General features: G+C 63.4%; 60 protein-coding genes (2 of these 60 cut by a window edge). 27 read left to right on the forward strand and 33 right to left on the reverse strand.

Annotated features, from left to right (window positions below):
• The 3 genes from JQ631_RS11775 to JQ631_RS11785 form a co-directional block, all read right to left on the reverse strand.
• Window positions 1-302, reverse strand: the 5' portion of a protein-coding gene (locus JQ631_RS11775) for an acyltransferase family protein (protein ID WP_212326357.1). 679 nt of this gene lie to the left of the window's left edge; only the first 302 of its 981 coding nucleotides appear in the window; the start codon lies at window positions 300-302; its stop codon lies off the left edge, out of view.
• A 106-nt stretch (window positions 303-408) separates the two neighbouring features.
• On the reverse strand, window positions 409-999 hold the full coding sequence (locus JQ631_RS11780; protein WP_212326359.1) for an NADPH-dependent FMN reductase: 591 nt from the start codon (window positions 997-999) through the stop codon (window positions 409-411).
• Between the two features lie 52 nt (window positions 1,000-1,051).
• Window positions 1,052-1,999 (reverse strand): AraC family transcriptional regulator, encoded by a 948-nt coding sequence (locus tag JQ631_RS11785; protein ID WP_212326361.1) that lies wholly within the window; start codon window positions 1,997-1,999, stop codon window positions 1,052-1,054.
• Between the two features lie 304 nt (window positions 2,000-2,303).
• On the opposite strand from JQ631_RS11785, the gene JQ631_RS11790 reads away from it, so the two are divergent.
• Genes JQ631_RS11790 through JQ631_RS11800 form a run of 3 tightly spaced genes read left to right on the forward strand, consistent with a single transcriptional unit; the run spans window position 2,304 to window position 4,934 of the window.
• Window positions 2,304-3,440 carry a DUF2336 domain-containing protein gene (locus JQ631_RS11790; RefSeq protein ID WP_212326362.1) on the forward strand — a complete coding sequence of 379 codons (1,137 nt, stop codon included), beginning with the start codon at window positions 2,304-2,306 and terminating at the stop codon, window positions 3,438-3,440.
• Complete coding sequence (locus JQ631_RS11795) at window positions 3,437-3,757, forward strand: PilZ domain-containing protein (protein ID WP_212326363.1); 321 nt, start codon at window positions 3,437-3,439, stop codon at window positions 3,755-3,757. The genes JQ631_RS11790 and JQ631_RS11795 overlap by 4 nt, the downstream gene beginning before the upstream one ends.
• Window positions 3,758-3,812: 55 nt before the next feature.
• Window positions 3,813-4,934 (forward strand): HD-GYP domain-containing protein, encoded by a 1,122-nt coding sequence (locus JQ631_RS11800; RefSeq protein WP_212326364.1) that lies wholly within the window; start codon window positions 3,813-3,815, stop codon window positions 4,932-4,934.
• Window positions 4,935-4,978: 44 nt separating this feature from the next.
• Here JQ631_RS11800 and JQ631_RS11805 read toward each other — a convergent pair whose 3' ends face one another.
• Together JQ631_RS11805 and JQ631_RS11810 are read right to left on the reverse strand one after the other, a co-directional pair.
• Window positions 4,979-5,182, reverse strand: coding sequence for a hypothetical protein (locus tag JQ631_RS11805; protein ID WP_212326365.1), 204 nt, complete (start codon window positions 5,180-5,182; stop codon window positions 4,979-4,981).
• Window positions 5,183-5,316: 134 nt separating this feature from the next.
• A complete protein-coding gene (locus tag JQ631_RS11810; RefSeq protein ID WP_212326366.1) occupies window positions 5,317-5,994 on the reverse strand; it encodes a nitroreductase in 678 nt (225 codons plus the stop codon).
• Window positions 5,995-6,120: 126 nt separating this feature from the next.
• On the opposite strand from JQ631_RS11810, the gene JQ631_RS11815 reads away from it, so the two are divergent.
• From JQ631_RS11815 to JQ631_RS11830, 4 genes are all read left to right on the forward strand, one after another.
• Window positions 6,121-7,083: an alpha/beta hydrolase gene (locus tag JQ631_RS11815; protein ID WP_212326367.1), complete on the forward strand. Its 963-nt coding sequence runs from the start codon at window positions 6,121-6,123 to the stop codon at window positions 7,081-7,083.
• 26 nt (window positions 7,084-7,109) lie between these two features.
• Complete coding sequence (locus JQ631_RS11820) at window positions 7,110-7,994, forward strand: dienelactone hydrolase family protein (RefSeq protein ID WP_349644973.1); 885 nt, start codon at window positions 7,110-7,112, stop codon at window positions 7,992-7,994.
• Window positions 7,995-8,078: 84 nt separating this feature from the next.
• On the forward strand, window positions 8,079-8,327 hold the full coding sequence (locus tag JQ631_RS11825; protein WP_212326368.1) for a hypothetical protein: 249 nt from the start codon (window positions 8,079-8,081) through the stop codon (window positions 8,325-8,327).
• Window positions 8,328-8,599: 272 nt separating this feature from the next.
• Entirely contained in the window at window positions 8,600-9,691 is a 1,092-nt protein-coding gene (locus JQ631_RS11830) for a type II asparaginase (protein ID WP_212326370.1), read from the forward strand.
• A 66-nt stretch (window positions 9,692-9,757) separates the two neighbouring features.
• On the opposite strand, the gene JQ631_RS11835 is transcribed toward JQ631_RS11830, so the two are convergent.
• Entirely contained in the window at window positions 9,758-10,462 is a 705-nt protein-coding gene (locus tag JQ631_RS11835; RefSeq protein WP_212326372.1) for a dienelactone hydrolase family protein, read from the reverse strand.
• 96 nt (window positions 10,463-10,558) lie between these two features.
• Window positions 10,559-11,539, reverse strand: coding sequence for a tripartite tricarboxylate transporter substrate binding protein (locus JQ631_RS11840; protein ID WP_212326374.1), 981 nt, complete (start codon window positions 11,537-11,539; stop codon window positions 10,559-10,561).
• A gap of 125 nt (window positions 11,540-11,664) precedes the next feature.
• Between JQ631_RS11840 and JQ631_RS11845 the strand changes: the two genes are divergently transcribed.
• On the forward strand, window positions 11,665-12,606 hold the full coding sequence (locus JQ631_RS11845) for a LysR family transcriptional regulator (RefSeq protein WP_212326376.1): 942 nt from the start codon (window positions 11,665-11,667) through the stop codon (window positions 12,604-12,606).
• Window positions 12,607-12,691: 85 nt separating this feature from the next.
• Here the strand turns inward: JQ631_RS11845 and JQ631_RS11850 are convergent, their stop codons facing one another.
• From JQ631_RS11850 to JQ631_RS11860, 3 genes are all read right to left on the reverse strand, one after another.
• The gene (locus tag JQ631_RS11850) at window positions 12,692-13,567 is read right to left on the reverse strand and encodes an MBL fold metallo-hydrolase (RefSeq protein ID WP_212326378.1); all 876 of its coding nucleotides are present in this window, start codon (window positions 13,565-13,567) and stop codon (window positions 12,692-12,694) included.
• A 72-nt stretch (window positions 13,568-13,639) separates the two neighbouring features.
• Window positions 13,640-15,262 (reverse strand): ABC-F family ATP-binding cassette domain-containing protein, encoded by a 1,623-nt coding sequence (locus tag JQ631_RS11855; RefSeq protein WP_212326380.1) that lies wholly within the window; start codon window positions 15,260-15,262, stop codon window positions 13,640-13,642.
• 122 nt (window positions 15,263-15,384) lie between these two features.
• A complete protein-coding gene (locus JQ631_RS11860; RefSeq protein ID WP_212326382.1) occupies window positions 15,385-16,983 on the reverse strand; it encodes a multicopper oxidase family protein in 1,599 nt (532 codons plus the stop codon).
• 243 nt (window positions 16,984-17,226) lie between these two features.
• Between JQ631_RS11860 and JQ631_RS11865 the strand changes: the two genes are divergently transcribed.
• From JQ631_RS11865 to JQ631_RS11880, 4 genes are all read left to right on the forward strand, one after another.
• Window positions 17,227-19,998, forward strand: a complete 2,772-nt coding sequence (locus tag JQ631_RS11865) for a xanthine dehydrogenase family protein molybdopterin-binding subunit (protein WP_212326383.1) — start codon at window positions 17,227-17,229, stop codon at window positions 19,996-19,998.
• Entirely contained in the window at window positions 19,995-20,519 is a 525-nt protein-coding gene (locus tag JQ631_RS11870) for a (2Fe-2S)-binding protein (RefSeq protein ID WP_212326384.1), read from the forward strand. The genes JQ631_RS11865 and JQ631_RS11870 overlap by 4 nt, the downstream gene beginning before the upstream one ends.
• A gap of 11 nt (window positions 20,520-20,530) precedes the next feature.
• Window positions 20,531-21,145 (forward strand): Isoquinoline 1-oxidoreductase subunit, encoded by a 615-nt coding sequence (locus JQ631_RS11875; RefSeq protein WP_249160263.1) that lies wholly within the window; start codon window positions 20,531-20,533, stop codon window positions 21,143-21,145.
• Between the two features lie 252 nt (window positions 21,146-21,397).
• Window positions 21,398-21,574 carry a hypothetical protein gene (locus tag JQ631_RS11880; protein WP_212326386.1) on the forward strand — a complete coding sequence of 59 codons (177 nt, stop codon included), beginning with the start codon at window positions 21,398-21,400 and terminating at the stop codon, window positions 21,572-21,574.
• A 93-nt stretch (window positions 21,575-21,667) separates the two neighbouring features.
• Here JQ631_RS11880 and JQ631_RS11885 read toward each other — a convergent pair whose 3' ends face one another.
• From JQ631_RS11885 to JQ631_RS11895, 3 genes are all read right to left on the reverse strand, one after another.
• A complete protein-coding gene (locus JQ631_RS11885) occupies window positions 21,668-21,943 on the reverse strand; it encodes a hypothetical protein (protein WP_212326387.1) in 276 nt (91 codons plus the stop codon).
• 163 nt (window positions 21,944-22,106) lie between these two features.
• A complete protein-coding gene (locus tag JQ631_RS11890; RefSeq protein WP_249160264.1) occupies window positions 22,107-23,516 on the reverse strand; it encodes a GSCFA domain-containing protein in 1,410 nt (469 codons plus the stop codon).
• Between the two features lie 200 nt (window positions 23,517-23,716).
• A complete protein-coding gene (locus JQ631_RS11895) occupies window positions 23,717-25,288 on the reverse strand; it encodes a winged helix-turn-helix domain-containing tetratricopeptide repeat protein (protein ID WP_212326390.1) in 1,572 nt (523 codons plus the stop codon).
• A 159-nt stretch (window positions 25,289-25,447) separates the two neighbouring features.
• On the opposite strand from JQ631_RS11895, the gene JQ631_RS11900 reads away from it, so the two are divergent.
• Window positions 25,448-26,059, forward strand: coding sequence for a VOC family protein (locus tag JQ631_RS11900; protein WP_212326392.1), 612 nt, complete (start codon window positions 25,448-25,450; stop codon window positions 26,057-26,059).
• 125 nt (window positions 26,060-26,184) lie between these two features.
• Complete coding sequence (locus JQ631_RS11905) at window positions 26,185-27,153, forward strand: alpha/beta fold hydrolase (protein WP_249160265.1); 969 nt, start codon at window positions 26,185-26,187, stop codon at window positions 27,151-27,153.
• A gap of 9 nt (window positions 27,154-27,162) precedes the next feature.
• On the opposite strand, the gene JQ631_RS11910 is transcribed toward JQ631_RS11905, so the two are convergent.
• Complete coding sequence (locus JQ631_RS11910) at window positions 27,163-27,867, reverse strand: GrlR family regulatory protein (protein ID WP_212326394.1); 705 nt, start codon at window positions 27,865-27,867, stop codon at window positions 27,163-27,165.
• Window positions 27,868-28,131: 264 nt separating this feature from the next.
• Window positions 28,132-28,281 carry a hypothetical protein gene (locus tag JQ631_RS11915; protein WP_084292415.1) on the reverse strand — a complete coding sequence of 50 codons (150 nt, stop codon included), beginning with the start codon at window positions 28,279-28,281 and terminating at the stop codon, window positions 28,132-28,134.
• Between the two features lie 90 nt (window positions 28,282-28,371).
• Between JQ631_RS11915 and JQ631_RS11920 the strand changes: the two genes are divergently transcribed.
• Window positions 28,372-28,830, forward strand: coding sequence for a hypothetical protein (locus tag JQ631_RS11920; protein WP_212326396.1), 459 nt, complete (start codon window positions 28,372-28,374; stop codon window positions 28,828-28,830).
• A gap of 1 nt (window position 28,831) precedes the next feature.
• On the opposite strand, the gene JQ631_RS11925 is transcribed toward JQ631_RS11920, so the two are convergent.
• The 3 genes from JQ631_RS11925 to JQ631_RS11935 all read right to left on the reverse strand — a co-directional run bounded on the left by JQ631_RS11925 (window position 28,832) and on the right by JQ631_RS11935 (window position 31,459).
• Window positions 28,832-29,515: a substrate-binding domain-containing protein gene (locus JQ631_RS11925; protein WP_212326397.1), complete on the reverse strand. Its 684-nt coding sequence runs from the start codon at window positions 29,513-29,515 to the stop codon at window positions 28,832-28,834.
• 19 nt (window positions 29,516-29,534) lie between these two features.
• Window positions 29,535-30,236 (reverse strand): GrlR family regulatory protein, encoded by a 702-nt coding sequence (locus JQ631_RS11930; protein WP_212326398.1) that lies wholly within the window; start codon window positions 30,234-30,236, stop codon window positions 29,535-29,537.
• 188 nt (window positions 30,237-30,424) lie between these two features.
• Window positions 30,425-31,459: a glutamine synthetase beta-grasp domain-containing protein gene (locus JQ631_RS11935; protein WP_212326399.1), complete on the reverse strand. Its 1,035-nt coding sequence runs from the start codon at window positions 31,457-31,459 to the stop codon at window positions 30,425-30,427.
• Between the two features lie 536 nt (window positions 31,460-31,995).
• Here JQ631_RS11935 and JQ631_RS11940 point away from each other — a divergent pair.
• Entirely contained in the window at window positions 31,996-32,199 is a 204-nt protein-coding gene (locus JQ631_RS11940; protein ID WP_212326400.1) for a DUF2735 domain-containing protein, read from the forward strand.
• A gap of 113 nt (window positions 32,200-32,312) precedes the next feature.
• On the opposite strand, the gene JQ631_RS11945 is transcribed toward JQ631_RS11940, so the two are convergent.
• The gene (locus tag JQ631_RS11945) at window positions 32,313-32,624 is read right to left on the reverse strand and encodes an MliC family protein (protein ID WP_212326401.1); all 312 of its coding nucleotides are present in this window, start codon (window positions 32,622-32,624) and stop codon (window positions 32,313-32,315) included.
• Between the two features lie 71 nt (window positions 32,625-32,695).
• On the opposite strand from JQ631_RS11945, the gene JQ631_RS11950 reads away from it, so the two are divergent.
• Window positions 32,696-33,454 (forward strand): tyrosine-protein phosphatase, encoded by a 759-nt coding sequence (locus JQ631_RS11950; RefSeq protein WP_212326402.1) that lies wholly within the window; start codon window positions 32,696-32,698, stop codon window positions 33,452-33,454.
• Window positions 33,455-33,475: 21 nt separating this feature from the next.
• Window positions 33,476-34,156 (forward strand): SDR family oxidoreductase, encoded by a 681-nt coding sequence (locus tag JQ631_RS11955; protein ID WP_212328580.1) that lies wholly within the window; start codon window positions 33,476-33,478, stop codon window positions 34,154-34,156.
• On the opposite strand, the gene JQ631_RS11960 is transcribed toward JQ631_RS11955, so the two are convergent.
• Entirely contained in the window at window positions 34,157-34,504 is a 348-nt protein-coding gene (locus JQ631_RS11960) for a GrlR family regulatory protein (RefSeq protein WP_212326403.1), read from the reverse strand.
• Between the two features lie 129 nt (window positions 34,505-34,633).
• On the opposite strand from JQ631_RS11960, the gene JQ631_RS11965 reads away from it, so the two are divergent.
• Together JQ631_RS11965 and JQ631_RS11970 are read left to right on the forward strand one after the other, a co-directional pair.
• Window positions 34,634-35,320 (forward strand): DUF2161 domain-containing phosphodiesterase, encoded by a 687-nt coding sequence (locus JQ631_RS11965; protein WP_212326404.1) that lies wholly within the window; start codon window positions 34,634-34,636, stop codon window positions 35,318-35,320.
• 95 nt (window positions 35,321-35,415) lie between these two features.
• Complete coding sequence (locus tag JQ631_RS11970; protein ID WP_212326405.1) at window positions 35,416-35,721, forward strand: hypothetical protein; 306 nt, start codon at window positions 35,416-35,418, stop codon at window positions 35,719-35,721.
• Between the two features lie 78 nt (window positions 35,722-35,799).
• On the opposite strand, the gene JQ631_RS11975 is transcribed toward JQ631_RS11970, so the two are convergent.
• The 7 genes from JQ631_RS11975 to JQ631_RS12005 form a co-directional block, all read right to left on the reverse strand.
• On the reverse strand, window positions 35,800-36,405 hold the full coding sequence (locus JQ631_RS11975; RefSeq protein ID WP_212326406.1) for a GNAT family N-acetyltransferase: 606 nt from the start codon (window positions 36,403-36,405) through the stop codon (window positions 35,800-35,802).
• 152 nt (window positions 36,406-36,557) lie between these two features.
• Window positions 36,558-36,956 carry a PaaI family thioesterase gene (locus JQ631_RS11980; protein WP_212326407.1) on the reverse strand — a complete coding sequence of 133 codons (399 nt, stop codon included), beginning with the start codon at window positions 36,954-36,956 and terminating at the stop codon, window positions 36,558-36,560.
• A 226-nt stretch (window positions 36,957-37,182) separates the two neighbouring features.
• A complete protein-coding gene (gene kynU, locus JQ631_RS11985; protein ID WP_212326408.1) occupies window positions 37,183-38,385 on the reverse strand; it encodes a kynureninase in 1,203 nt (400 codons plus the stop codon).
• Window positions 38,386-38,393: 8 nt separating this feature from the next.
• On the reverse strand, window positions 38,394-39,233 hold the full coding sequence (gene kynA, locus JQ631_RS11990; protein WP_212326409.1) for a tryptophan 2,3-dioxygenase: 840 nt from the start codon (window positions 39,231-39,233) through the stop codon (window positions 38,394-38,396).
• A gap of 35 nt (window positions 39,234-39,268) precedes the next feature.
• Window positions 39,269-40,078, reverse strand: coding sequence for a hormone-sensitive lipase (locus JQ631_RS11995; RefSeq protein WP_212326411.1), 810 nt, complete (start codon window positions 40,076-40,078; stop codon window positions 39,269-39,271).
• Between the two features lie 232 nt (window positions 40,079-40,310).
• Window positions 40,311-41,588, reverse strand: coding sequence for an ArgE/DapE family deacylase (locus JQ631_RS12000; RefSeq protein ID WP_212326413.1), 1,278 nt, complete (start codon window positions 41,586-41,588; stop codon window positions 40,311-40,313).
• A 52-nt stretch (window positions 41,589-41,640) separates the two neighbouring features.
• Window positions 41,641-42,366, reverse strand: coding sequence for a pyridoxamine 5'-phosphate oxidase family protein (locus tag JQ631_RS12005; protein WP_212326415.1), 726 nt, complete (start codon window positions 42,364-42,366; stop codon window positions 41,641-41,643).
• Between the two features lie 75 nt (window positions 42,367-42,441).
• Between JQ631_RS12005 and pdxR the strand changes: the two genes are divergently transcribed.
• Together pdxR and JQ631_RS12015 are read left to right on the forward strand one after the other, a co-directional pair.
• Window positions 42,442-43,920, forward strand: coding sequence for a MocR-like pyridoxine biosynthesis transcription factor PdxR (gene pdxR / locus JQ631_RS12010; protein ID WP_212326416.1), 1,479 nt, complete (start codon window positions 42,442-42,444; stop codon window positions 43,918-43,920).
• 59 nt (window positions 43,921-43,979) lie between these two features.
• The gene (locus JQ631_RS12015) at window positions 43,980-44,237 is read left to right on the forward strand and encodes a DUF6719 family protein (RefSeq protein WP_212326417.1); all 258 of its coding nucleotides are present in this window, start codon (window positions 43,980-43,982) and stop codon (window positions 44,235-44,237) included.
• Between the two features lie 5 nt (window positions 44,238-44,242).
• On the opposite strand, the gene JQ631_RS12020 is transcribed toward JQ631_RS12015, so the two are convergent.
• The 3 genes from JQ631_RS12020 to JQ631_RS12030 all read right to left on the reverse strand — a co-directional run bounded on the left by JQ631_RS12020 (window position 44,243) and on the right by JQ631_RS12030 (window position 45,724).
• Entirely contained in the window at window positions 44,243-44,608 is a 366-nt protein-coding gene (locus JQ631_RS12020; protein WP_212326418.1) for a hypothetical protein, read from the reverse strand.
• A gap of 35 nt (window positions 44,609-44,643) precedes the next feature.
• Window positions 44,644-44,979, reverse strand: coding sequence for a hypothetical protein (locus tag JQ631_RS12025; protein WP_212328663.1), 336 nt, complete (start codon window positions 44,977-44,979; stop codon window positions 44,644-44,646).
• A 196-nt stretch (window positions 44,980-45,175) separates the two neighbouring features.
• Window positions 45,176-45,724, reverse strand: a complete 549-nt coding sequence (locus JQ631_RS12030; RefSeq protein ID WP_212326422.1) for a CreA family protein — start codon at window positions 45,722-45,724, stop codon at window positions 45,176-45,178.
• A 208-nt stretch (window positions 45,725-45,932) separates the two neighbouring features.
• Here JQ631_RS12030 and JQ631_RS12035 point away from each other — a divergent pair, with 208 nt between their 5' ends.
• From JQ631_RS12035 to JQ631_RS12050, 4 genes are all read left to right on the forward strand, one after another.
• On the forward strand, window positions 45,933-47,648 hold the full coding sequence (locus JQ631_RS12035; RefSeq protein WP_212326424.1) for a L,D-transpeptidase: 1,716 nt from the start codon (window positions 45,933-45,935) through the stop codon (window positions 47,646-47,648).
• An 87-nt stretch (window positions 47,649-47,735) separates the two neighbouring features.
• On the forward strand, window positions 47,736-48,305 hold the full coding sequence (locus JQ631_RS12040) for a glutathione peroxidase (protein WP_212326425.1): 570 nt from the start codon (window positions 47,736-47,738) through the stop codon (window positions 48,303-48,305).
• A 165-nt stretch (window positions 48,306-48,470) separates the two neighbouring features.
• Window positions 48,471-49,496: a polysaccharide deacetylase family protein gene (locus tag JQ631_RS12045; RefSeq protein ID WP_212326427.1), complete on the forward strand. Its 1,026-nt coding sequence runs from the start codon at window positions 48,471-48,473 to the stop codon at window positions 49,494-49,496.
• 7 nt (window positions 49,497-49,503) lie between these two features.
• Entirely contained in the window at window positions 49,504-50,055 is a 552-nt protein-coding gene (locus JQ631_RS12050; protein WP_212326430.1) for a dihydrofolate reductase family protein, read from the forward strand.
• A 15-nt stretch (window positions 50,056-50,070) separates the two neighbouring features.
• Here the strand turns inward: JQ631_RS12050 and JQ631_RS12055 are convergent, their stop codons facing one another.
• The 3 genes from JQ631_RS12055 to JQ631_RS12065 all read right to left on the reverse strand — a co-directional run bounded on the left by JQ631_RS12055 (window position 50,071) and on the right by JQ631_RS12065 (window position 54,746).
• Window positions 50,071-51,465 carry an outer membrane protein gene (locus JQ631_RS12055; protein WP_349644975.1) on the reverse strand — a complete coding sequence of 465 codons (1,395 nt, stop codon included), beginning with the start codon at window positions 51,463-51,465 and terminating at the stop codon, window positions 50,071-50,073.
• Between the two features lie 231 nt (window positions 51,466-51,696).
• Complete coding sequence (locus tag JQ631_RS12060) at window positions 51,697-52,149, reverse strand: DoxX family protein (RefSeq protein ID WP_212326434.1); 453 nt, start codon at window positions 52,147-52,149, stop codon at window positions 51,697-51,699.
• Window positions 52,150-52,436: 287 nt separating this feature from the next.
• Window positions 52,437-54,746 carry an NADP-dependent malic enzyme gene (locus tag JQ631_RS12065; RefSeq protein WP_212326436.1) on the reverse strand — a complete coding sequence of 770 codons (2,310 nt, stop codon included), beginning with the start codon at window positions 54,744-54,746 and terminating at the stop codon, window positions 52,437-52,439.
• A gap of 251 nt (window positions 54,747-54,997) precedes the next feature.
• Here JQ631_RS12065 and JQ631_RS12070 point away from each other — a divergent pair, with 251 nt between their 5' ends.
• On the forward strand, window positions 54,998-55,756 hold the beginning of the coding sequence (locus JQ631_RS12070) for an aq_1923 C-terminal domain (protein WP_212326437.1). It continues 1,206 nt past the right edge of the window; 759 of the gene's 1,965 nt are visible here — the first part of the coding sequence; it begins with the start codon at window positions 54,998-55,000; the stop codon falls past the right edge of the window.

Here is a 55,756-nt window from a genome sequence, read left to right on the forward strand (position 1 = left end):
AGAAGCGCATTGAGGATGACGTTGAGCGGATCGAACGAAGGCGGCCCTAGGCCCATGTAGAAGCCGAAGCTCTGATGAGCCAACGTCAACAGCAGCACCGTCGCGATTGCGGCCGGCAGCAGCCTGAACAGCCGGTGACGAACGAAGGTGAAAGTATCAGGATCCCGATCGAGCGACCGGGCGAGCAGGAATCCGCTGAGCACGAAGAAGACGACGACCGGCGCCATTCCGGTAGCAATGGTCTCCCACGACATCGCGCAGGCATGGAACGCGACCACTGACAGGGCCGCATATCCACGCATCGCCTCAAGTCGCGGCAGAAATGCCGAATTTCGATACAATTCCATCAGGCTGAACGATTAGCCCAGCCGATCATTCCCGGCAACCGCGGCCGGCCCCGCCACGCGCTCAGTAAGGTGGCGCCTTGCGGGCGCGTTGCGCCTTCGCCGCCTCGATCCACCAGAGGAGATCATCGGCGAAGCGCGGGAACGACCGTTCCAGCGCCTTGCCGCCCTCGCCGATCGGCTGGCTTTCGGCCGACAGCGTCTGCGCGATCGGGCCGACACCGATCGTGCTCGAGATCACCACCATGCCCACTTCCGACAGTGTGCCGTGCCAGGCGGTCGAGGCGCGCGCGCCGGACAGGCGGCCGGCGGAATAGCTCACGATCGCGGCCGGTCGCCAGAACCACTCCTCGAGGAAATGGTCGGTAAGGTTCTTCAAGCCCGGCTGAATGCCCCAATTATATTCGCCTGTGACGAAGACAAAACCGTCGGCGCCGCGGATCTGGCCGGCGAGCTTCTCCAGCGCCTCGGGCGCCGTACCCTTGGGATACTCCTTGTACATGCGGTCGAGCATCGGCAGGCCGATCGCCTTGGCGTCGATGAACTCGACCTCCTCGCCGCGGCCGCGCAGGCGATCGATGACGAAATTCGCAAGACGAATGCCCATGCGGTCGGAACGATAGGAACCGTAGAGGACGAGGATGCGGTTGCTCATGGCGGCAGGCTAGCACGAAACGGCGCGCCGGGGCCCCAGCCGATCTGCCGCGCTATCGATTTCGCCCGAATTCCAGCGTCTGCGAGGGCGTCTCGCCGAACTGGTCGCGATAGCTTCGCGAGAAGTCGGACAGATGCCAGAAACCGAAGGCGAGCGCGACGGCCTTGACGCTCTCGGCGCCGGCGAGCAGCCGCTGGCGCACCAGCCAGAGCCGGTGCAGGCGCAGGTAACGATGCAGGCTCATGCCGCGATAGCGGCGAACGACGTCGTGCAAGGTTCGGACGGACAGGCCGAGCTTGCGCGCGACCTCCTCGCTGTAGATCGGCTGGGCGAGATCGTCGGACAGCAGCGCGCGAATGTCCTGGAAAATCCTGAAATTGCGCTCGTCGTTGGGACGCAAGGTCCAGCGCGCGGGGACCACGTTGTCGAACGCCTGGTCGACGGCCCCGAGCAGAGATTCCTTCATGGCCGCAGCCTTCAGGCTCATCGATGCCGTGTCGGCCGGTTCCGAGGCGGCAGCCATCACCTCCCGGACCACACTTCGCAGCCGGTTCAAACCGGCCGCGGTCGTTTCGAATATCTTGAAGGTCGAGGCGGCTCCCGGCCAGCCGCGATCCGTCACCTCCGGCCTGAACACCACCGAGGCAATTTGTCGCTGCACCTCCTCGATCGTGGTGTAAGCGGCTCCGCCGCTGCCAACGACGATGACGGGACGGGCGCGCTGCGAGCCATTGAAGCGGATGGGCACGTTGAGGTCGTCCATCGTGAAGCCGATCGCCGTGCAATTCTCGACGAGCTGTGCGTCCACCACGCGAGGAAACGCGCGCGTCAAATTCACGTCGCAGCCGGGCAACGACAGGATGGTCTGCTCGGACGAAATTCTCCGTACAAGCGGCGTGAATTCGAAATTCAGGCCTCGTATGGCATTCCGAAATTCATCGGCGTCGGAGAAGCGAAATGTCTTGGGCGCCCACCCAGGCGCATCATCAATACTGTTCATGGCAATATGAAACGGCGCGTCGCAATCGATCGATGCGCGTCCGGCGACGGTGCCGGTTTCGATTCCCCCCTTTCGGCTGTCCCGCTAGACCGAAAGAATCATCCTGACCTGTCCCGACAGTTGGCGAGGGTCCCGCCCAAAGGACAAGCCGGCGCGTCAAGGCTCGCCAAATTTCGATATCGTTTCCCGCGCCTTTGGCGGTGCAGCCATACCTGAGCCGTCAGGTGTATAATCCAAATTAACGCCTTTAGCGCGCAATAGACGCTGTTCGTTAGTTCATTTTTCTGGATTTCAGGCACCTGCCATGATGGCAAATTCGCCTGCCGATATGCTTGTCGAGTTGGAAGAAGCGGTCGCAACCTGCTCGCCGGAGCGATGCGCTCGCATCCTCTCGGGCATTGTTCGCCTGATCGCATCCGGCAGCGACAAGTCGCAGGAATTGCTGGTCAATGTCGCCGATCGCGTGCTGCTTCGGTTGACGGAACGGGTCGCGCCCGCCGCACTGATCGAATTGAGCGAGGCGCTCGCGGGATTGAATGTTGCACCGCAAGATACGTTGCGCCACCTGGCATCCCATGAGGATCCGGCCATCGCGCGCCCAGTCCTGCTCAGATCGCAGGCCCTCTCGACTGTCGACCTCGTAGCGGTCGCGACCTCCTGCGGCGAAACGCATCAGCTCGCGATCTCGGCCCGTGACCGGGTCGAAGGAGCCGTGGCTGACTCGCTGCTCGCCCATGGCGCGCGCGCGGTCCACCTCGCCCTGATCAGGAATAGCGGAACCCAGTTCTCCGACGCGGCTTTCGCCTTGCTCATCGAGACATGGGCGGCGGACGACGAGATCACGAAGACGCTCGCGCTCCGGCCGGGCACCCCGGACATCGTTCTGCGCAAGCTGCTCTCCGCTTCGTCTGCGCCCAAGGTTGCTCCCAAGCCCGCGGCCAAGCCCAACGCCTCCGTCCTGCCTCCGGCTCAGGGCGCCGCAACCGGCCCGGCGCCTGTTGCGCCGAAGCCGCTGCCCTCCCCGGAGGACTATGCGGGCGCAAGACCCGAGATCGTTGCGCTCAACCGCGTCGGCAAGCTCAACGATTCCACGGTGAATCGCTTCGCGATCCGCGGCGAGACCGCCAATCTGCTCACCGCCTTGTCGGTGCTGTCAGGAACTCCGATCGAGATCGTCGAGCATGTCGTGACCGACGAGGATTGCGAGGGCCTGGTGATGGCCTGCCGGGCCTCGCGCCTGAACTGGGCGACCACGCTGGCGATCCTGAGCAACCGCGGCGGCGCGCGGCTCTCATTCGCCCAGCGCGAACGCGCGCAGCATATTTTCGAAACGGTTCTCCTGTCGACCAGCCAGTGGACGGTGCGCTGGGGGGAAATCGCAGCAGGCGCAAACACGCGCGATCCGGGACATCGCGGCACGGGCATGGGGAATAGCCGATGAAATTCGATGGCCGCAAGGACTCTCGCGTCAAAATGGACCACCGGCAACCCGTCAATCTGATGGGCTCGGACGGCACCTGGCGCCGCAGTTGCGTGCTGCTCGACGTGTCGAACACCGGTGCCAAGATCGAGGTCGAGGGCACACTCGACGTGCTGCAAGCCAAGGAGTTCTTCCTGGTGCTGTCGTCGACGGGGCTGGCCTATCGGCGCTGCGAACTGGTCTGGATCGACGGCACCATGGCCGGCGTTCACTTCATCACAGCGGACGGCAAGAGGAAGTCGGCGAACGCGAAGCCGGCTGCAGCGGAGACCAAGTAGGCAATTCAGAAGGCATCATTACGCTCGTTCAATTCTCATAAAGTCCAGGCCCACCGTGCAGAACGCGCGAACCATCATCCGCCCTGTAAACAACGATAGCAGCCCCCGAGCGGCGCAATCGGTGCGCCCCTTCGTGCATGTGCTAGCCGACTCCTCCCACAAATTGTCGAGCATCTGCGCCGCGCTCGAGCCGCAATTCGCCGTCGCGGGCGAACGGCTCGATGCGGATGCCAAGCTGTCGGAACTGCCTTTTGCCATTGTCATCCGCGCCGAGCTGCGCGACGTCGACAACATCGCGGCTATCAAGAGGCGCTCCGCGCGGCTGGCCAAGGCGACGAAGCGGATCTTCCTCGTCGATCATTCCTCCCACGCCTGCATCTCGCAAGCTTATGCACTCGGCGCGACGCTTGTCCTTCCCGGGCTGCTCAACAAGGTCAAGCTGCTGGCGGCTCTGGCTGATCCAGCCGAGCCGTCGTCGGATTCCGCTCCGGGCTCAGCGCAACCGGACGACGCCGTCGAAACCGCTGCAACGGCGATCGCATCGATGTTCTCCTCCGTCACCCTCGGCCAGCCGCTCGACGTCGACGCCACCAAGGAGGCGGGCCGCAAGATTGCCGACCGCATCACCCAGCATGGCCTGTCCGAATGGCTCACCACCGTGCGGCGGCATCACGAAGGCACGTATCAACATTGCCTGCTCGTCACCGGGGTGGCGATCGACTTCGGACTGAGCCTTGGCGTCAGGCGCGCCGATCTGGAGCGGCTGTATTCGGCAGCGATGTTCCATGACATCGGCAAGGCCCAGATTCCGCTCGCCATCCTGGACAAGCCGGCCCGCCTCGATCCCGATGAGCGCGCCATGATCGAGACGCATCCGGCGGCTGGCTACGATTTTCTGAAATCTCACGACAATATGTCTCCGGAGATCCTCGATGCCGTCCGGCATCATCATGAATATCTCGACGGGAGCGGTTATCCGGATGCGTTCTGCGGAGAGAGCATCAAGGATCTCGTCCGCATTCTCACGATCTCGGACATTTTCGCTGCGCTGATCGAGCATCGGCATTACAAGCCGACGATGCCCCGACCGGACGCCTATAATATTCTCTGCGGGATGACGGGAAAGCTGGAGAAGGCGCTGGTGACGGCCTTCAAGGAGGTCGCACTCTCGCGCTGAGCGCGCGCAAGATCAGCGAGCGGATCATGACGCCACGGGTACGTCTAGTGCGTCGCCCGGTATTTGATGCGGCGCGGGATCGAACGGCAGGCCAGCCCCTCGGCCAGCAGCTTCATATCCTCGTGCTTGCCGCTGCGGATCAGCCTGCTGAACTCTTCAGGGGCAAAAGGAAGGGTGGGATCATCATCGATCGGACGCCGCATCCGCGGACCGAAGAACCGTCGAACCAGGCTAGCCAGCCGCCGCATGTCAATTCCCTCGCGCCAGCAACAAACCCTTCAGTCCGCGTATTGTTCCTCCTGCACGGTGGAGATTGCAAGAGGCGCCAAGGAGTCCGCACGAAAAATTTCGTGAGGGAATAATCTCCTCTGGCCTTTCCCATTCACTCGGCGAAACCGACGTAGCGCACGAATTCGTCGTTGCCCTCGCGATCCGAACGAACGGCATTCGCGGCAAAGTTGTCGTCGGGATAACCCATCGCGACGCAGGTCATGATGACCTCGTCTTCGGGAATTTTCGCAACCTCACGTACGATGTCCGAGCGCATGATGCCCTGCCCGTTGATCACAGAGCCGAGCCCGCGGTCCCAGGCAGCCAGCACGATGCCGTAACAGAGTGCGCCGAGATCGAAATGACAGACCGCACCGGGATCGAGCACGCGGTCATAGGTCAGCACCAGCGAAACCGGCGCGTCGAACTGGCGAAAGCCGCGCAGCACCCAGTCCTGCCGCATCGGCTTGTCGTCGCGTGCAATCCCCATTGCGCCGAACAGCTTCTTGGCGATATCGACCTGACGGGTTCGATGCACGCCCTGGTACTCACCATGGCTGACGATGTCGCGCTTGACCTTGGCGCCGCCTACCATCTCTTCCATATTGCGGCGACGAAGCTCTTCGAGCGGGCGGCCTGTGAGCACATGGACGTGCCAGGGCTGGGTGTTCATCGACGACGGTGCGCGCTTGGCGCTGTCGATGATCGCCTCGACCACCGCGCGCGGCACCTGCTCGTTCTTGAAACCGCGCACGCTGCGGCGCGACTGGACCAGCGTTTCGAATTCCACCTCAAAGACCTCCCTGCCCGTTCATCCGCCGCCTGGCAATTGCAATGCGCGAGCGGTTGCCGATGCGGCGCACCAAATCTATGCTAGCCGACAAGCAAGACCAAGAACCCTGTGAGGACCCAGCCAATGCCCGCGCCGCTCGATCCCGTCATCGCCCAGATCATTCCGCTGCTGCCGTTGCGCGATCCCGCAACGATGACGCCACAGAGCGCCCGCGATGCCTTGCGCGCACTGGCTGACTCGCGCGCGGCCGTGCCGCCGCCGCCCGTGGATGCCGTAATGGATATCAAGGTGAAAGGCGGCGCCGGCCCGCTTAATGCCCGGGTTTACCGGGTCGGCAACGCGCCTGCACCGACCGTTGTGTTCTTCCACGGCGGTGGCTGGGTCGCAGGTGACGTCGAGACTCACGACCGGCAGGCGCGCAACCTGGCGATAGAGACCGGCGCGGTCGTGGTCTCCGTCGATTACCGCCGGCCCCCGGAGACAAGGTTTCCCGGCGCCTTCGAGGACGCTTTCGCCGCCGCCAGCGATATCTTCAACCGCGTCGCGGAATTTGGCGGCGATGCGAAACGCCTCGGTGTTGCCGGAGACAGCGCCGGCGGCAATCTCGCCGCCGCCACCGCGATCGCCTGCCGCGATGCCGGCATCAAGCTCGCCGCCCAATTGCTGGTCTATCCTGTCACCGACGTCGTGGGCTCTTACGCAGACGCACGCGAGAATGCGCGCTTTCCGTCTCGCGCCGAGAATGCGGAAGGTTACTTCCTCTCCCGTGCCGTGATGGAATGGTTCGCCGGCCATTATCTCGCCGACGTCAATTACGCTGCCGACTGGCGGGTCTCGCCACTGCGCGCCACCTCGCTCGCAGGCCTCGCGCCGGCGATCGTGACCACCGCCTGGTTTGATCCGCTGCGCGACGAAGGCGCGGCCTACGCCAAGGCGCTGGAGGCCGCCGGCGTACGCGTGAAGCATCATGAGGGCGCCGGCCTGATCCACGGCTATTTTGGCCTCGGCGACGCCTCCGAGGTCGCTCGTGCCGAGGCCAAGCGTGCGCGCGCCGATTTCAAGGCCCTGCTGACCCGCGGGGCCTGATCGCATTGCAACCGGGCGGGATTGAAGTGTCGCGTTGTCTCGTCAGTATTCTCATCGGCTTGGCGGCCGCGCTGCCGTCGGTCGCGGCTGCCCTCGCCGCGCCACAGACCGTCTATTTCCGCAGTGGCGACGGCCGCACAGCACTCACGGGCTATCTGTTCCAGCCAAGCAAAGCCGGCCCCTGGCCCGCCATCGTCATGCTGCACGGGCGCGGCGGCCCCTACTCCAGCAATGTCAATGAAGATTGCACCTTCGTCGGCGCCGGCACCGCCTCGCCCTGCAACGCGAACACCTTGTCGAAGCGCCACGCGATGTGGGGCGAGTACTGGTCGGCGCGTGGCTATCTCGCCCTGTTACCGGACAGCTTTGGCCCGCGCGGCAAGGCCTATGGCTTTGGCCGCTTCACCCATGGCGACCCTGACCGCGCCGACGTCAACGAGACCGATGTGCGCCCGCTCGACGCCGAAGGCGCGCTTGCCTTCTTGCGCGGCCGCCGCGACGTCGTCGCCGGCCAGATATATCTGCAAGGCTGGTCCAACGGCGGCAGTACCGCGCTGAACGTGATGATCCGGCAAGGCAGCCAGCAAGGCAACCAGGCGGGCTATCGCGGCGCTCTCGCGTTCTATCCGGGCTGCGGACAGACCGCGCTGCTGGCATCGACCATTTCGACAACGACGCCGATCGCGATGTTCCTCGGCGCTGATGACGAGGAGGTTTCGCCGGCGCTCTGTCAGCGCGTCGCCGATCGCTCGCGGCAGGCGGGCAGTCCGATCGACGTCACGGTCTATCCCGGCGCAACCCATGATTTCGACGAGCCATCGGCGAGCCGGCAAGCCACGCCGGGGAATCAGGCCGCCATGAATGATGCCCTCGTCAAGGCGGCAGCCCGGCTCGACCGCTGGAAAAATTGAGCCGCGTGCGGATGCGCTGCTTGATTGCGCCGCGATTCCGGGCTCCAATCTGCATGCCAATTTTTTTGGTTTAGGGAGACACCCATGATGAAGCGGATTTTCCTGGCTGCGATCGTTGCCACCTTTGCAGCGGGCTCGGCCCTTGCGGACGACACCTGCGAGAGCAAGGCCGTCGGCAAGGACGGCAAGGCGCTCGCCGGCGCCGCCAAGACCTCGTTCATGAAGAAATGCAAGGAAGACGCCTGCATGCCCAAGGCGGTCGGCTCCGACGGTAAGCCGCTCGCCGGTGCCGCCAAGAACAGTTTCATGAAGAAGTGCGAGATGGGCGCCTAAAGCGCTCCGAATTCGCAACTTTTAGCGAGCAATCGCCCTACAATCTCGTCATGCCCGGGCAGAAGCGCGTCTTCGCGCTGGATGTCCCGGGCATTCACGTTCTCGTCTCCGAATGAAGAGAGAGCTTCGCCGCCTCCCCTCGCGCGCCGAGCAGCTACTCCAGATCATCCCCGAACATTACAACCCTAGACAGAACACCTGGCCTGGCGGATCATGCAGTGCTGGGCGGATTGGGGGCACATCGACGAGGCTTCTGGGAAAGGGAGGTCGAGATGTGGCAACTTCGAACGCGTGATCACGTCATGGCGGCAATGAGCTTGCTCTTCGCACTGCTCATCGGTGTTGAAGTCGCGAATGCAAGAGGCGTCGGCCTGCCCAACGTCATGGTCCTGGCGACCGGCGGCACGATCGCCGGCACCGGGGCGAGCAGCACCACCGTGGTCGGCTACACCGCAGCCACGGTCGGCGTTGACACCCTCCTGAACGCAGTCCCCGAACTGAAAACCGTCGCCAACGTCAAGGGCGAGCAGGTTTTTCAGATCGCCAGCGAGAACATGAACAATGACTACTGGCTGAAGCTTGCGAAGCGCGTCAACACGCTTCTCGCGCAGGACGACGTGGACGGTATCGTGATCACGCACGGGACAGATACCATCGAGGAAACCAGCTATTTCCTGAATCTCGTGGTCAAGAGCAAGAAACCCGTCGTCATCGTCGGCGCGATGCGGCCGTCGACAGCGATCAGCGCGGATGGGCCGATCAACCTGTTCAATGCGGTGATCCTCGCAGGCAGCGAAGAGGCTGTCGGCAAGGGCGTGCTTGTCGCTCTCAATGATCAGATCAACGCGGCGCGCGAGGTCACCAAGAACAACACCTCGACGGCAGACACCTTCCGCACGCCGGAACTCGGCTTTCTCGGCTACATGCAGGGCAACAAGCCGTATTTCTATCGTCAATCGACCCGCCGTCACACGGCGGACTCCGAATTCGACGTGTCCAACCTCGATACACTGCCGCAAGTCGATATCGTCTACGGCTATGCCAACATGAACCGGGTCGCGGTCGACGCTTTTGTCGCCGCAGGAGCCAAGGGGATCGTGCATGCCGGTGTGGGCGACGGCAGCCTTGCCCGGCCCGCGGTCGAGCCGGCGCTCGACGAGGCCCACAAGAAGGGTGTGGCGATCGTTCGCAGCAGCCGCGTCGGCAACGGCATCGTCGCGCGCAACGGAGAAGCCAAGGACGACGAGCACGACTTCATCGTCTCGGACACGCTCAATCCGCAGAAGGCGCGCATCCTGCTGATGCTGGCGCTGACCAGGACAACCGACAGCAAGGAAATCCAGCGGATGTTCTACACCTATTAGGATGCGGCCCACTAAGGCGCAGCCACAGCCTGATCGACGCGAGCCCTGGACCAAATGGACTGGGCTTCAACGAATGGCCGACCCGAGATCTTCAAGAATTTCTCGGGCGCGCCTCATTGAGAAATCGTGCGACGCCCGATCGAAGGACGGGCCTCGCCGCATCATGTAGCCGTGGAGCACCCCGGGAAAGATGTGCACCTCGACGTTTTCCATGCGCTCCGCCAAATCGCAATAACCCTGCAGTACTTCGGCCGGTGCGCGATGGTCCTTGTCACCCCAAACGAGGCAGACCCGCTGACGAACTCCGACAAGCTCGGGAAGATAGTCATCCATCTGGGATCCGTGGCAGCAGATGCCCGCAGCATAGCCAAGTCGCTTCGGCCCGAGAATCGCGTATGGCCCGCCGTAGCAAAATCCCATGACCGCGGCCTGGCCGTTGAACTGCGGCAGTGTGTCGAGATGCCTCAAGGTATCAATCATATCGTCTTCGCCGGCTTTGATTTTCTCGAGACGCGGCTGCGCGCGCTCGGTCGCGCGCGAGTCGTTCCGAGAAAGCGGACCCGCAATCGAGCGCCAGAACAGATCCGGCGCAGCGACAATCAAGCCGTATCCCGCGAATTCGTCGGCGATGGCGAGCATGTCGGTATCCACGCCATGAATGGCGGACGCAAGCACAACGGCAGCAGCCGGCTTGTCGGATTCCGGCGCGACCAGATAGCAATCGAACACGCCGCCGCCTTTTGCGCGAACCTTGCTGAACTTTCCTCGCATATCGGATCCGACACCCTGTTTGACGCGCCGTGGCTATCATTCGACCTGATCGGGATGCGGAGTGTGGAAGCTGCGGTCATCTGAACCTTCGCCGCGCTACTCCAGCCTGATCTTCGCGAGGCTCATCACCTTGGCCCACTTCTCGGTTTCACCGGCCATGACCTTGCCGAAGTCGGCGGGCGAGCCACCCAATCCCGTAGCATCAAGACTACGAAGGCGCATCCTGAAGGCGGGATCGGCCAGCGCAGCGTTGGCTTCCATGTTGAGCCTGTCGATAATCTCGGCAGGCATCGCTCTCGGCGCGCCGATGCCGAACAACGAGCTCGCCTCATAACCGGGCACGAATTCGCCGATGGCCGGCACCTCCGGCATTGAATCCGATCGCGCTGCCGTCGTTATTCCGAGCGCCCGCAGCTTGCCGCTGCCGATGTGCCCGATGGACGTTCCCAGGTTTGCAAAGACGACCTGGACCTGACCGCCGAGCAGACCTGTGATCGCGGGCGACACACCCCGATAGGGCACATGTTGAAGATCGAGGCCGCCGGCCTCCTGCTTGAACAGTTCCGCGGCGATATGTGTGATCCCTCCCACTCCGCCCGAACCATAGGCGAGTTTCCCGGGATTGGCTTTGGCATAGGCGACGAACTCTGGAATGCTGACGGCGGGGACCGATGGATGGATCACCATCACCAGGGCGCCACGGATCAGACTGGCGACCGGCGCAATATCCCTCAGGAAATTGAAATCAAGATTTTCGTAGAGCGTCGCATTGATTGCGTTGGGGGACCCTACCAGCAGGAGGGTGTAGCCGTCGGGACGCGCATGCACGACCGCATCCGTGGCGATATTGCTTCCTGCTCCGGGCCGGTTCTCGACGATGAATGGCTGGCCGAGCCGCTCCGAAAACCATTGCGCGATGAGGCGCGCAAGGATGTCATTTGGACCGCCCGCGGCAAAGCCAACCATGATCCGAACCGGACGCGAGGGGTACGCGTCCGCACCAGCCCGGACCGACAGCAGAGGTGGCGCGGCAGCCAACGCCGCAAGTTGCATGAATTGACGACGGGAAGGCGTCATGGATTTTGCTCCGTCGAACCTGCGTCCGCGCGGGCTCTCCTCAAGGCCGAGGATAGTTGATGCCGTCATAAGCGCATAAGGCTATTGTCTGATGGTACCATCTCAGAAACGAAATGGGTGCTTTCATGCAGATGAGCGATCGCATCGGAAAACGAATGAGGCTGCAGGATCTGCATGTGCTGATGGCAGTGGTGCAGGCCGGCAGCATGGGCAAGGCAGCGCTCATGCTCAATACGACCCAGCCCAATATTTCGAGATCGATTGCGGACCTCGAGCACGCGTTCGGCGTTCGCATGTTGGATCGGCACCGACGCGGAATTGAGCCGACCGAGTCCGGTCGCGCCCTGCTCGATTGCGGCACAGCCGTTTTCGACGAACTGCGCCAGGGCGTGAAGAGCATCGAGCTTCTGGCCGACCCCACGGCCGGAGAAGTGCGGATCGGAAGCACGGCCTTTCTGGCTGCGAGCTTTGTCTCGGCTCTCATAGACCGGCTCTCCCGGCGTCATCCGCGGATCAGATTTCAGCTTGTGACCGGCTACCAGGAGACACTGCACCGCGACCTGAACGAGCGCAAAGTCGATCTATTGATCGTGCGGAGCGGCGGCCCGGTTGCCGACGAGCGGCTGCGTTTCGAGTTTCTTTTTGAAGATCGCTACGTCGTCGCCGCGGGCAGAGACAATCCATGGTCCCGGCGGCGCAACATCCGGCTCTCCGATCTGGCGGAGGAGCGTTGGATCCTGCCACCGCGGGAGAGCGTGATCGGATCAATCATCCTGCAAGCCTTTCGCGCCTGCGGATTTGAATATCCACGCGCGACGGTGGTCACTGACTCGCCCCACATGCGGGTCAGCCTGCTGGAGACAGGGCGGTTCATCACGGTTTTCCCCGCTTCCGCGTTGAAATTTCTCAACAGGGGAACTTCACTAAAAATCCTGCCCGTCGAGCTGCCGGCGGCACGTCGACCAAACGGGATCATCACCGTTAAGGATCGCGCCGTCAGCCCGGTGATACAGCTCGTCATCGACAGCGCACGCGAACTCGCAAAGCCGACGGCAAAACGAAAGTGACAAACGGTACGTCCACTTTATCGCCTATCGCGACGTATCGCGCCGCGGCACGGATTAGTCGCGATCCCGGCGAGGCGGCCGGCTCCTACTCGCGCTTGTAGCGGTAGTCAAAGGCGGCGCCGAGCGGCTTGATCAGTCCGACGGTCGGTGCCGGAAAATGGATCGGCAGGATCAGCGTGTCGGTGTCGGCGACGGACGCGAAGAACTTCCGCCGCGACACCGCCGACTGCTTTGCATCCCAATCAGGCTTCGCCGACCAGTCCGGCTCGCGGCACTGGATCTGGTGATGCATGAGATCGCCGGCGACCACTGCGCGCTGACCTTTCGAGAAAATGTTCACGCAGCAATGGCAGGGCGAATGCCCCGGCGTCGGCGTCAGCGTCACGGTATCGTCCAGCGCGTAGTCGTCGTCGACCAGCAGCGCCTGCCCTGCCTCGACGATCGGCAGGCAATTGTCGCGAAACACCGTGCCGGGCGGGTTGTTGCCCTTGGCGTTTTCGGCTTCCCAGGCCGCGTACTCGCCTATGTGAAAGACGTATTTCGCGTTCGGGAATGTCGGCACCCAGCGGCCGTCGCGCAGCGTCGTGTTCCAGCCGGTGTGATCGATGTGCAGATGCGTGCAGAAGACGTAATCGATCTGCTCGAAGCTGATGCCGAGCGCGAACAATTCATTACGCCAGCGCTCCTTGCCGGGAAAGTCGAACGGCGGCGGATGGCCCTTGTCTTCGCCGGTGCAGGTGTCGACCAGGATCGTGTAGCGCGGCGTACGCACGACAAACGTCTGATAGGTGATGACCATCAGCCCGCGCGAAGCGTCGAACACCTCCGGCTCCATCGTCGGCAGATGCTGCCTGAACACGGCGTCGTCATATCCAGGGAAAAAATCCTGCGGGCGCCGCCACGGCCCTTCCCGCTCGATCACCGAATCGATGGTGATGTCGCCGATCCGAAGCTGCTTCATCGTCGTTTCGCTCCCACTTTTTGGCGAGAGCGTAACGCGAGCCATCAACGCGTCAAGACGTGCGGCGGAATGCTAGCTCCGCAGCCCCGGCGCTTCCTGCCCGGTGCGCGCGACATATTCCGTGTAGCCGCCGCCATACTGATGGATGCCTTCAGGCGTCAGCTCGAGCACACGGTTCGACAGGGTCGCGAGGAAATGGCGGTCATGCGAGACGAACAGCATGGTGCCCTCGAAATCCGAGAGCGCATTGATCAGCATTTCCTTGGTGGCGAGGTCGAGATGGTTGGTCGGCTCGTCCAGCACCAGAAAGTTCGGCGGATCGAACAGCATTTTTGCCATCACCAGCCGCGCCTTCTCGCCGCCTGACAGCACCCGGCAGCGCTTCTCGACGTCGTCGCCGGAGAAGCCGAAGCAGCCGGCGAGCGCGCGCAGGCTTCCCTGCCCCGCGGTCGGAAACTGGTCTTCCAGCGACTGGAACACGGTGCGCTCGCCGTCGAGCAGGTCCATCGCGTGCTGGGCGAAATAGCCCATCTTGACGCTGCCGCCGACTGCCACCGTCCCCTCGTCCGGCTCGCTCGCGCCGGCGATGAGCTTGAGCAGGGTCGACTTGCCGGCGCCGTTGACGCCCATCACGCACCAGCGCTCCTTGCGGCGGATCATGAAATCCAGCCCGTCATAGATCCGCTTGGTGCCATAGCCCTTGAACACATTCTTCAGGGCGACGACGTCCTCGCCCGAGCGTGGCGCCGGCAGGAAGTCGAAGGCCACCGTCTGGCGGCGGCGCGGCGGCTCGACGCGCTCGATCTTGTCGAGCTTCTTCACCCGGCTCTGCACCTGGGCGGCATGCGAGGCGCGTGCCTTGAAGCGCTCGATGAACTTGATCTCTTTCGCCAGCATCGCCTGCTGGCGCTCGAACTGCGCCTGCTGCTGCTTTTCGTTCTGCGCACGCTGCTGCTCGTAGAATTCGTAGTCGCCGGTATAGGTCGTGAGCGAACCGGAATCGATCTCAATCACCTTGGAGATCACGCGATTGATGAACTCGCGGTCATGCGAGGTCATCAGCAGCGTGCCTTCGTAATCGTGCAGGAACTTCTCCAGCCAGATCAGGCTTTCGAGATCGAGATGGTTGCTCGGCTCGTCGAGCAGCATGACGTCGGGGCGCATTAGCAGGATGCGCGCCAGCGCCACGCGCATCTTCCAGCCGCCCGAAAGCTTGCCGACGTCGCCGTCCATCATCTCCTGGCTGAAGCCAAGGCCGGACAGCGCCTCGCGCGCGCGACCATCGAGCGCGTAGCCGTCGAGTTCCTCGAAGGCGTGCTGCACCTCGCCATAGCGCGCGATGATCTCGTCCATCTGGTCGGCCTTGTCGGGGTCCGCCATCGCGACCTCGAGCGCGTGCAACTCGGCAGCGACCTCGCTGACGGGACCTGCGCCGTTCATCACTTCGGCGACGGCGCTGCGGCCACTCATCTCGCCGACGTCCTGGTTGAAATAGCCGATGGTGATGCCGCGATCGGTCGAGACCTGCCCTTCGTCGGGCAGTTCCTCGCCGGCGATCATCCGGAACAGGGTGGTCTTTCCGGCCCCGTTCGGGCCGACGAGGCCAATCTTTTCGCCCTTGTTGAGGGCGGCGGAGGCTTCGATGAACAGGATCTGGTGGCCGGCTTGCTTGCTGACGTTGTCGAGGCGGATCATGGCTGTCTTTTGGGGGAATTTTGCGTTGCAGCGTAATAGGCCATGCCCCGGCTCAAGGGAAGCCCGGCGGGGTACGGATTCCCCGCAGAAAGGCGCCAAATGCCTGCAATCCGGCCCGCAGCTCAGGCCTTGTAGACCTCCACCGTCTGCATCATGCCCATCTCCTCATGGTTCATCATGTGGCAGTGGAGCATGAAAACGCCGGTGAAATCGAGAAAGCGCGAGCGGAACACGACCTCGCCGCCCTTGCGTTCGACGATGACGGAATCCCGCCATTCCGGCGTCGCCAGCGCCTTGCCGTTGACCGAGACCACCTGGAACGGGTTGGTATGGATATGGAAGACGTGGTCGTCATGCTCATGCGTGTTGACGATGGTCCATTCCTCGACGGCCCCCAGCTTGACCCGATGATCGATCCTGCCGGGATCGAACTTCTTGCCGTCAATAAAGAAGCCGAACTCCTGCCAATGGCCGGCGGCATCGGCTTCCGGCGCGGTCGCCGACAGCACCACCTTGCGGCGATTGGTGATCTCGCCGTCCTTGACGCTCGCCAGCGGCGGCGCCGGCAGGGCGGCCGGCAGCCTCATTTCCATCGGGGCCCCCGACACAAGGATCTGCGCCAGCGGCCCGACCGGTGACGGATGGCCCTGGTCATAAGGCGCGGCGTTGAAGGCGTAGGTGCCCGGACCGCCCGCCTTCACCAGAATGTCCGCGCGCTGGCCCGGTGCGATCAGGAGCTGCTTCAGCTTCTGCACCGCGCCGAGCTGGATGCCGTCATAGGCAATCGCATGCAAATCGTGTTTCTCGAGATCGAGCAGCATGTCGTCCTGATAGGCCGCATTGAGGATGCGCCAGCGCTGCACCTCGCCGGGCCGCATCTCGATGACCGGGCGGCGCTGGCCGTTGATCGCGAGGAAGCGCGTCGCCGTCTCCGGAAACAGCGTCTCGAAATTCTCCACCATGCCGTTGGCGTCGAAGACGACCTGGGTCAGCACCAGCAGCCGCTCGCGCGCGGAGGTGATCTCCGGCACGCCGGCGAAATCGCCCTCGACGATGAGCGCGCCAACCATGCCGCTCGACATCTGGATGTCGGCGCTGCCGTGGTGATGCGGGTGATACCAATAGGTGCCGCTGGTGTGGTCGGCCGGCAGCGCGATCTCGATGTTGTAGCTGTGGCCCGGCGCCATCGAGCGCATGACGTTGTCGGCGATCCCGCTCGGGCTCGCATGCGCGCCGTGGAAATGGAAATTGGTGTTGTTGAACTGGTGCGGATGGCTGATATCCGCGGGCAAGCCGTCGCGGTTGGGCGGCAGGTCGTTGATCAGCTTGATCCGCAGCGTCTCGCCGGGCTTCATCCGCAGGGTCGGGCCGGGACTGCCGCCCTCATAGGACCTGACATAGAGCCTGACGCCGCCGATCTGGCGATAAGCGTAGGCGCAGCGCAAATTCGTGCTTAGCACGCCGCCCACCGACCTGCGCACCTCGGGCTCGACCAGCGGCTGGTCCATGGCCTGAACCGCCGCTTCCGGCACCATGCCCATCGTCGGCGACATGTCGGCGGCGTGGGACACGGCCGCATGGTCGTGCATCGCATGCTGGGCCCTCGCGGAGCCAGCGATCAGAGACAGCGCGCCCGCCGCACCGAGCAACTGCCGCCGCGACAGCCTCGCTGCGCCCACTGCGGTGCCGTCAGGTGAGCCGTCGTTCGGATCGTGCTGCATGAGTTCCCGCCCCTTGAGTTGCGAACCGTCTTATTCGATTCGACTGCAAATCAGCTGAGAAAACCACGCTTCTCAAACCGGGCACGCGCCGAACGCACGGCGTCTTCATTGGATGGTAAGCCCTGCCCGTTTCTATTCCTGAATGACGAATCATGACAGCTTCGGGCCAGCGTCGGTGCGTCCCCACGGTCGCGATGCCGTCAGCATCGTGAGCCACTAACGACCCTGTACAAGGATGAGATCATGCGGCCTTCGCGACGCGAGTTCGTGAAGTTGATATCGGCGGGCGGCATTTCGGTCAGCCTGTCGCAACTTGCGGCGGCGGCGAGCGCGCCCTTCGCGACCCATGAGACGCTGCCCGGCCGCGGCAATTTCAATCCCGCGACCAAGGGCGCCGGCCGCGTCGACGGCGTCGCCAAGGTGACCGGCGCGAAACTCTACGCCTCCGATTTCCGCGCCAACGACATGCCGGGCTGGCCGCAATCCACCTCGCACGCGATTTTGGTGCGCGCCAACGACGCCACGCATGTCTACACCGGCATGGACCTCGCCCGCCTCAACGGCGCGCTGAAGCCGTCGGTCATCGTCACCGCTGGGGATCTCGACCGCATCGGCACGCAGGTGCCGGAGTTCTATGCCGGCGATCTGTTCTGCCCGCTCGGCAAGACGCCGCTCTATCTGGGCCAGCCGGTCGCGCTGCTGATCTTCGAAAGATTCGACGCCTTCGATCAGGCCCGGCTCGTGCTGCGCGACGGCACCTTCGTTAGGTTCGGCGAGGAAACCGGCCCGGTGATCGCGCCCGATTACGGCTCCTACCGCTTCACCCGCCTCGCAGGTCCCTCGCCCGACAAGCCCGATGTCTATTCGCCGATCCAGGCCGGCTGGGTCTCGCCGAAGAAAGTGCAAAATGCCGCACTGCCGGTGTGGTCGCCGCTCGCCAGGGACATGCCGGCCGACTACGTCAAGGCCGCCAAGCTTGGCGACCAGATCCGCGACGAGCTTGCTGCCGACAACGCCTCCCTGCTCGTGCTCGACCGCGAGTTCGAGACGCAATCGGTTGACCCGATGTTCCTTGAGCCGGAATGCGGACTGGCCTGGTATGCCGGCAAGGGCGGAAATCTCGAGCTGGTGCTCGGCGTGCAGTCGCCCTATGAGGCCGCGGAGTCGCTCGCGCATCTGTTGGCCAAGGCCCACGCGCCCTACAAGCCCTCACACATCAATGCGCAGTTTGCTCATGTCGGCGGCGGCTTCGGCGGACGCGACCACACGCCGTTCATCCTTTACGTCGCGCTCGCCGCGATCTGCTTCCCCGGCAAGCCGGTGCGGCTGGCGCATGACCGCTACCAGCAATTCCAGGCCGGCATCAAGCGCCACCCGATCAAGATGCGCTCGCGCATCGGCATCGATCGCGCGACCGGCCTGATCAAGGCCTTCGCCGCCGATCACGTGCTCGACGGCGGCGGGCTGCAGAACTTCTCGGCCAACGTCGCGGTGGTCGCAGCCACAGGTGCGATCGGAATCTACGACATCCCCAAGGTCGACGTCACCACCATCGCGCTGCATTCGCGCGGCGTCACCGCCGGCTCGATGCGCGGCTACGGCACGCTGCAGACCATGACCGCGCTCGAAGCGCTGATCGATGAAGCCGCCTCCGAGCTCAAGATAGATCCGATCGAATTCCGCCGCCGCAATGCGCTGAAGCCAAACGGCCGGACCATGTCCGGCAATCCCTACATCGTCTCGGTGCGCACGCCCGAGATCCTGGACAAGCTGGAAAAGCACCCGATCTGGCGGCAGCGCGCGCAGCTCGGGCAAACCTCTGGCGACCGGCTGGTCGGCACCGGTGTGGCCTGCGTCACCAAGGACTACGGCTCCGGCGCGGACTGCTCGCTCGGCCGCGTCGAGCTCGGCGCCGACGGCAAAATCGCGATCTACTGCGACCACGTCGAGATGGGCAACGGCATCGGCACCGCACTGGCCAACCGCGTCGCCTTCCATCTCGGCGCGATCGCCGACGAGGTCTCGGTCGCGCGTGTCGACAGCTACGACATGCTCGGCCTCGTCACCTCGGGCGATCCCTACACGATGGACCAGAAGACCCAGGATGCCGCGGAGCGGAATCCGCGCTGGGTGCCCGCGATCTCCTCGGCGACCTCGGCGTCGATCGGCGCCCATGTCGGCACGCATTCGTCATCGGAAGCGGCCCGCGTGATCTTCCGCTTCGGCCTGTGGCCCGCCGCGCTTGAGTTGTGGCGCATTCCCAAGACCGACCCGCGTGCCAAACAATCGGCGAATGCGAGCTGGCAGAACGGCGAGCTTACGATGCCCGGCCTCGCGCCGCTGCCGCTGGCAAGACTCGCAGCAACCGCCCACGCAAGCGGCTTCGTCACCGGCGCGGTCGCGCACAGCTTTTCGCGCTGGGCCTGGTCGCGAGCGCGCTTTCCGCTGTTCGGCGAGCAATACCGCGCCGAAATCGACGCGCTCGCAATCCGCCGCGGCAACAACAAATTCGAACGCATCAATCGTAGCAGCGTCAAGTTTCCGCCAACCGACAACAACCGCATCGGCACCGCCTACACCTCGATGTGCGGCACGCTCGTCCGCGTCGAGATCGAACGCGCCACGGGCGCGCTTCGCATCGCCAAGGCCTACAGCGTGTTCGAATGCGGCACCGCGCTCGTGCCTGAAGTGGTGATGGGCCAGTCCCACGGCGGCTTCGCCATGGGCGTCGGCTACGCGCTGCTGGAAACGCTGCCGCCGTTCGAAGGCGGCCCGGGCAACGGCGAATGGAATCTCGGCCGCTATTTGGTCGCGCGCGGCTCCGACCTGCCGTTGCGCGATCTCGAGATCGAGATGCTGAAACCGCTCACCCCGGACGAAGCGCCCAAGGGCATGGCGGAGGTCGTGATGATCCCGATCGTGCCGGCGCTGATCAACGCCATCCATGACGCCACCGGCCACCGCTTCCGCGCACTGCCGGTGACGGCGAGTCTCTTGAAGGGAGTTTTGGCGTGACGACCCTCAGCCTCACCATCAATGGCCGGAAGCACGGCCCGATGGACGTCCGCGACGATCTCTCGATGAACGATCTCCTGCGCGAGATGCTCGGCATGACCGGCACCAAGTTCGGCTGCGGCGCGGCGCAGTGCCTGAGCTGCGCCATCATCGTCGACGAGCCCGATGGCTCGAGCTACACCAGCCCGACCTGCATCGCACCGGCCGTCAATTTCGACGGCAAGTCGATCCGCACCGTCGAGAGTCACGCCAGGGACGGCCAGCTCTCGGCCCTGCAACAGGCCTTCATCGATCACTTCGCCTTCCAGTGCGGCTATTGCACATCAGGCTTTCTCAATGAGGGCCAGGTGCTGCTCGAACGTCTCGCGCGCACGCCTGTCGCCCGCGAGGCGCTGGAGCAGACCATTGCGGATGCGCTCGACGGGCATCTGTGCCGCTGCACCGGCTACATCAAATATCACGAGGCGGTGCGCGACGTGATCCTCGCCGATTCCAGCCGTTACCTCGTCGCCACCAAATGAGTGCGCCAGCGATGATGACCGCGCGCGTCAGGATCATGGTTGCGGTGGCGGCGCTGACGAGCAGCCTCTGCGCTGGCTACGCGGCGTCGGACACGACGAGCCACGGCCTCGCCTCGCCCGAAAGTTTTGCCGGCATCGCCGACACCGAGAAGCGCTCGGCCGCGATCTTCACCGAGCTCGGCAAGGTGCTGACGCATCCGCGCTGCACCAACTGCCATCCGGCCGGCGACAGCCCGCGCCAGGGCGACAATCCGCACCTGCATCAGCCGCCGGTGACGCGCGGTGCCGACGGCCACGGCTCGCCGTCGATGCGTTGCAACACCTGTCACCAGAAGGCGAATTTCGAGCCCGGCCGCATTCCCGGTCATCCCGAATGGCACCTCGCCCCGCGCGAGATGGCCTGGGAGGGCAAGACCATCGGCGAAATCTGCGAGCAGATCAGGGATCCCGCGCGCAACGGCGGCCGCAAGGTCGAAGATCTGATCGACCACATCGGCAAGGACACGCTGGTCGGCTGGGCCTGGAAGCCTGGCTTCGGCCGTTCACCCGCACCGGGCACGCAAGCGCAGGCCGGCGCATTGGTGGAAGCCTGGGTGAAGACGGGAGCAGCCTGCCCTGCGCCCTGAAGACGCGGTGGAGAGCGCTCATAAACGTCGGCTTCCGTGGTTAGACCGGCAGTCGCGACGTCTGATGGTCATCGGCAGCTTATGATCCTCAACGGCCCGGCCGGGCGTTCGCAATTTTTCGCAGCGGCCTGTTTCGAATTTCGAGAGTGTTGCAGTGACCAGCATCACGGTGCCGGCCAACCTCCCCGGCACACACTGCGGCCACTCGTGGTCTGGGATGAACCATTCCAAACCTCAATTGGAGAAACTGACATGGACAAGCAACAGCAATGCGAAGTCAGCGAGACTGAATTGACGACTGGCGAACTGGAGAGCGTGACCGGCGGGATGAGGAACAATGAAACCCAGGCATGGCAAGCGTTCATGAAGGGGTTTGACAAGGGATGGAAGGAAGCCGGCGGAAGTATCCTGACGATTACTGTGGATTAAAACGAAAGAGGCCGCCTCAGTCGGCGGCCTCTTTCCTTCACATCAACGCTGACTGACCTGCAGGACCACAAGCTCCTGGTTGAGCGTTCTCAACTAATAAGGGCTGAGCACACTCTCGAGAAATCGCTCCTTCTCGCCGGGCGCGTAGCCCTGCGAAGCCCCATAATATGGTTCGCCGTAGCCTTGGTAATATGGTGCGGACCGGTAGTAATGACGCGGCGCATAGGCATAGCCCAAGGCTCGGCCTGATGGGTACATGTGATGATGGGAACGAAGCACCGTGTGCCGGTGGTGCCCATGATGCGCAGTTGCCGCGTTCGCGACCCCGCACAGGCCGATCAGAATGCTCAAGGCCAGAATCGAACGCATTGCCTTATCCTCCAGGGAATTCGTCTCGACTATCAATTATTGCCACAAAGCAGCGTTCCAAAGAAATCACGGCTTCTTGCTCCCATGTTGGCTGACCCTGGGTGGCGGCCTCTTTGTTGGTTCGCGACCGTAGCCTGCAATTGTCCCTGCGACGTCCCCGCCATCACGTCGGAGAAAACATCTCGACGAACGCCCTGATGGTGCTCGACACCTTGTCCTCGGACACGTGCCAGGCCGCGCCATCGTCTGCCGCGTAGAAATCGCCGGCATTCGAGCCGGCCCATCGGAAGATTTCGAACGACGGCCAGTAGAAGATGTCGGGGATATCGGAGTTGTTGACCACCTCGTGGGCGGTCAAGCGCATGGTGCTCTTCGACAGGCAGTCGGCCTGCACCGCTGACTCGAACTCGAAGGAAGCCTGCAACGGCACCGGCGAGACCGTCACGACGATCTTGATCTCCGGCGCGACGCTCCTGATGAAGTCGAGCAGGTAGAGGACGTTGTCGACGTTCTCTTTGACGCTCGTGGTCCGGTACAGATATTTCTCGGCAAGAGCCCGCGAGTTCAGCGCGGTCGGCCGCGGCAGGACGAAGCTGCCGGTGTCCCTGTCGAAGAAGGCCGGGGCGACACCGAGGGTCAGGATGAACACGTCGCTGCTCCTGATGGCCTGGAGCGTATTGTCCTTGCTCCAGCCTGGAGGCAGCAATTCGACAAGCCTGCCCTTGATGGCCTCATCGATATCAGCGTCGCGAAGCCAGTCGACGAACACCCTGTTGGCGAACGTCGTGTTGATATACTCCGAGATTTCCATGTGATGGCTGGTGTAGCCGTTCTCGATCAGGTTCTTGGACAGATTCCTGGCGAAGCACGACCCCATCGTGAAGAAGCGCGTGCTCTTTTCGATGAACTTCGGCGCGCTGTTGAGATTGACGGCGATGTGGTTGCGGATCAGCTTGCGAAGATCTCCGGTGAAATCGTGCGTCTCCGGATAGCGGCCGACCCTCTTGCTGTCTTTCGCCGCGCCGGAAGCCGCCTTGTTCAGCTGCGACCTGGCGAATTTCAGCGTCTCCCTGTTCGTCTCGGTGTCGAAACTGTTGGGATCAAGCCGTATCGCCCTTTCAAGACTGGCAACCGACTCCTCGAAGGCGTTGCACCGCGTCAGCACCTCGCTGAGATGGAAATGATCATCGGCACGATTTGACGCGCGGGCGAGCTTGCGAAGCAGATCAATGGCCCGGTCATTCGGCCCGATATTGCTGCACCTCAGCGCCGCGCCTCTGACCAGGTTCAGATTGTCCTCGGTCGGGTTGTTGAGGATCTCGGGGTGGTCATCCAGGATCGACAACAGCAGATCGCGCGCTTCGGCGTGCTTCTTGTGGGTGCCGTCCTCGATCAGATGAGCGTAGATGAAGCGCGCATTGACATCCTTGCTGTCGAGCTGAAGCAGCTTCCTGAACGTCAGCTGCGCGCTGATGTAGTCCTTGTCCTCGATGTATTTGTTGCCGAGGTCCCGGAGCTGGCCGGTCAATACCTCGAACTTGCTGGGAGCGGCGGGCTTTGCGTTCTTGCTCAAATTGCACCCTTGGTTGCCGATGGCATGCATGCTGGGGCCACAGACGCAGGTACAAGCGGAACGAGGTCGGTCGAAGGGCCCGCTGATCGGCGGCCAGCAGGCGACGATTCGCGTTAAGAGAGCGTTAACCAAACCTTCGCGGTCCGCCCGGCCACGCTCGCACGGAATTAAAGGAACCGGCGGCAGTCGTGACCGTGCGTTCAACGGTCTGGCAAGCCGGCCTTTCGGATGCCGTCGAAAAGCCGCTCTGAATCTTCAGCTCTCTTGTAGGCGGCGGTAACCTTCCATCGCTCTATCGTGAAGCCAGGCTCGATCCGACGCACTTCGTCAGCGGCTGCGCGAGCGTCATCGAGCCGGCCCAGCTGGGCATAGGCGGCCGCGAGCCAAAGCGGCGTAATCCGCAAATTGGGCATTAGCCGTGCGCTCTCGCGCAGCGGCACGACGGCCTCCTCGTAACGGCCCAGCATGTAATGGGCATTGCCCGAATAAGCGAGCCGGGTTGCGTTCCGAAACGGTTCGAGACGCATGCTGGCCTGCATCACGTCGATGGCCCGGGCCGGCTGACCAGCAAACACCAGGGAAAGCCCAAAGCTGTGATCTGAGTAATTCGGGTTCAGCGCGAAGGCCTGCTCAAACTCGGCAATGGCCTCTTCGTGCCGGCGCTTGAACATCAGGAATGACCCAAGAAGGGTGCGTGCCTGGGGCAACGTCGAATCAAGTCGGACGGCGGTCCTGGCCAATTCACCGGCTCGCTCCAGCTCGGCCGGGTCCAGATAGCTTTCATCGCGCGGCTCGACATAGGTGTATGTATGGGTCCGGGCCAGGATCACATGGGCCCGAGCATAATCTGGATCGATGGATACCGATCGTTCGAGACACCTGCGCGCCTCGTAGAACGACGCGAGTGGATACTGAGAGAATCCGGTCGCAAAGGCGTGGTAGCCGCGCAGGTAGTAGTCATAGGCTTCCCAGGTCGCCGGCGGCTTTGACAGGATGCGCTCCACTTCCGCCTCGATCACGCGCACCTGAAGGATGGTGACGATGGTTCGCACCACCTCGTCCTGAACATCGAAGGCATCCCGGAGTTCGCGGTCGTATCGCTCTGCCCAGCGGTGTACGCCGGTGACGGCATCGACGAGTTGAGCGGTGATACGAATGCGTTTTTCGTCGTGGCGGACGCTGCCTTCGAGAACGTAGCGCACGCCCAGCTCGCGTCCGACCTGCCGCACATCGACCGACTTGCTCTTGTACTGAAAGGCCGAGCTTCGGGCGATCACGGCAAGATCGGAGAATCTGGAAAGCTCGGTGATGATGTCCCCTGTGATTCCATCGCTGAGATAGTTCAGCTGTGGGTCATCGTTGAGATTCACAAACGGCAGCACTGCGATCGACGGCTTCTCTGCATGGCCAGCAGCGATTGCGGCATCGGATGAGACGGCAGGCGCCGGGCGCTGACGTTCTCCCTCGGGCCCAGGCTTCGAGACTGGCGCGGCAAAACGATAGCCGCGGCGAGGCATGGTCTTGATAGTGGTCTGCGCGCGATCGTTGATCGCCTCGCGGACTTCGCTGATACACTGCGTCAGTGCTTCATCGGAGACAATCACGTCGTGCCAGACAGCTTTGAAAAGCTCATCCTTGGTGACCAGCCGGCCCGCATTCTCGACCAGGCAACGCAATACCTCGAAGCTCTTCGGCCGCAGCTCGATCTCGCGATCCTCGATGCGCAGGCATCCGCGAGCGACGTCAAGCACATAGCCGTTGAACTGGAACATGGGGCGCGCCCCGATGGCTACGACAATTCAGGAAAGTCAGAGGTAATTTGAGGAAAGCGAGATGGTTCTCTCAGGACCAGGCACCCGATCTTACGACAAATTGCGCCCCGTTCCAATTTGTGAAGCAAGCCGGAATGGCGGGACAGAAGGGATACGAAGATGGTTGCAGCTCATGACGTTGCGAAGCCAGGCGCAAAGGGCGAGTCGAAGGCACGCGGACCAATCGCACCAATTGGCGTAAACCACGTTGTCCTCAACGTCCGCGACATGGAAGAGAGTCACCGATTCTGGACCGAGGTCGCCGGCCTGCATCTGGTCGGCAAATTCCGGCAACTGCCGGATCGAAAGATGTGGTTCTACAGCGGCATCGGCCCCGACGGTCTGCATCACCACGACCTTGCGCTCGTGGAGAACCCGAACCTGCCGCCGCCCCCCGCTCAATGGGGGATGTGGGATATGCCCATGGCGATCAATCACGTTGCGATTGCCTATCCCAGCCGCGCAGACTGGTTGAGCCAGCTCGCCTATCTCCAGGAGAAGGGCATCAAGTTCGATCGGCGCATCGACCATGGTATGACCCACAGCCTCTATCTGCACGATCCGAACGGTTATGGCGTGGAGCTGGTCTACGAACTGCCGCGCGAGGTCTGGGAGGGCGATATCGACGCCGCGCTGAACTTTGCTGAATTGCGGCCGCACGAAGGACCTGAAGCTCTGATCGATCGGACGGACATCCCAACGTTTGGCGAACGGTCGAGACCTCCACAATGAATGCAGGCCGTGTGCAGGAAGGCTATGCTCCGTGCCCGAGCACCTTCGAACTCGGACGACAATAGGAACAATGCAAGCGCTGGAGACATGGCATTGAGTGCGGGCCAACTCGAAGGACACAGCTCTTGCCAGTCGACCACCAGCCGCCGCGGATCGCCCGCGCAGACGGCATTAACATCTGTTACGAAATTTTTGGCGAGTTCACTGCCGAGCCATTGCTGCTGATCATGGGTTTGGGCTGTCAAATGGTACTCTGGGACGACGCCTTCTGCGTCCAGATTGCGTCGCGCGGATTTTGCGTCATTCGTTTCGACAACCGCGACATTGGCCACTCTTCCAAGTGCACCAGGGGCAAGCCCCTGACGCAACTCGAATTGCTGAGAATGCGGTTCCTGAAGATCCCGGTGGAAGCGCCATACAAGCTGCGCGACATGGCCGAGGATACAATTGGGCTGATGGACGTCCTCGGTATCAGGTCGGCGCATATCGTCGGCGCCTCCATGGGCGGAATGATCGCGCAGGAAATGGCGATCGGCTTCCCCAAGCGGGTCCGCTCGTTGATCTCGATCATGTCGACCACGGGTAATCCAAACTTGCCGGAACCGTCGCGCCAAGCCGTTTCGATCCTATCTGAGCCGCTACCGAGAAGCCGTGAGGGCTACGTGGCTCGCTTCGAACGAAATTCGAAGGTGCTTCGAGCCGGCCGGTTTCCAAAGGACGAAGCGCTCGATCGCCGTCGCGCCGAACGCGTCTTTGATCGCGGACTGAGCCGGGCGGGCGTCGCGAGGCAGATGCGGGCTGTCCTCGCATCGGGAAGCCGCAAGGAACGGCTGCGTTACGTCAGGGCGCCTACGCTCGTCATACACGGCACCGCCGATCCGCTTGTTCATCCGAACGCCGGCAGAGACACGGCCGCTTCTATTCCAGGCGCTCAGTTGATGCTTGTTCCGGGCATGGGCCACGCGATGCCCGTGCTCCTATGGCCCGAAATCATCGACGCCATCGACGAGCACGCTCACCTGGCAAATGCGAAGGCGGGGCGAATTGGACGGCGCGCCCGTATCCAACGCCAGGCGGACACGACAAACCGGTGACCAGACGCCCTACGCCCGTCGCATCAGCTTGAGCGAGGCCGCCAGCCGCAGGCTGCGCTTGCCGGCGAGCGCGATGCCTTCGAGCTCGCCGCTGTCTTCAGTGCAGGTCCCGGAAAAGCCGATCCCGACCTCGTAGCCGCCGAACACGGGATTGTCGCCCTTCGCCGGCGTGTGTTCCTGGTTGAGCATCTCGCCCTTCCAGCGGCCGTCCATCGAGGAATAGGAGCCGAGATAGTAGAAGAACGCGTCGCCGCCGAGGATGCGGCCGTCGCGCAGCAGCATCACACCGGAGAGGGTGGCATCGACGCCGTCGAGTGCGCGCAGCTGCATCGCATAGAGCCCGTTGGCGATGCTGCCCTGGCCGATCGCGCCGCGCGGCGACAACGCCTCGTCGTCGAGCGGCGCAAGATTGGCCCAGAACACGCCGTTCGGCATCGCATCCGCCTTGCCCTCCAGCAGGATCGTCGACCCCTCCGTCCGCCCGCGCACCTTGATCGCGGTGACGTCGGCGCCCATCAACGGCTTGAAGTTGGGATCGTCATTATGGCGTTCGGTGATGACCTCGGCTTCGATCACGCCGTCCTTGACATCGTAGCTGCCGAGATGCGCGAAGGCGGAATTGCCGCCCAGCATCTTGCCGTCATGCAGGCACATGATGCTGCGACCGAAGGCGCCGTTGATGCCGTATTCAACCTTGTAGAGTCCGTCGAGCAATGTCCTGAACCCGCAAAATCTAAAAGAATCGCGGGCTACCTAGCACTGTCGCCGTGCCGATGCCATCCGGCTTATCCGCGCAGGGGCGGATTGTGCAACGGTGCCAGCATGCACCTGTGTTGCCCGACGGGTCAAGCAAATTTCGTAAAATCCGCATAACCACATGTCTTTCGCCATTCGACCGCTTCGTCCGCGACTGGGCTACTGTGCATGGGGTTGTTTTCGACTTTTTGACGCGCCCTCCCGGAGGCGATCGTCACACCGTCAGTGCCGCTTGAAATATTGCACGTCGCGCTCGTGCTTCTCGGCCGCGGCGCGGCTCTTGAATGTGCCGAGGTTGCGGCGCTTGCCGGTCTTGGGATTCACCTTGCGCGAATAGAGCCGATATTCGCCGGACGCGAGCTTTCGGATCATGGTTGCGTCTCCTGATGTCGCGATGTCAACGGCCCCTGCCCGGGCAAGTTCCTGTTCGAACCCGCAGGTGCCTGGATGCGACCAAGCGACATGGACCAGATCGAACCTTCAGCCGACGAGCAGATCGCAACCTACATCGCCAGTGCGGCGAAGCAGCCGCTGCTCGATGCAGCGTTCGAACTCTGGCGCTGGCGCTACCGGCTGGACTCGATCGAGGGCCGCCCGACCGCGGAACAGGTGCGCATCAACCGCACGCTGACGCCGGAGCAGATCGGTGCGAAATATCGCCACGACCGCGACCACGCCCACGAAGGGCCGATGTTCGGCTATCTCAAGCGCGCCCATCCGCAGGCGAACGACGATGCGATCAGGCAGGCCATCATCACGTCAGTCAAGTTCGAGGGCACTGCCGAGGCGTGCTTCAAGTGGGATGGCGATTTCTGGCAATGCATCGTGCGCGCCGTGGCGCAGGCCGCCGCGCAATACCCCGGTTTTCTCGAGACGACCTATCGCGACGCCCGCAACAATCTCGCCTACTACATGAAGTGAGCTAAGGCTCGAGCCCGGATTGCCGCAGCACAGGCACGACCTCCGGCAATGCCAGATAGCTCAGCAGCTTGTCGGCAGCCTCGGCCTGTTGTGCGTCCACCATGCGGCCGGCGGAGAATACGGCAGGCGTTTGCAATTCATGCGGGACCGGGCCGATCACCTCGATGCCCCTGACCTGCTTCAGCTCGCTGATCTGCTGCACAGCGAGGTCGGCCTCGCCGCCGATGAGCCGTTCCGCGGTAAAGCCCTGCTCGACGATGGTGGCCCTGGCATTGATCTCGGCCGCGATGCCCATGCGCACGATCAGCTGGGCGAAGTAGACGCCGCTCGCACCCAGCCGCGAATAGGCGACGGACCGCGCCGCCAGCAGCGCCTGGCGCAACGCGGCTTCGCTGGCGATGTCAGGATGCGCCGCGCCTTCCCGCACGGCGAGCCCGACATACGAGCGCGCGAGGTCCGCCGCGCTGTCTGCGACCACGCGGCCCTCGCCGATCATCTCGTCGAGCCCTTCGCGCGTGAGGATCACGAGATCGGCGGCCTCGCCGCCGCGCAAGCGCTTGAGCAACGCGAGCGTCGGCGCGAAGTCGGCATCGACATGAATGCCGCTGGCCGCTTCGAAGGCCGAGGACAGGCTGCGCATCGCGCCCATCAGGCCGAGCGTCGAGAGCATGCGAACTTTTTCCATAGGCGGTTTCCTGGAGTGATTAGGCGCGATGCATCAGCTTGAGCGCCGCGGTCAGGCGCAGGCTGCGCTTGCCGGCCAGTGCAGTGGCTTCCAGCACCGCGCCCTCGCCGTCATATTTGCCGGAGAATCCGATGCCGACCTCGTGGCCGCCAAAGATCGGATCGTCCTTGGCGGAGGTGTGCTCCTGGTTGAGGATCTGCCCTTTCCAGCGGCCATTCGCAGCGGTGTAGCTGCCGAGATAGTAGAACGAGGCATCGCCACCGAGGATGCGGCCCTTGTTGAGCAACATCACGCCGGTGAGCCCGCCATCGACGCCGTCGAGCATGCGCAGGTGAACCGAGTAAAGACCGTCGGTGATGCCGCCCTCGCCGACGCCACCGGCGATCGGCACCTCGTCATCGGTGATCGGTGTCATCAGCGACTGGAAGGGCACGCCGGGCAGTTCCTTGAGCTCGCCCTTGAAGCGGTAGAGAGCGCCGTCCGCAAAGCCCTTCGCGATCAGCGTCGCATCGTCGGTGCCGGCCATGGCGCGGTAGTTCAAATCGGGGTTGTGGCGGACGGTCTTGATGATCGTGTCGACCCCGTCCGCGCTCTTCTCGTAAGTTCCGATATGGGCGAATGCCGAATTGCCGCCGAGCATCTTGCCATTGCCGGCATGCATCACGCTCCGGCCGACCCCGTCGCCGAGCTGAAATCGCACCTTGTAGAAGCCCTCAAACACCAGCCGTGTCCCCGGCCCCGCGCATCCTGCTGGCACTGTATCCCGGTTTGGGCCGTGATGGACAGGCTCCAGGCCAGCTTAGCCGGCAGACCCACAACGGTCGTTGTCATCAGAACGCAAGAATCCGCCGGAGCCATTCGGCTCCGGCGGATTGAAAGCAGCCCGGGCGCCCCGGGACGGGAGGATCTTTAGGCCGCAGCCTTCTTGTCAGCAGGCACGGACGCGATCGTCTTCAGGATCTGCGAAGCGATCTGGTATGGGTCGCCCTGCGAGTTCGGACGGCGGTCTTCCAGATAGCCCTTGTAGCCGTTGTTGACGAAGGAGTGCGGAACGCGGATCGACGCGCCGCGATCAGCCACGCCGTAGCTGAACTTGTTCCACGGCGCGGTCTCGTGCTTGCCGGTGAGACGCTTGTCGTTGTCGGGGCCGTAGACGGCGATGTGGTCCATCAGGTTCTTGTCGAAGGCGGCCATCAGCGCCTCGAAGTACTCCTTGCCGCCGACAGTACGCATGTAGTCGGTGGAGAAGTTGGCGTGCATGCCGGAGCCGTTCCAGTCGGTGTCGCCGAGCGGCTTGCAGTGGAATTCGATGTCGATCCCGTACTTTTCAGTCAGGCGCAGCATCAAATAGCGGGCCATCCACATCTGGTCGGCAGCGGTCTTGGAGCCCTTGCCGAAGATCTGGAATTCCCATTGGCCCTTGGCGACTTCCGCGTTGATGCCTTCATGGTTGATGCCGGCCGCGAGGCAGAGGTCGAGATGCTCTTCGACGATCTTGCGGGCGACGTCGCCGACGTTCGAGTAGCCGACGCCGGTGTAGTAAGGGCCCTGCGGCGCCGGATAACCGGCGGTCGGGAAGCCGAGCGGACGGCCGTCCTTGTAGAAGAAGTATTCCTGCTCGAAGCCGAACCAGGCGCCGGCATCGTCAAGAACGGTGGCGCGCTTGTTTGAGGCGTGCGGGGTCTTGCCATCGGGCATCATCACTTCGCACATCACCAGCACGCCGTTGGTGCGGGCTGCGTCCGGGAAGACGGCGACTGGCTTCAGCACGCAATCGGAGCTGTGGCCTTCGGCCTGCTGGGTGGAGGAGCCATCGAAGCCCCAGAGCGGAAGCTGCTCGAGCGTCGGGAACGACGCGAATTCCTTGATCTGAGTTTTGCCGCGCAAGTTCGGAGTCGGCGTATATCCGTCGAGCCAGATGTACTCGAGCTTATACTTGGTCATTGAGCCTCTCTGTAGATGATGCGAAAGGTGGGGTTGAGAGCCCCCGCACGTTTGTACCCGGCCATCATCGGCCGGCCCTTTACAAGCATTTTGCGTGCCAAAAGGCCGCAGCGCGGGAGGTTATCCACCGCCGGTGGAACCGGCCTGCCGAGGGCAGAACGCCCTTAGCGAACTGCGTCATAGCCGCGCACCTTCGCGTGAAGCTGCACTGCAAAAATCCCGCAGAAAACGCCTGATTCTGGAGCAGGCGGGACTCCGCCAAAGGTTGCCGATCAAACGCGCATCAACGTCCGGCAATTTTCGCAAAGCCGCGCGGCCCTGCCCCGCAACCTTTGGAATGGCCCCGGCGTTGGTCACGAACACGGTGCCTTGGGGGATGCAGACAGCAGCCTGCCTACAAATTAGGCGACAACTGATTTCCTTTTCAGCACTTTCCAATCCGGGATGCGCGGCCGATATGTGGACTCCAGTAACCACATCAGAACGAGTCGGGCGCACCATGGAGGCCAAGGCGCCTCGACCAAGGAGCAATCGCAATGATGAACAATGGTCTGAGTCACGGATCTGCGAAGATCTACCAATTCCCTGTCGGGGGTCGCGCGGCTCTCGCAGGACGCCGCGATGGCGAGGCCCGCCTTCCTGCCGATCAGCCTTCGCTTCCCGCGAACACCTCGATCTGCTGCGATAGCTGGTATCACCAGGAGGCGGTCGACGAAGCAAAGCCCACATGGGAACGCTAGTGCCGGTGTCTGGTTTGAGACCGCCGCGCGCGATCAGCCGCTCAGCGGACGTTTAAAAGAGGGTCGAAACAGCGACGTTTCGACCCTTTTTGATTCCGGACCTGATGGCGTCGTCAAATGGCCTCGCAGGCCGTCACCGGCCGCTTTAGATGCTTGACCGTGGTGACCCCAGCCTTGTCCACCCGCAGCGTGATCCCCGCCCCCGAATAGCGCGCGCCCGAAACGGCCAATCGCTTGGCAAGCGTCACCGGCTCACCATCGATCTGGAGAAACGCGCGCTTGTCGTCGTCATAAAAGGCCATGATGAACTGCGTACCATCGGCGCAGCGATAGGACCGGAATGTCTGCGCGTCGGCCTGCCGCCCGCCGGAAATTCCAGCCGCCAGCATGACAATCCCCCAAAGAATGGCCTTGTGCCGGCCCATGATCGCCCCCTGTAATAGACATCAAGGACGCCCTCAGTGCGCCCGGTGGAACCATAACCCAAGCTGAGCCCATGCAAGACTCCTCCCTCAAGGACTCCCCCGCCCGTCACCTCGCCTTGCAAGGCGCCAGCAATTTTCGCGACCTCGGCGGCTATGCCACGCGTGACGGCCGCACCACGCGCTGGCGCCACATCTTCCGCTCCAACCATCTCGGCCAGCTCACCGCTGACGACATCGAGATCGTCCGCGCGCTCGGCGTCAGAAGCGCGTTCGACTTCCGCGGCGTCGAGGAGCGCACCGCCGGCGTCTGCGTCATCAACGAGATCACGGTGCATTCGCTGCCGATCGAGCCGACGGTGGTGGCGTCACTGCGCGCCGAACTCGCCAGGGGCGCGCTGACCGGGCCGGTCGCGCTCGAGCTCATGCGCGAGTCCTATCGCAACTATGTCCGCCACAACACGCCCAGCTTCCGCACGCTGTTCGGGCATTTGCTCGAGGACCGCGCCCCACTCGTGATCCATTGCACCGCCGGCAAGGACCGCACCGGTTTCGCCAGCGCCCTGATCCTGCATGCGCTCGGCGTGCCCGACGACGTCATCGCGGAGGACTATCTGCTGACCAATCGCCACTATAAGCGCGATGTGTCGAGCGTCTCCGATCTGCCTGCGGACGCCCTCGACGCGATCGGGTCGGTCAACGCCTCCTATCTCGACGCCGCCTTCGACGCCGTCATCAGCGACTATGGCGATGTCGAAACCTACTTGCGCGACGGCCTCAAGCTCGGCACAGCAGAGCGCGATGCGCTGAAGGCGCGCTATCTGCAGTCATAGGCGGGTGCCGGGAGATCGATGATGCAAGGCAAGGTTCTGATCGTGACCGGCGCGAGGGGCGCGCTTGGCAAGGTGGTCGCCGACGTCGCGCTGTCGCGCGGCGCGCGGGTCGCCGGCATCGATTACGCGCCCTCGCAAATACCGGCGACGGCCGAGCGCATCGAGATCGGCGGTGTCGACCTGTCCGACACAGCGCAGGCGAAGACGGCCGTTGAGGCTGCTGCGAAGCATTTCGGCAGGCTGGATGCCCTGGTCAACATTGCCGGCGGGTTTGCTTACGAGACCGTCGGCGGCGGCGACATCAAGACCTGGCAGCGCATGCACGCGCTGAACGTGCTGACCGCCCTCAACACCTCGCACGCGGCGCTGCCGCATCTTGCCGCGGCGAAGGCTGGTCGCATCGTCAATATCGGCGCCATGGGCGCGCTCCAGGCCGGCTCCGGCATGGGCCCCTATGCGGCATCGAAGGCAGGTGTGCATCGTCTGACCGAGGCTCTCGCCAACGAATGGAAGGGCAAGGTCACGGTGAACGCGGTGCTGCCGTCAACGATCGACACCAAGACCAATCGCGCCGACATGCCGAATGCAGACTTCACCAAATGGGTGACGCCCCAGGAGCTTGCCGAGGTGATCCTGTTCCTCGCAAGCGATGCCGCGAGCGGCGTCACCGGCGCGCTCATTCCGGTGAGCGGACGGGTGTGATCAATCCGGCACCAGCAGCCGCAGATTGCCCTTGAAACGAATGCTCTGCTTGCCTGCAAGCGCCATGCCTTCACCATAGGCGGTCTGGTCGCTGTAGGTTCCGCTGAAGCCGATGGTCACGACCTTGCGACCCCACACCGGCCGCTCGTCGAACGAGGGCGAATGTTCCTCGTTGGTCAGCTCGCCCTTCCATTTGCCGTCGGCGGAGATGTAGCTGCCATAAGCGAAGAAAAACGAATCCCCGCCGCGCATGGTGCCGTCGCGCAAAACCATGACGCCCTGATTGCCACCCTGGACGCCATCCAGCATCTCGATCCGGATGTGGTAAAGCCCGTTCCTGATCGTCATGTTCGCGATCGCCCTGTTCCCCGCGCGTGGATATAGCTGGCTTACCCGCGTCCGGGCAATTGCCGGTCAGTTCCTGAGTCCGATCCGGGCTAGACTGCCGGCAACTGATTCTCCGATCGGAAACCCGCCTTGGAAACTGCGCTCTATCTGCCCGTCAAACGCTTCCTCGAAGGTCTCGGCTTCGACGTGAAGGGCGAGATCCGCGGCTGCGATCTCGTGGGCCTGAGCGCGGGCGATCCGCCGGTGGTGGTGATCGGCGAACTCAAGCTCGCCTTCAATCTCGAGCTGATCCTGCAGGCGGTCGATCGCGCACCGGCAGGCGACGAGATCTGGATCGCGGCAAAAATGTCGGCGCGCGGCAAGGGCCGCGAGAGCGACGCGCGCTATCGCAATCTGTGTCGGCGTCTCGGCTTCGGTATGCTCGGGGTAACCGACAACGGCCAGGTCGAGGTGCTGGTGAAGCCGCCGACGGCGGCCCCACGCCGCGAGCCGAAGACGCGCTCGCGCCTCGTCGCCGAGCATCAGCGCCGCCAGGGTGATCCCGTGCTCGGCGGCAGCACCCGCGCGCCGATCATGACGGCCTACCGGCAGCAGGCGCTGGCCTGCGCATCAGAACTCGCCGCAGGCCCGCGGCCCGTGCGCGATTTGCGCGAACGTTGTCCCGATGCCGGCAAGATCTTGCTTAACAATGTGTATGGCTGGTTCGAGCGAACCGGCCGGGGAATCTATGGGCTAACCGCCGCAGGGCATGCGGCGTTGAAACGCTGGCCGCAGCAGCGGGTTGAAGCCGATGCCGGAGTTGCGTCACCGCCATGACACCCGACCGGTGCATAGCTGAGATGCCACACGGATTTCATATTGCAATGCAACATCTACGGCACTAGGTATCCCGGCATCAAAACGAGGCCGTTATGAGCGCAGACTGGAATACCAAATATGGCACGCGGCGCGTCCGCCACGACCCGCCGACCCTGGACGAGGCGATCTTCGCCGCTGTCGGCATCACCGACGACCAGGAGCAGCAGGCCGAGATCGCTGCCGCTCTGATGGGGATGCCTATCGACGTCGTTCAGGCCGAGGTCAAGAAACAGGCCCGCACCAACAGCCGCATCACTGCCACACGCGTGATCGCCGGCGAACAGGGCGCGCAGCGCTCTGTCGTCGTTGAACGCCGCGTCGTCCGCCGCTTCGGCAACGACAAGCGCACCGGCACCTGAGCGCTCATTTATTTTCTCTGCTTCAACAAAAAGCGGACCGGCCTCGCCGGTCCGCTTTTTGATTCAGGCCTTCTGATTTCAGGCTGCACGATTGCCGTACATGCTGGAAATCAGCTTCCAGCAGGTCGAATTGAAGTTGAGGAGCGCGCGGCCGGCCTTGAACGGCGCGGCTGCGAGATCGGCAAACTCGTCCTCTGGCGTCTTGGCCAGATCGATCGTGCCCGTGGATTCACCATGGCGGAATTGCAGATGCGCGCCGAACTTCTTGGCCAGCGCCCGCATGGCCTGGTTCTCTGCGCCGGTGGTGATGCGCAGGCTCTTGTAGCCCTTCCAGCGCGCTTCCGCGATCAGCCGGCTGAACAGCACGGTGCCGACGTTCTGGCGCCGGGCGGAGGCCTCCACGCTGAAGGCGACTTCAGGAAACGAATCGCCCTCCGGCGGATGCAGTTCGGCCGCTCCGCGGACCATGCCGTCGACGATATAGGCGACGATCACGGTGCCATCCTCGGCGCAGCGGGCCGCGTAACGCTCGATGAAGCTGTCGTCGAGAAAACCGTTGAAACGGTCATGCCGGCTTTGGGCATCGAGCCTGAGCAGGTGATCGCGCAACAGCGGCAATTCTTCCTGCTGGATCAAGGTCCGCACATAGCCTGGAGCGGTGCGGACGGCGTCTTCAAGTACCACGTCAAAACTCCTCTTGGTGTCCCTCGAGGAGGCGTTCGAATCCCTAGGTCCCCAATATTGTGCGTCGCAATAGAATTTTCAAGGCGAGAACCTGCCCAAGTTTGAGGCAACGGGAACGACGAATTCGTTAACAAAATCAAAGCTCCGTAGTCTTACAGGACCAGCTGCGTCTGGGTCACGACAGCAACCAGCTTGCCGTCCTCCGTCTCCAGCCGGGTGGTCCAGACCTGGGTCCGGCGGCCCCGATGGACCGGCGTGGCAATGGCAATCACCGTGGTTCCCTCCTTGGCCCCGCCGATGAAGTTGGTCTTGCTCTCCAGCGTTGTCGTACCCTTGGCGTCTTCCGGCAGGTTGATCACGGTCGCGGCCGCACCAACGGAATCGGCGAAGGCCATCACTGCGCCGCCATGGATCGTGTGATGCAGCGTGCAGAGATCGGGCCGGACGATCATCCGCGCCACCACGCGATCCTTCTCGGCTTCGACGAACTCGATGCCCTTGAGCTCGGCGAACGGCATCTTCATCGCTTTAAGCTTTTCGAGCGGCGTCATCGGATCTCCTCCCAATTCCTTGTTGTCTCAGCGTGAATGGCTTCGCTCGGCAAAGCAATGACGTCGGAGGTAATGGCTGCCGTGACATCGGCACTCGGCCGTAGAGAGCGCTCTCCCGTCTCTCCGCGTCGTTGCGAGCGAAGCGAAGCAATCCGGAGTGCTTCCGCGGAGGGATGCTGGATTGCTTCGCTTCGCTCGCAACGACGGCTGGGTAGGCGCCCTGCTCTCACGTCACAGCATTCACGACCTGATATTCCGGCTGACGCCATACCTCGCCGGTGATCACCTCCTCGATGATCTCGGCCGCTTGCATGATCTCGCTCTCGCCGATGTATAGCGGCGTAATCCCGAACCTCATGATATCAGGTGCACGGAAATCGCCGATGAGGCTGCGGGCGATCAAGGCCTGCATCGCGGCATAACCGCCCTCGAAGGCAAACGAAACTTGCGAGCCGCGGTGCTCGGGTGCACGCGGCGTCACGAGCTTCAGAGAGGGACAGCGACGCTCGACTTCCGAAATCAGGAGGTCGCCGAGCGCCAGCGAGCGAGCACGGACCTCCTTGATGTCAACGCGGTCCCAGATATCGAGTGAGGCCTCCAGGGCCGCCATGGCCAACACCGGCGGCGTGCCGACGCGCATCCTCTCAACCCCGCCAGCCGCCGCATAGCCAAGCTCGAATGCGAATGGTTTTGCGTGCCCCATCCAGCCCGACAGCGCAGCGCGTGCGCCATCGGCATGGCGCGGCGCGACGTAGAGGAAGGCGGGAGCGCCGGGGCCGGCATTGATGTATTTGTAGGTGCAGCCCGCGGCGAAATCGACGCCGCAATCGGCGAGATCGACTGGCAGGGCGCCGGCCGAATGCGCGAGATCCCAGACCGTGACGATCCCGAGCGCGCGCGCCTTCGCCGTCAGCTTTGCCATGTGGTGGCGGCGGCCGGTGCGGTAGTCGACTTCGGTGACGTACAGCACCGCAATTTCGTTCGACAGTGCGGCCTCGATCTCCTCGGGGGCCACCAGACGCAATTGATGGCCGCGCCCGAGCGTCGCGATCAGGCCTTCGGCCATGTAGAGGTCGGTCGGAAAATTGCCGGTGTCCGACAGGACGACCTTGCGCGATCCGTTCATGTCGAGGGCCGCCGCAAGCGCTTGATAGACCTTGAGCGACAGCGTATCTCCGACCATCACCGAGCCGGCTTCAGCGCCGATCAGCCGGGCGATGCGATCGCCGACATGTCGCGGCTGGGCATACCAGCCCGCGGTGTTCCAGGCGCGGATCAGCTCGTTGCCCCACTCGGTCGTGATGACGCGATTGACGCGCTCGGCGGCGCCAAGCGGCAATGCACCGAGCGAATTGCCGTCCAGATAGATCAATCCGTCAGGCAGATGAAACAGCGCTTTGGTGTCCTCGTAGACGCGAAGCCTGGTCATGACCGTCTCTACAAAATGGTGCGGACGCGCCAGAGTTCGGGGAACAGCTCGACCTCCAGCATGCGCTTGAGATAGCTGACGCCGCCGGTACCGCCGGTGCCGCGCTTGAAGCCGATGACGCGCTCGACTGTCGTGACGTGGTTGAAGCGCCAGCGCCGGAAATAATCCTCGAAGTCAACCAGCTTCTCGGCGAGTTCGTACAGCATCCAGTGCGTCTCCGGCGCCTCGTAGACGATACGCCATGCCTGCAGCACGCCTTCGCTGAAACTGTGGGTCTCGCGGACGTCGCGCGCCAGCACGGACGCGGGCATCGTGAGCCCGTGACGGTCGGCGAGCCGCAGCACCTCGTCATAGAGACTTGGCGTTGCCAGTTCGGCTTCAAGCAGCTTCGTCGTTTCCACATCGTGGGCGTGCGGCTTCAGCATGGCGTGGTTGCGATTGCCGAGCAGATATTCGATCAGCCGGTACTGCCGCGACTGGAAGCCCGAGGACTGGCCGAGCCGGGAGCGGAAGCGGGTATATTCACTGGGCGTCATCGTGCGCAGCACGTCCCAGGCATTGTTGAGCTGCTCGAAGATGCGCGACATTCGCGCCAGCATCTTCATGGCCGGCGCCACCTCGTCCCTGGCGATGGCGCGGCGCGCAGCACTGAGCTCGTGGATGGCAAGCCGCATCCAGAGTTCGGTGGTCTGATGCTGGATGATGAACAGCATCTCATCATGCGCCTCCGAGAGCGGATGCTGCGCATTGAGGATCGCATCCAGCGCCAAGTAGGCGCCATAGGACATGCGCCGTGTGAAATCGGTCTCGGCGCCTTCGCTTGAGGGATCGTAATCGCTGGACGTCATGACAGTCCCCTTCGATCGATCATCGCGGCTCTCGTTCAGTCGAGGCCGATCAACCGCGCTGTGATTGGCGACGATGGATCCTTCAAGCCGTCGATCACGGTAAAATGGTTCAGCGCGGGATCGACGACGAGGTGCGTCGGCACGTCGAACCCGGTCCAGACATTGGCCAGCAGATCGGACTGGCGGATGAATTCCGGCCGCTCGCTGCCGCCGACCCAGGCGGTGACAGGCGAATGCCCGCGCGGCAGATGCAGCGCCGCGCTCTCAAGCGTCGCCTCCTCCATGGTCATGCGCAGCGTCTCGTTCATTTTGGTCTTGAGCAGCGGCCGCAGGTCATGCAGGCCGCTGATCGAGAGCGTGCCGGCGATGCGATTGAACACAGCGGGATCGAGCCGGCTGTCATCACAGAGCATGCGCGTGACGAGATGGCCCCCGGCGGAATGGCCGGCGAGGCGGATCGGGCCGGCGACGAGCGAAGCCGCCTTCGCAATCGCGGCCGTGATCTCCGCGGAGATGTCGGAGATGCGCGCGGCCGGCGTCAGCGTGTAGCTCGGCAGGCAAACCGTCCAGCCGTGGTGCCGCGCACCTTCGGCGAGATCCGTCCAGGCCGATTTGTCGAAGCGCATCCAGTAACCGCCGTGCACGAACACGACGAGACCCTGGCTGTCACCGTCAGGCAGGATCAAGTCAAAGCGCTGGCGCTCACCGGAGCCATAGCCGATATCGGGACGAAAACCCTTCAGAGCGGCGCGGTAGGCCGCCGCCCGCTCTACCCATTGCGCAGGTATCTTGTCCGAACCCGGGATATGGGCCGAATTGGCATAGGCATCATCCCAATCGCGCATTGTGGCTCCCGAGGACCGGTCCGACGAACGGGGGTCAGTCTGCCACCGCTGGAGGCGGCATCATAGTCTTTCTTTTAAGCTTAAAGGATTTGGCGAAGCCATTGTTTCGGGCGAACCGGCAGGATGTTGCCGACTCGTCATTGCGAGGAGCGCAGCGACGAAGCAATCCAGGCTATGTCCCGCGGAGGAACACTGGATTGCTTCGCGATGCTCGCAATGACGGCGGAGAGGTCTACGCCTTTTCCACCCCGCACCACTCCGCGATGAACAGCGCCATCGCCTTCGTGGTCTTCTTCAGCGAGTCGAGATCGACATACTCGTTGAACCCATGCATCTCGCCTCCGCTGGCGCCGAAGCACAGGCTCGGGATGCCATAATTGAGGCCATAGAAGCGAGTGTCGGTGAGCGCGGTGAAGACGAGGTCCTCGACCTCGCCACCATAGACCTTGCTGAAGGCCTTGCCGAATGCGGCTTCCGGCGCCGCGGAATCGGTCAACTCATAGCCTTCCGACAGGAAGCCCGACCATTCGACCTCAGGCGGATTGTTGGCGAGGAAGCGGTGGTTGCGCGAGGCAGCCGCAACGCAGGCCAAAATCTCCTTCTGGTGATCGGCGACCGACCAGCCCGGCAGGACGGCGATCCGGCAATCGACATCGCACCAGGCCGGCACGCTGGAGGCCCAATCGCCACCCTTGATGATGCCAGGGTTGAAGTTGATGGGATGGTTGAGCGTCCTAAAGTGACGGTCGGCCTTGGCGCGCTCGTTCCACTCGATCTCGAGTTTCTGCAAGGCGTGAACGAGGTGATACGCCGCCATGATCGCATTCGAGCCTGAGCCGGCGAAGGCGACGTGAGTCGGATGGCCCTTCACGCGCAGGCGAAACCAGATCACGCCGACCTGCGAACGCACCATCTTGCCGGCGGTCGGCTCGGGGATGAAGCACGCATCGGCCCGGTAGCCGCGCTGCAGCGTCGAGAGCGCGCCGACGCCCGTGCTTTCCTCCTCGATCACCGACTGAAAATGAATTCGCGCCGTCGGCTTGAAGCCGGCCGCCTTGATCGCGTCCAGCGCATAGAGCGCGCCAATGGTGCCCGACTTCATGTCGCAGGCGCCGCGGCCGAACATCTTGCCGTCCTTGATCGCGGGCGAGAACGGCGGTGTGTCCCACAGTTCCAGCGGCCCGGCCGGCACCACGTCGCAGTGGCCCTGCAGGATCAGCGATTTGCCGGCTTCGGTGGCCGGGCGATAAGTGCCCACCACCGAGCGTGCCTTGGAGAAGTCATGCTCGATCGGCCCGAAGCCGCGCAGATCCCTGAGATCGTCGACATTGATGTGCCAGTCGTCGACCTCGTAGCCGCGCGCACGCAGGAGGTCGCCGATCATGTCCTGGCACGGCCCCTCCGCCCCGCGGGTCGAGGGGATCGCGACGAAATCGCGTGTTGTCGCAAGCTGGGCTTCGAAGCCGGCGTCGACGGCGTCAAGAATCCTTTGCTGCGTTTCGGCATTCATCAGGCAACTCCGGGCATCCAGTTGATCCATGGCGCCCGCAAGCTAGCCGATTTCAGCCATTCGGGTACTCCACAAAATAAGCATCCCGCAATGCATCTTCGAGCAGTCGGCCTTCCGAATAACCATTCAGTGTCGCGGGCCGGCTCACGCCGTCGAGCAACCGTGGGCACGGCTCGGGCGCACCGAGCACGGTGCGGACCGGAATGCGCTCGGCATAGACAGGCAACTCGTAGTCCTCATCATCATCGGCGACACCCTTGGCGCGGACTTTGGCGGAGGCTTCCTCGATCTCCATCGCGATGAAGGAGGTCGCCTTGATCTCTTGCGTGTTGCTGGCCCGCAGGCTCGCAGTACGATCCGGGAAGAAGCGATCGACCATCGCGACCACGGCGCGCTGCTTCTCCACGGGATCGGTGACGAGGTAGGCGGTGCCGAATGCCATCACCGCGCGATAGTCGGCGGAGTGATTGAAACCGCAACGCGCCAGCACCAGGCTGTCGAGATGGGCAACCGTCAGGCACACACGCTCGCCTCTGGTCTGGTTGCGCAGCATCCGGCTCGCGCTCGAGCCGTGCCAATAGAGCTTTGTACCCTCGCGCCAGAAGAAGGTCGGCGTGCAATAGGGCTGGCCGTCGATGGCATAGGAGACGTGGCACAGCATCGAGGAATCCAGGATGCGGTGAACCGTCGCGTGGTCGTAGAAGCCGCGGTCGTGCCGGCGCTTCACCTGGTTGCGCGCTGACGTCGGATAGGAATCCTGGCTCTCGGTCTGGCTCACGGCCGCTCCTGTTGGGACTGGAACAATTCCGAACCAGTTGTAGCCGCGCATTTGGTCTGCGATAGTGCCAATTCCATGCAAAAAATTCCGACCAATTCTCTTGCCTCGGCAAAGGCCGAGTTGCCGCTCGATCTGACCGGACCGCACATCACCGCCGGCGCCTCCTCGGCCCACCGGCTGTACCAGGCGTTGTGCGAGATGATCGTCTCCGGCCTCGTCAAATCGGGCGAGCCGCTGCCGCCGTCGCGGACTTTGGCGAAGCAGACCGGCTTTCGCCGCAACGCCGTCGTCACCGCTTACGAGCGCCTGATCGCCGACGGATTTGCCCAAGCCACCGTCGGCTCCGGCACCTTCGTCGCCGCACGCATCCCGGCGCGCGCTGCTTCAACCAAAAAGTCAAAAGTGACCGTCGAAGCGCCGAAGCAAGGCGCGCTTTCGCTCGGCTGTACCCATATCGACGAGCGCGCGGTGCAGCGTTTTCGCGCGTTCGTCGGCCGGCGCATGCGCGCCTTCGGCAGCGAGCATCTGCATTACGGCGACCCGCGCGGCAGCCGCGAGTTACGCGTCGCGATCGCCGACCATCTGCTGTCGGCACGAGGGCTGCGCTGCGATGCCGACCAGATCATGCTCACGTCAGGCACGCTGCACACGCTGCGCATCGTTCTCAGCGCGATCCTGAAGGCCAACGATCAGGTCTGGTGCGAGGATCCCGGCTATCCCATTGCCCGCAGGACCATCGCACAATGCGGCTATCGCAGCGTACCCATTCCCGTCGATGCGCACGGCCTGCAAGTCGCCAGAGGCCGGACCGTCGCGCCGTCTGCCCGCGCGGCTTACGTGACGCCATCGCATCAGTTTCCGTTGGGCGTGCAGATGTCGATGCCGCGCCGGCTCGAGTTGCTCGACTGGGCCAGGCAAGCCGGCGCCTTTGTCTTCGAGGACGATTACGACAGCGAGTTCCGCTACGACGGCGCGCCGCTGATGTCGCTCGCCGGCATTGATCACCTTCAGCGCGTGATCTACATGGGCACCTTCGCCAAGACGCTGTTCCCGGGCCTGCGCATCGGTTATTGCGCCCTGCCTGAACGCCTCATCGGTGACGTCACGGCGGCGCGCGCCGCGCTCGACCGCTTCCCTGCAACGTTGATGGAAGGCGCGGTCGCCGACATGCTCAATTCCGGCGCGTTCGTTGCAAACCTGAAGCGCGTCCGAAAACTCTATCGCGAGGCGCGCGATGCGCTGGCCGAAACGCTCGAAGGGGCATCGGATGGTGCGCTCTCGGTCCCGGTGCCATCGCAAGGCCTGCACCTCGTGGCGCAGTTCGATCCATCCGTTACGCCTGACGCGGCGGCTGAAGCGAAACAGGCCGCTGGCGTGGAAGGCTGGTTGCTCGCCGACACCTATGCGCGGGCGCGTCCTCTGCCCGGTTTCGTGTTGGGATTTTCAGGGCACGCGGTTCCACGCCTAGTCGCCGCCGCCGAACGGCTCGCACGAGAAGCGCGGGGCGCCTCGCGCAGCAAAGGCAAATCGCCCCGCAGGCGCAACGAAGGTTGACTATCAGAATCGCCGCCTGCTGCGTAACTTCGCAGCAATCGATTCCGGGATCTCTCGTCATGTCAAATGTCACGACATTCGGCCGCGCAGCTTTCCTTGCGCTCCTGATCTCCTCCGCAGTTGTCGCGGCGGCCCGCGCAACGACAGTCGGACGTGAGCAGGACATCGTCGATCTCAAGCTTGGCCAGCGCGTGCAGGTGGACGACGGAACTTGCCCCGCTGGACAAATCAAGGAAGTGCGCGGTTCGAAGATGACCGACAAGGGCGTGGTGCGAACAGCCAGTTGCGTGGCGCGGTTCGGGCCGAAGTCAAGGTAGCTGGTTTAGGACTTCGCCGGGTCGAACATGCATTGAAGGGTCGGCTTGGCGATCTTGGTGAAGGTTGCGCCGATCTCGTTTTGCTTTGCCGCCGGCACCCAATCGGTCTCGATCGTGGGAACCCCGGTTTCGCTGATGCCGCGCAGCAGCGCCTCGCGCAGGTCACGATCCTCGACGACGGCGGCCGCATGATCATGCAGACAGCCGCAGACCTCTTCGGGATGCTCCCAGCGCCCGAGCATACGCGGCGCGCATTGCCTCACGAACTCCGTGCGCGGATCCGGCAATCGGCTCGGTGAGCGAACCTGCGCCTGAACGGAGCTGATCGTCACGAGAGACAGGAGCGCCGCGGCGCAGAGACGAAGGTACATGATGGGATTTGCCAGCTGATTTTCTTGTTTGGTGATCAGAGACGGGCCGCCAAGACGATCGGCTGCGGCGCTGGGCTGGAGATCGGCGAACCGCTGTACTGGAAGGTGCCGATACCGGGCAGATCACCATCCGGCGCACCGGCCAATGAGGAACCAGCGAGGACGAAACCGAAAGCAAGGATGAAGCTGAGCGCGCGCATGGATTTGTCCCCGAATCGCGTGGCCGGCGGTGTGCCGTCGTCGTTGTGACGCTGATAACCATCCGCGGTTTCTCCCGTGATGCGCTCAAAGCCCAAAATGGTTTCGTTCCCGGTGAGAATTGTTTCGTCGGCGACGGCGGGACGAAACAATTCGGCGAAAACATCAATCATTTCAGATGGGACGCCTGACGATTTGAACGCGTTTGGGAACAACCGTTCAGCCGGGATGAAGCAGCGCGGTCATACCGGCGACATTCGTCCGGCGCGGTGGCTCTGCAATCAGGACGCGGCTACGAAGCCGCGCCGCAGGCCTTCATGCGGCTGAGCGGCTCACACCTTCTAAAACCGCGCACGGGCCGCGATCACATTACTGAGTGAAGAAGTCGCCGCATTTCTGAACGTTCGCGTCAGCCGGCCCCCACGGCATGATCGGCACCGTCGAGGTCGAGTTCTTCGGCGATCCCTCGATCAGCCTGTCCGAATAGACCATGTAGACGAGGACATTGCGCTTGGCGTCGCAGCCGCGCACGATCTGCATCTTCTTGAAGAAGAGCGAGCGGCGCTTGCGGAACATGTCGTCGCCCTGCTCCATCTTGTCCTTGAATTTGATTGGACCGATCTGGCGGCAGGCGAGCGACACGTCCGAAACCTCCTCGGCAAGACCGAGCCAGCCCTTGAAGCCCCCCTTCTCCGGCACCGTGAAATGACAGGCCACGCCCTCCACTTCAGGGTCATCGAGCCCATAGGTCGCGAGCTTGTCATTCGGGCTCATCCATTTGAACACCGTTGAGCGGCGGAAGATGAGATCGGGCTCGTCGGCGGCGGATGCGGAGGCCAGGGGCGCGGCCAAGGCCAGGAGGAATAAAACAAGGCCTTTCAAGCGGATGCTGGAAAGACCGGGGAAACGAGATGACATGAAGTTCTCCGGTAACAAGTCCCCGCCATGTAGGCATGGGATGTCCGGTCAGGAAGGTGACGCCAGGTGGCCGCAGCCGTCGTTTACCGCTCCGTGAGGCTTTTTTGCTACGTCTTGGACAAAAGTAGCTGATGGCAGAACTGCCGTGCTGGTGAACGCGTATCCCCTCTGCGACACTAACGTCTGATTTGGATTGTGGATTCGAGGAATGAATAGCGTGAACGGGTCCCGGTGTTCTGCAGCGCCGACGCGGCTGTGGCAGGTCGCGATTTTGACGGCGGCAGGTGCGATCGGTACGGCAAGCCAGGCGGAAGCCGCGTTCTACTACTATTCGGACTATCCCGACGGAGCCTATGGACGGCAGGTGCGTCACCTCGAGGAGCCGCGACTCAAGCCGCAGAAGCGCGGCTCCGCTGTCAAAAACAAAAAAGAGGCGCGCGTCGAGAAGGAGACCGGCGCGAAGCCGCAAGGTCCGCTCGTCATCGTCGTCTCCATCGAGCGGCAGAAAGTGACCATCTACGACTCCAACGGCGTGTTCGCGGAGTCGCCGGTGTCGACCGGCATGAAAGGGCACTCGACGCCGATGGGCGTGTTCAGCGTCATCCAGAAACACAAATTCCACCATTCCAACATCTATAGCGGCGCGCCGATGCCGTACATGCAGCGGATCACCTGGTCCGGTATCGCCATGCATGCAGGCGTGTTGCCGGGCTATCCGGCCTCGCATGGCTGCATCCGCATGCCGATGGCGTTCGCGGTGAAGATGTGGAACTGGACCAAGATGGGCGCGCGCGTGATCGTCACGCCCGGCCAGATGACCCCGCAAAACTTCTCGCACCCCATGCTGGCCTCGCTGCGCGTGCCGCCGCAGCCCGCGGCAAGCCTCGAGCCGCCGACCAGCGTTGGCGACAAGGCGGACAAGGGCGCGCCCGAGACCACCAAGGTCACGGAGGTCAAGCCGACCGAAGCCAAATCGTTTGAGACGAAGACCGCCAGCGCGGAGAGCGTGCTCGAGCTTCGTTCCACGGTCGGCCATCCCGTGATGTCGGATGTGACCACGGGCAATGCTCCGATCCGCGAGGAAGCCGCCAACAGCGAGGCTAAGACCGACACCAGGTCTGCCGAGGCTTCCGAGCCGGCCAAGCAGCCCGAGGCGGCTGCGAAGCCCGCCGATGGCGCGGGCGCCGAAGCGAAGCCTGCCGAGGCTGCGGAGGCGCCCAAGGCGGCTTCAGACGACAAGCCGGCCGGCAAGGTTGAAGCGGCGAAGTCGGAATCTTCCGATGCTCTGAAGGCCGACGCGCCGAAGGCGGAAGCGGCTGCGGAGCCGGTCAAGGCCGATGCTGCGCCGACCCAGACGAAGCCCGACGCGGCAGCGACGGCAGCGGCGCCTTCTGATTTGCCTGACGCCAAGAAGGACCAGACTCGCGTCGCTGATCCCGCGCCGTCCGTAAAGCCCGACGTGCCGAAGCGGACTGGTCAGATCGCGGTGTTCATCAGCCGCAAGGATTCCAAGCTCTATGTGCGGCAGAATTTTGCGCCGCTGTTCGATGTGCCCGTGACGATCGCAGCGAGCGACCGGCCGCTCGGCACCCACGTCTTCACCGCCGAAGTCGACAAGACGGATACCAACGCGCTGCATTGGTCGGTGGTGTCGCTCCCGGTCGCGGTCCGCGCCGCCGTGCGCGACGATGACGGTCATTTGATGCGCCGCCATCGCGGCGCCGCGGTGATCCCCGTCGCCGCCAAGCCGGTGATTGCGCCTGACAGCCCGGCCGAGGCACTGGATCGCATCACGATTCCCGCCGACACCATGGCGAAGATCAACGAGATGCTCACCACCGGCGGCTCGGTCATCGTGTCCGACCAGGGCATCAACCAGGGTGAGACCGGCGAAGGCACCGACTTCATCGTCCGCCTCTACTGAGCCTGGCCCGCGATAACGCGGTGTTGAGCAGGCCGGTCGTCTCGCTGGAGTAAACTGCGCGCCGGGTCACATCCGGGGGACGCCGCCATGTTGAACCGCAGAACCATACTCACCGCCGCGCTCCTCACGGCCGCCGCCTCGGCGACACGCGCGCAGGCCGATGTCGGCATGAGCCGGATGTCCGCATACGCGTTCTCGTTCCCAGCCCTGTCTGGCGACGACATCAGGCTCGCCGCCTTTACCGGCAAGCCGGTGCTGGTCGTAAACACGGCCTCGCTATGCGGCTACACCCCGCAATATGCAGGGCTGCAAGAGCTCTGGAGCGAGTTTCGCGAACGCGGCCTCACCGTGATCGGCGTGCCCTCCAACGATTTCGGCGGTCAGGAGCCCGGCGGCACCAGCGAGATCTCGGAGACTGCGCACCACCAATACGGCGTTACCTTCCCCATCGCTGCCAAGGCCATCGTGGTCGGGGCGAAGGCGCATCCATTTTACAGATGGGCCGCCGAGGCTCGGCCAAGGGAGGTTCCAAGGTGGAACTTCCACAAGTACCTCCTCGGCCGCGACGGCTACATCGCCGATGTATTTCCGTCCGCCGTGGAGCCTGCCGACACCCGCATCAAGACTGCGGTTGCCCGTGCCTTGGCCGACAGTTGAACCGCCTGGCTGAAACAGGCTTGGGCACAATTGTGACGAAGCGCCAAACAGCCGTTGCAATGGCGAGGGAGCACCATCTAGGCTAGGATCATCTGGGACAGGAAAGGTTTTGCCGGAGGCGAAAAGCCGCGGTGGAACAACGGGATCAATCTCGAGGACAACACCATGCGTGTGGCGGCAGGACTGATTTTGGCAAGCGCGATGTCTGTTGCGCTGACAGGCGCGGCATGGTCGCAAACCCCGGCCGCAAAACCTGCGGCTGTCACACAGGCGGCCCCTGCGGCAGCACCGGCTGCTGCCGCTCCGGTTCCGGCGGCTGCGGCCCCCGCAGCTGCAGCGCCCGCGTCGCAAGCCGCGGCCTTTCCGCCCCCGCCGCAACAGGCGCCGCAGCCGGCACGCGCGGCCTGCAACAATCCGAACGCGCTGGGCGTTGCCCGCACCGTCGAGATCGATACGACAGGCGGTCCCGGCTTCGGCTTCGAGCACTTCAAGGAGCTCGACTTCCTGCGCGAGAAGGAGGTCGTCCTGACCTTCGACGACGGTCCCTGGCCGCGCAACACGCCCGCCGTGCTGAAGGCGCTCGCCGACCAGTGCACCACGGGCATCTTCTTCTCGATCGGCAAGCACGCCACCTACGAACCGGAACTCCTGAAGCAGGTCTACGCGGCCGGCCACACCATCGGCACCCACACCTGGTCGCACGCCAACCTCAACGACAAGAAGCTGAGCGAAGCGCAGCGCAAGGACGAGATCGAGAAGGGCATCAGCGCCGTCAAATGGGCGCTCGGCGGCATCTCGCCGGCAGCGTTCTTCCGCTTCCCGGCACTGCAGCATCCGCCGGAGATGGTCACCTATCTCGGCAACCGCAATGTCGCGATCTTCTCCTGCGACATCGACTCCTTCGACTTCAAGGCCTCGAAGCCGGAGAAGGTGATCGACACCGTGATGAAGGGGCTCGAGAAGAAGGGCAAAGGCATCATCCTGATGCACGACTTCCAGAAGCACACGGCGGAAGCCCTGCCCGAGCTGCTGAACCGCCTCAAGGCCGGCGGCTACAAGATCGTGGCGATGCGCGCCAAGGCGCCGGTTGCCTCGCTTCCCGAATACGACCAGGAACTGATGAAGGACGTCAAGCTGCCGACAGTGAGCACGCGTCCGGTCAATTCCGTGGTGACGACCGTTTCCGAATAGTCGTCGCTTGTCGTTCCATTTCGAAGGCTACGTCATCGTCTCGGCGGACGGCATGCTTGCCGACGCCAGCCATGTCATGCCCGACAGTCTGAAGTTCAAAGGCGACAAGCTGTTCTTCGAGCAGGCGCTCGATGGTGCCGCGCTGATCGTGCACGGCCGCAACTCGTATGAGCAGCAGACGAACTCGCCCAAGCGCAAGCGGCTGATCCTGACCCGCAAGATCAAGGCCCTCACCGTCGATCCGGAGATGCCGAACGCGACGCTGTGGAATCCGGAGCATGCGAGCTTCGAGCAGGCCTGCGCCTTTGCCGACGTTTCTTCGGGACGTGTCGCTGTGATCGGCGGCCCCGTCGTGTTCGACATGTTCATGGACCGCTACGACGCGTTCTGGCTGTCGGAGGCTCCGCATGTGCGGCTGCCCGGCGGCGAAGGCTGCTTTGTCGAGGTGCCCCGGCGGACGCCGCACGAGGTGCTGAGGTCGCACGGGATGGCACCGGGCACGCCTTACATGCTCGACGCCGTGCACGACGTCACCGTCACGCCATGGCGACGGGGCTAGCCCGCCGCGCTGAACTCACGGCGTCGGCAGGTGATAGACCAGCGAGCCGCGCAGCGTATGGATCGTGCCGCCGGCGCTGACATTGGTGAAGATGCTGTCCGTGAGATCGTCGCGCGTCTCGACATGCGTCATGCGATATTCGGCGCGGGCCGAGATCCTGTCGCTGAAGAACCGCTCGAAGCCGCCGCCAAAGGTGGCGCCATGATACTCTCGCTGCGGACTGGTGCTCTGGAGTCCCAAGAGGTTGTACGTGATGGACCGCGCGGTCGAGCCGGTGTAGCCGCCGAGCACATAGAGCATCGTTTCCGGCGAGACGAGATAGCCAACGCGGCCGCCGACGGTCCAGGCCCACTTCACCGACGCCAGATCCGACGTGACTGTCCCCGTCCCCCCCGCGCCAGGCCCCGTTGCCGTGACGCTGGCCCCGCCATTCGTCGCCACATCGATCAGGCCGAAGGCGCCGACCACCCATTTCGGTGCGATCTGACGATCGTAGCCGATGGTGAAAGTGCCGCCGACATCCGCGCCACCAAGGCCCGCCGCGTTGAAATCGAGCGCGCCGGGAATCGAGGCCGCCACATGCGGCGTGAGGGCGTCGCCACCGATGCCCACGCCGACATGGACACCCGTCCACGCCGGATTGAGCGCGGGCGCGGCCGCTGCGGTCGCCGCGGGACCGCCGAACTGTCCAAACCGGTAGGCTGCGCCGATCCGGATCACGTGCTCCGACAAATCGGTGGTCCAGACTGCACCGAGCGGATCGACGGTCGTGTTGTGGCCAAGGTCGACATAGCGATACTCGCCACGCAGCGACCAATTGTTGGCGAGACGATATTCCACACCGGCACCCACCGTATAGCCATGCGAGGTCTGAGCGGATTCCTGCGCCGTGAACGAGGGACCGCCGATGATCGTGTAAGTGACGTTCCAATTGTTGATGCGCATCTGGCTGTAGCCGGCGAGGCCGTACAGCAGGATATCCGGCGTCGCCAGAAATCCGGCACGGCCGCCGATGGTCCAGCCCTGGTCGAGCGACGGCATGGTTGCCGTGACGATCTGCCCGAACGCATTCCCGCCCACGCTCACAGTCGTGCGCTGGCGCGACCAGTCGTAGTCGACGAAGCCACCGACCACGAAGCGCGGCGCAACCTGGACGTCGAAGCCGGCGAACGCGGACAATCCGAGATCGGCGCCCTGAAGACCGTCGAGGCTGAACAGCGAAGGGCCGCCGCCGACCGGCGCGAGGTTCGAGCGTCCCGATGCGAAGTCGAAGCCAAGGCCCGCGCCGACATAGAACTGCGTCCAGTTCGCTACAGGCGCAAACCGCGGCGGCGCCTTCACGGGCAAATCGGCCGCATCAGCCGTCGTGACGGCAAGGGCTGCGGCATGCGCGGCTCCCAGAAAAACCACCGCACGCGCCAACAGTCGCTTCGAATGAACCAAGTCCGCCCCCAATACGCCTTACCGATTGATGGCAATCGGTCGAACGGTCGTATTCGGTTCCAGCAGAGTCCGACAAGACTGGAAACGTGTGTGCGCCACAGCGGTTGCGATTTTGCAGAACCGCTGTGATCTCAAAGCCATAACATGTGAATGAAGGTTCACGCCGCGCGCATGAAGCGGGCGGAGATGCCGGCCCGGCTAGACGTCTCCGTAGGCCGTCTCGGCCGTGCGAGTCTCGCGGCCAAAGCCCATGATCATGAACAGCGCGCCGATGATCGAGAGATTCTTCAGCGCGTCGACCACCACCGCCGCATTGTCAGGTGCTGCTTGATTCCAGAAATCGGAGAACAGGACGGTCGAGGCCGCGATGTAGATGATCATCAGCAACGCGAAGAAGCGCGCGCCGAAGTTCAGAGCGATCATCAGCCCCGCAATGATCTCGAGCCCGCCGACTGCGATAGCCAGGAGTTGCGGCGTCGTCATCGCGGTCGCCGTCTCGACCTGCTTGGCGTAAGGCGCGATCGCATCGGGCACCACGATCTTGCCGGCGATGAAATCAGCCGTCGCCTGCAGGGGGAAGAACTTGAGCGCGCCCGTGTAGACGAACAGCACGGCGAACAGGATCCGCCCGAAAGTCACGAACGCTGGCATGGTCGGCCTCTTGGCAAAACGCTAATCGCGGGACGCCTGCGGATTATGAAGAGTCCGACAGCGGTTTTCAAACGCGGAAATGGAAAACTGCGAGTTATTCAAGAATGGAGGCGTGCGACGTGCGGTGGCGCTCCCTAGCGGAATCGAACCAAGGGGGCCGAGATGTGGCCACCGCACTCTCCGCGTCATGGCCGGGCTTGACCCGGCCATCCACGACGTGCCCTACGCCGCAAAGACCGTGGATGCCCGGGACAAGCCCGGGCATGACGAGACCGCGGACTGTTGCCTTACGTAAACAACGTCGGCTGCTGCCGCGCTGCACGCTCCTGCGCTTCCACCACCGCCACCGCGGTCATGTTGAGGATGCCGCGCGCGGTCACCGAGGGGGTGAGGATGTGAGCGGTCCGTGCCGGGCCGATCAGGATCGGACCGACAGGGAGCGCGTCCGCCAGCGACTTGATCATCTGATAGGCGACGTTGGCAGTGTCGAGGTTCGGCATGATCATGATGTTGGCCTCACCCTCGAGATTGGAGTGCGGCAGAACCATGCGGCGCGCCGCGGCGGAGAGCGCGGTGTCGCCTTGCATCTCGCCGTCGGCCTCGATCTCCGGATGCTTCTCCTTCAGCAACTGGGTCGCCCGGCGCATCTTGCGCGAGGAGTCCGTGTCGTAGCTGCCGAAATCGGAATGCGAGACGAAGGCGATCTTCGGCTTGATGTTGAAGCGCTGGACGTGAACCGCCGCTAGTGAGGCAATCTCGGCAAGCTCTTCCGCGCTCGGATTGGGCCTCACTTGCGTGTCGGCGATGAAAAATGCGCCCTTGCTGGTGATCAGCAGCGCCAGCGCCGCGTAGTCGCTGATCCCAGGCGAGAAGCCGACGATCTCGCGGACATGGCGCAGATGGCTCATGTAGCGGCCCTCGACGCCGCAGAGCATCGCATCCGCCTCCCCGCGCGTCACCGCGAGAGCCGCGATCACCGTGTTGTTGGTGCGCACCACGGTGCGGGCCGCATCCGGCGTCACCCCGCGTCGGCCTGCGACCTCGACATAGGACTGCACATAGGAGCGGTAACGCGGATCGTCTTCGGGATTGACGAGATCAAAATCCTTGCCCGCCTTGATCGACAGGCCGAAGCGCTTGATGCGCGCCTCGACCACCGAGGGCCGGCCGACCAGGATCGGCGTCGCCAGCTTCTCCTCCAGCACCACCTGCGTGGCGCGCAGCACGCGCTCGTCCTCGCCTTCGGCGTAGATCACGCGCACCGGCTGGGTCTTGGCCTTGGCGAACATCGGCTTCATGACGAGGCCGGAGCGGAAGGCAAAGCGTTCGAGCAGCGCGGTGTATTCGTCGAAATTGGTGATCGGCCGCGTCGCGACGCCTGACTCCATTGCCGCCTTGGCGACGGCCGGCGCGATACGCAGGATCAACCTGGGATCGAAGGGACTCGGGATCAGCGAGCCCGGACCAAAGCCTTGCGTCTCGCCGGTGTCAAAACCTTGCGCGACCGCATCCGACGGCGCCTCGCGCGCAAGCTGCGCGATGGCCTCGACGGCGGCGTGCTTCATCTCCTCGTTGATGGCGCTGGCGCCGACATCGAGCGCGCCGCGGAAGATGAAGGGGAAACAGAGAACGTTGTTGACCTGGTTCGGATAGTCGGAGCGACCGGTGCAGATCATCGCGTCGGGACGCACCTTGCGCGCCTCCTCCGGCATGATCTCCGGGGTCGGGTTGGCGAGCGCCATGATCAAGGGCTGGTCGCCCATCGCCTTGGCCATCTCGGGCTTGAGCACGCCCGGCGCTGACAGGCCTATGAAGATGTCGGCGCCGCCGATGACATCACCAAGCGTGCGCTTGTCGGTCTTCTGCGCATAAACCGCTTTCCAGCGGTCCATCGTGGTGTTGCGGCCCTCATGCACGAGACCGTCGATGTCGCAAACCCAGATGTTCTTGCGCTGCGCGCCCATCGATACCAGCAGATTGAGCGTCGCGATGGCCGCAGCCCCTGCCCCCGATGTGACGATCTTGACGTCCGACAGCTTCTTGCCGTTCAGCCGGAGGCCATTGGTGATGGCCGCGGCGACGATGATCGCGGTGCCATGCTGATCGTCATGGAAGACCGGGATCTTCATGCGCTCCTTGAGCTGCGCCTCGATCTCGAAACATTCCGGCCCGCGGATGTCCTCCAGATTGATGCCGCCGAAGGTCGGCTCCAGCGCCGCCACGGTCTCGACCACGCGCTCGATGGTGTCGGCGGCGATCTCGATGTCAAACACATCGATGCCGGCGAATTTCTTGAACAGGACGGCCTTGCCTTCCATCACCGGCTTGGAGGCCAGCGGGCCGATATTGCCGAGGCCGAGCACCGCGGTGCCGTTCGAGACCACGGCGACCAGATTGGCACGGGTCGTCAGCGTGGCGGCTTCCGCCGGATTCTTGGCGATCTCGGTACAGGCGGCGGCAACGCCCGGAGAATAGGCAAGCGCGAGGTCGCGCTGGTTGGCGAGCGGCTTGCTCGCCTGGATTTCGAGTTTTCCCGGCCGCGGCAGACGGTGATAGGCCAGCGCCGCCTGGTGAAGATCATCAGAAAAAGACGACATGCAGTGTCTCGCCTCGCGTTACCGGCCTCAAAGATGCGTTGTCATCGACCAGTTTACCGCAGTGCACACGGTATTCCGGCCTATGGAAACCGGGATGAAGCACGGCCAACGCCTCGGTGGCAACATCCGATTGCAATCCAATTAACAGATCGCGTGGTCAAATATTTGACAGCGCTAGCTTTCCCTGGACCGCGCAACGTTTCCCGAATATGGCAGGTTGCGCAGCGCACAACCAACAACTGGAGCTGGGAATGAAGCGCATCCTGATCGGCCTGATCGTGGCAGCCGTGCTCGCCGCGGGCGGATGGCTCGGCTTCAACCTCTACGCCAAACATCGCGTCACCGCCGAGATCGAGGACGCCTTCCAGCAGATCCGCAGCAATGGCGGCAAGGCGAGCCACGGCAAGGTCGGTTTCGACCTGTCGACGCGCACGCTTACGATCGATGAGCTCAATGTCGAGCCGGGACGCCCCCCTTTAGCCGGCGTCAAGGCTGCGAGCTTCAAGGCGGTCGGCGTTCACCAAGTCGACGAGACCCGCATTGCGGCCGACAATATCGAAATCGATGGCGTGGAGTTGGCGATCGAAGGCGCTGCCGGCGCGGCGAACATGAAGGCCACGTACAAGATCCCGCATATCGCCTTGGCCAACTATTCCGGGCCCGCACGGATGCAAGGCGCGCCGGCCTCCGATTCCATTCTCGACGCCTATCGTTTCGGGCTCGAGCAATTTGTGAGAATTTCAGCCGGTTCGCTCAACGTGCCGACCATAACCGCCGCAATGAGTGGAATCACCGGAGGAGGATCCGGCGAGATCACCTATTCGGGGCTGACAATCCACAACATCGATCGCGGCAAGATCGGTACTGCCAAGGTTGATCGCGCCGTTGTTGCCATCGATGTGCAACAGCCACGTCCGGATAAAATCACCTCCGGATTCTCCGACGCGACAATCGAAGATTTCGACGCGAACGTCGTGATCGCCGCGCTCAATCCCGACAAGGCAAATGAC

The organism is Bradyrhizobium manausense (assembly GCF_018131105.1).
Lineage (GTDB): Bacteria > Pseudomonadota > Alphaproteobacteria > Rhizobiales > Xanthobacteraceae > Bradyrhizobium > Bradyrhizobium manausense_B.

Coding starts and splice junctions, on each gene's coding strand:
- JQ631_RS11825 (WP_212326368.1), top strand. CDS start 8,079: ATGATGAAGCGGATTTTCCTGGCTGCGATCGTTGCCACCTTTGCAGCG.
- JQ631_RS11840 (WP_212326374.1), bottom strand. CDS start 11,539: ATGACGCCTTCCCGTCGTCAATTCATGCAACTTGCGGCGTTGGCTGCC.
- JQ631_RS11845 (WP_212326376.1), top strand. CDS start 11,665: ATGCAGATGAGCGATCGCATCGGAAAACGAATGAGGCTGCAGGATCTG.
- JQ631_RS11970 (WP_212326405.1), top strand. CDS start 35,416: ATGAGCGCAGACTGGAATACCAAATATGGCACGCGGCGCGTCCGCCAC.
- JQ631_RS11995 (WP_212326411.1), bottom strand. CDS start 40,078: ATGCGCGATTGGGATGATGCCTATGCCAATTCGGCCCATATCCCGGGT.
- JQ631_RS11860 (WP_212326382.1), bottom strand. CDS start 16,983: ATGCAGCACGATCCGAACGACGGCTCACCTGACGGCACCGCAGTGGGC.
- JQ631_RS11935 (WP_212326399.1), bottom strand. CDS start 31,459: ATGACCAAGTATAAGCTCGAGTACATCTGGCTCGACGGATATACGCCG.
- JQ631_RS11875 (WP_249160263.1), top strand. CDS start 20,531: ATGATGACCGCGCGCGTCAGGATCATGGTTGCGGTGGCGGCGCTGACG.
- JQ631_RS12040 (WP_212326425.1), top strand. CDS start 47,736: ATGTTGAACCGCAGAACCATACTCACCGCCGCGCTCCTCACGGCCGCC.
- JQ631_RS12015 (WP_212326417.1), top strand. CDS start 43,980: ATGTCAAATGTCACGACATTCGGCCGCGCAGCTTTCCTTGCGCTCCTG.
- JQ631_RS11920 (WP_212326396.1), top strand. CDS start 28,372: ATGGACCAGATCGAACCTTCAGCCGACGAGCAGATCGCAACCTACATC.
- JQ631_RS11865 (WP_212326383.1), top strand. CDS start 17,227: ATGCGGCCTTCGCGACGCGAGTTCGTGAAGTTGATATCGGCGGGCGGC.
- JQ631_RS11940 (WP_212326400.1), top strand. CDS start 31,996: ATGATGAACAATGGTCTGAGTCACGGATCTGCGAAGATCTACCAATTC.
- JQ631_RS11880 (WP_212326386.1), top strand. CDS start 21,398: ATGGACAAGCAACAGCAATGCGAAGTCAGCGAGACTGAATTGACGACT.
- JQ631_RS11945 (WP_212326401.1), bottom strand. CDS start 32,624: ATGGGCCGGCACAAGGCCATTCTTTGGGGGATTGTCATGCTGGCGGCT.
- JQ631_RS11780 (WP_212326359.1), bottom strand. CDS start 999: ATGAGCAACCGCATCCTCGTCCTCTACGGTTCCTATCGTTCCGACCGC.
- JQ631_RS11900 (WP_212326392.1), top strand. CDS start 25,448: ATGGTTGCAGCTCATGACGTTGCGAAGCCAGGCGCAAAGGGCGAGTCG.
- JQ631_RS11790 (WP_212326362.1), top strand. CDS start 2,304: ATGATGGCAAATTCGCCTGCCGATATGCTTGTCGAGTTGGAAGAAGCG.
- JQ631_RS11895 (WP_212326390.1), bottom strand. CDS start 25,288: ATGTTCCAGTTCAACGGCTATGTGCTTGACGTCGCTCGCGGATGCCTG.
- JQ631_RS11980 (WP_212326407.1), bottom strand. CDS start 36,956: ATGACGCCGCTCGAAAAGCTTAAAGCGATGAAGATGCCGTTCGCCGAG.
- JQ631_RS11885 (WP_212326387.1), bottom strand. CDS start 21,943: ATGCGTTCGATTCTGGCCTTGAGCATTCTGATCGGCCTGTGCGGGGTC.
- JQ631_RS12020 (WP_212326418.1), bottom strand. CDS start 44,608: ATGTACCTTCGTCTCTGCGCCGCGGCGCTCCTGTCTCTCGTGACGATC.
- JQ631_RS11855 (WP_212326380.1), bottom strand. CDS start 15,262: ATGATCCGCCTCGACAACGTCAGCAAGCAAGCCGGCCACCAGATCCTG.
- JQ631_RS12060 (WP_212326434.1), bottom strand. CDS start 52,149: ATGCCAGCGTTCGTGACTTTCGGGCGGATCCTGTTCGCCGTGCTGTTC.
- JQ631_RS11835 (WP_212326372.1), bottom strand. CDS start 10,462: ATGCGAGGAAAGTTCAGCAAGGTTCGCGCAAAAGGCGGCGGCGTGTTC.
- kynA (WP_212326409.1), bottom strand. CDS start 39,233: ATGACGTCCAGCGATTACGATCCCTCAAGCGAAGGCGCCGAGACCGAT.
- JQ631_RS11950 (WP_212326402.1), top strand. CDS start 32,696: ATGCAAGACTCCTCCCTCAAGGACTCCCCCGCCCGTCACCTCGCCTTG.
- JQ631_RS11955 (WP_212328580.1), top strand. CDS start 33,476: ATGCAAGGCAAGGTTCTGATCGTGACCGGCGCGAGGGGCGCGCTTGGC.
- JQ631_RS11830 (WP_212326370.1), top strand. CDS start 8,600: ATGTGGCAACTTCGAACGCGTGATCACGTCATGGCGGCAATGAGCTTG.
- JQ631_RS12035 (WP_212326424.1), top strand. CDS start 45,933: ATGAATAGCGTGAACGGGTCCCGGTGTTCTGCAGCGCCGACGCGGCTG.
- kynU (WP_212326408.1), bottom strand. CDS start 38,385: ATGACCAGGCTTCGCGTCTACGAGGACACCAAAGCGCTGTTTCATCTG.
- JQ631_RS11785 (WP_212326361.1), bottom strand. CDS start 1,999: ATGAACAGTATTGATGATGCGCCTGGGTGGGCGCCCAAGACATTTCGC.
- JQ631_RS11925 (WP_212326397.1), bottom strand. CDS start 29,515: ATGGAAAAAGTTCGCATGCTCTCGACGCTCGGCCTGATGGGCGCGATG.
- JQ631_RS12065 (WP_212326436.1), bottom strand. CDS start 54,746: ATGTCGTCTTTTTCTGATGATCTTCACCAGGCGGCGCTGGCCTATCAC.
- JQ631_RS11795 (WP_212326363.1), top strand. CDS start 3,437: ATGAAATTCGATGGCCGCAAGGACTCTCGCGTCAAAATGGACCACCGG.
- JQ631_RS11915 (WP_084292415.1), bottom strand. CDS start 28,281: ATGATCCGAAAGCTCGCGTCCGGCGAATATCGGCTCTATTCGCGCAAG.
- JQ631_RS11850 (WP_212326378.1), bottom strand. CDS start 13,567: ATGAAGCAGCTTCGGATCGGCGACATCACCATCGATTCGGTGATCGAG.
- JQ631_RS11805 (WP_212326365.1), bottom strand. CDS start 5,182: ATGCGGCGGCTGGCTAGCCTGGTTCGACGGTTCTTCGGTCCGCGGATG.
- JQ631_RS12045 (WP_212326427.1), top strand. CDS start 48,471: ATGCGTGTGGCGGCAGGACTGATTTTGGCAAGCGCGATGTCTGTTGCG.
- JQ631_RS12030 (WP_212326422.1), bottom strand. CDS start 45,724: ATGTCATCTCGTTTCCCCGGTCTTTCCAGCATCCGCTTGAAAGGCCTT.
- JQ631_RS11960 (WP_212326403.1), bottom strand. CDS start 34,504: ATGACGATCAGGAACGGGCTTTACCACATCCGGATCGAGATGCTGGAT.
- pdxR (WP_212326416.1), top strand. CDS start 42,442: ATGCAAAAAATTCCGACCAATTCTCTTGCCTCGGCAAAGGCCGAGTTG.
- JQ631_RS12000 (WP_212326413.1), bottom strand. CDS start 41,588: ATGAATGCCGAAACGCAGCAAAGGATTCTTGACGCCGTCGACGCCGGC.
- JQ631_RS12025 (WP_212328663.1), bottom strand. CDS start 44,979: ATGATTGATGTTTTCGCCGAATTGTTTCGTCCCGCCGTCGCCGACGAA.
- JQ631_RS11815 (WP_212326367.1), top strand. CDS start 6,121: ATGCCCGCGCCGCTCGATCCCGTCATCGCCCAGATCATTCCGCTGCTG.